The organism is Sphingobacteriales bacterium, assembly GCA_016706405.1.
Lineage (GTDB): Bacteria > Bacteroidota > Bacteroidia > Chitinophagales > UBA2359 > BJ6.
Genome location: JADJJT010000003.1, coordinates 288,358 through 346,028, shown reverse-complemented (window position 1 = coordinate 346,028; position 57,671 = coordinate 288,358). Strand labels below are relative to the sequence as shown.

Sequence of the window (57,671 nt, the reverse complement as noted above, 5' to 3'; positions counted from 1 at the left end):
TGCCCACGCCCAATGTTTACCGCAATGCAGCAGGCGCACCAGGCCACCAATATTGGCAAATGCGTGCCGATTACACTATGGATATTGTTTTAGACGACGAAAAAAGACGACTTTCGGGCGAGGAAACCATTACCTATTACAACAATTCTCCGGATGTATTAGATTATTTATGGCTTCAGTTAGACCAAAACCTGTTCGATAAAAATAGCGAAACTCCCCTTGTTCAAAATTCTACTTTCGATGACCACCCTTCGCTTACAGATATAGCCAAAATTAGTGCTGATTTTGATGGCGGCTTCAAAATAGAATTAGTACGCGACAAAAAAACTGAAAATAATTTGCCCTACACCGTTGTTAAAACCATGATGCGTGTTGAGCTACCTAAACCTCTCCAGCCAAACGAAAAATATAGTTTTAGCATAAAATGGTGGTATAATATTAACGACCGCTTGCGTTTGGGAGGCCGCTCGGGTTACGAGTATTTTGCAAAAGACGATAACTGTTTATATACCATAGCCCAGTTTTTTCCGCGAATGGCTGTTTATAGCGATGTCGAAGGCTGGCAACACAAACAATTTTTAGGGCGGGGCGAGTTTGCCCTTACATTTGGCGACTACGATGTGCGCATTACCACCCCCGCCGACCACGTATTAGGGGCAACGGGAAGTTTGCAAAACCCAAACGAAGTATTAACCGCCGAACAGCGCCAACGTTTTGAAAAATCAAAAACATCGGCCATCCCCGTGGCCATTGTTACCGAAAACGAGGCCGTGGCAGCCGAAACTAAAAGAAGCACGGCTAAAAAAACCTGGCATTTTAAGGCCGAAAATGTACGCGACTTTGCTTTTGCCACCTCACGCAAATTTATTTGGGATGCCATGGGCGTACAATTACCCACTAATTTTGTAATGGCAATGTCGTACTACCCCAAAGAAGGCAACCCGCTTTGGGGCGAATATTCTACAAAAATAGTAGCACATACCTTAAAATCTTACTCGAAATTTACTTTCGATTATCCTTACCCAGTTGCCAGCTCGGTACATTCAGACCAAATTGGAATGGAATACCCTATGATTTGTTTTAACTTTGGCCGCCCAAACAGCGACGGCACTTACAGCGACCGCACAAAATATAGTATGCAGGGCGTTATAATACACGAAGTGGGGCATAACTGGTTTCCGATGATGATAAACAGTGATGAAAGGCAATGGGCATGGCTTGACGAGGGGCTGAATAGTTTTATCGAATATTTAACTGAACAAGCCTGGGACCCTAACTTCCCGTCTCGCCGAGGTCCGGCAGTTAAAATTGCCGATTATATGAAAAGTGATCCCCAATCCCTTGAACCTATTATGACAAACCCCGAAGCAATTAAACAATTAGGCAATAATGCCTACGGCAAAACGGCTGCCGGCCTCAATATATTGCGCGAGATAATAATGGGACACGAATTATTTGACTACGCTTTTAAAACATATAGCAACAGATGGAAATTTAAACATCCTGAGCCTGCCGATTTTTTCCGGACAATGGAAGATGCATCCGGAATTGACCTTGATTGGTTTTGGCGCGGGTGGTTTTACTCAACCAATTATGTTGATATTGCCATTGATAATGTAAAATGGTATCAAATTGACCCCACTGACCCCGAAGTTAAAGAAGCGATTCTAGCCTTAGAAAAAGAGATGACAAACCCCGATGAAAAAAAATCAGATAGCAGCGAACGACCTATTACCCAGAATGAGACTGATACTTCGACATCCGGAAAAATGAAGGATAGCAAATACTGGCAAAACATCTTGGCGCAAAAACGCTATCAAAAACAATATATTACCTTAGATCCGGGCGACAAAACCCTGCTCAGCCCCGAAAATCATTACTACGAAGTTAAATTTTCGAACAAAGGTGGCCTTGTTATGCCCTTGTTACTTGAGTTTGAATATGTAGATGGCTCCACCTCAAAAACATATATTCCAGCAGAGGTTTGGCAACAAAACGAGCAAACGGTAAATAAAATTTTTGTTACAAAAAAGGAGCTGCGCCGCATAACCCTCGACCCCAATTTGCTAACCGCCGATACCGATACGGGAAATAATGTTTTTCCGCGCACTGCCGAACGCACAAAATTAGAAGAGTTTAAGCAACGTCAGAAAAACAAGTGATTAATTTATAAGTTGAATACGATATAATAATAATAATTTTTTACATGGTAAATATTACACATAAAACAAGCACTTTGCGTGTTGCCATCGCGCAAGCCTTGGTAAAATTAAGCAGCGCAGCTACACTTACAGCTATTTTAGACAAAAAAGTACCTAAGGGAGATGTGTTTGAAGTTGCCCGCGTAGCCGGATTGTTTGCTGCCAAACGCACCAGCGACTTAATACCCGACTGCCATCCGTTGCCGATTGAATTTACACAAATAAATTACCAAATTAACCCCGCCGACCTAATTGTTCAAATTATTGTTGAAATACACACCATTTACAAAACAGGCGTTGAGGTCGAGGCAATGCACACGGCATCGGTGGTGGCCTTAACCATGTACGATATGTTGAAGCCCATTGACAAGGGTATTGAAATCCAGCAAATAAAATTATTAGAAAAACATGGTGGAAAGTCAGATTTTAACGACGAAGAGATTGGCAAATTAAAGGCGGCTGTCATGGTTTGCTCTGACTCAATATCATCCGGAAAAAAAACAGATAAGGCAGGCTTAACCATCATTGAAAAATTGGCAAAATACGGTATCGAAAATCCAGATTACATCATAATTCCCGATGAACCTGAGCAAATTAAAACGCAGGTTTTGGAGTTTTGCCAGCAAGAGTTTCATTTGGTTGTTATTACCGGAGGTACGGGCCTGTCAAAACGCGACCAAACCCCCGAGGCTCTGCATCCGTTAATTGACCGCGAAATACCCGGCATAGCCGAAGCCATACGCGCTTATGGCCAACAGCGTACTCCTTACGCTATGTTGTCGCGGAGTGTAGTGGGCTTTGTAGGTAAGACGTTAGTAATGGCTTTGCCCGGCTCAACAAGGGGGGCAGCCGAGTCGGTCGATGCTGTTTTTCCGGCAATATTGCATGTTTTTAGTGTCGGAAAAGGAAATCAACACAAACAAAAGAAAACGTAACTCAACCTAATAGTTTATTTACGGGCGCCAAGCATTAGTTGAAGGTAAAGGCTGGTAAATAAGTATTTATTTTTGATGCTTAAATCATCATTGGTAGCCATTATAGGCGGAGCACCAATTTTAAGTTTGCTGTTTTCCTGACCTTTGTCGCGCGTGAGTGCGGCATGTACCTGTACAGATACTCCCGCTTCGAGGGCTTTTATGGTTTTATGTGTTTTGCCCCAATCAAACAAAACTGCCATTTTACCCGTAGCACCCGGATGAAAACGAAGTTCGGTTAGGCCATAAAATAATCCGGAGGCGCAAAAAATACGGTCTTTGCTGCTGGTATAATATTGTGCTGTTTCGGGGGTATATTTTACATTGCGGGTAATAATTCGGTCTTCAACAAAATTTTCAATAATTTCTAAATAATAAGGTTTGGTTATACCCAACGAAGGGCCACCAGCATATAAAAGCGAAACTTCGATGCCGTGGCGGCGTGCTTTTGAGGCTAAAACTTTCGCCCTTCCAAAGCTAACGCTAAGGCCTACAAAATTATTAATTTTGCCAAAAATATAACCACCAGTACCGCCATTTGCCGAAGTAAATGGGCTTTGCTGCCTAACTTCGCGGGGGTGTTTTAAAACGGTAAAGCTATATTCTTTGAACGTTTTTTTGAAAATACTGTTAATTTTGCTTTGTCTAAAGGCCAAACCCCAACCATTTGTATGAATAAGTCCGCCGCCGCTTATTTCCTTTCGGTACAACAAATCATCGCCTGTTAGCACGTCTTGACTTATAGTTTGCTGCCCAAATAGGGGTAAAGAGGCAAAAAACAAAAAAATTAAGGTTAGGCAAAAACGTATCGAATAATGTATTTTAATCATTATATTATAGCTTAAAGTTTATTTCTACAATTTATTAAATTTATATTTATTATATGACGAGTCGTATTTTTTATACCGATAATTTGCGCACACAAGCAACCCATTTACAGTCGGGTGCGGTAATTATTACCGATGCACCTGTAGATAACCAAGGCAAAGGCGAGGCTTTTTCGCCAACCGATTTGGTTGCAACGGCCTTAGGTAGTTGCATGCTTACCATTATGGGCATTGCGGCAAACAAGCACGAGCTAAATATTGCCCAAACCCAGGTATATATTACTAAAATAATGCAAGCACAACCAAGACGAATTGCAGCCATTGAAGTATCAATTATTTATCCGGATGAAATTGCAATAAATCTTACCGACAAAGCGCGTACCATATTACAGAACGCAGCTAAAACGTGTCCGGTGGCTTTAAGTTTACATCCTGATATTGAAATAAGGTTAAATTTTGTTTACGGCACTTCAAAGGTATAACATTAAGCGGTAAAACAGATTGGCAAATACCACTTTTTTGTAAATATTTGCTTAATTTTTCCGAAATTTGCAGCTAAATTTAATTAGTTACCGTCTTTAAACGTAAACTCTCACCTTAACTTTTTTAATTATGCCTACACATAAAGTTATAACCTTGCACGAGTTTATTTTATTGGCTCAAAAACAGTATGCTACCGCAACGGGCGAGTTGTCGGGCTTATTGACCGACATTGAACTGGCTGCCAAAATTGTAAACCGCGAAGTAAATAAAGCCGGATTAGTGGACATACTCGGCTCAACAGGCAAAAGTAATATTCAGGGCGAAGAAGTTAAAAAATTAGACGTATTTGCCAACGAAACTTTTATTTCGGCTTTGCGCAATAGCGGCGAATGCTGCGGAGTGGCCTCCGAGGAAGACGACGATTTTATTGCTTTTGATGTAGAAAACTCAAAAAATGCTAAGTACGTTGTTTGTATTGACCCCTTAGACGGCTCATCAAATATTGATGTAAACGTGTCAATTGGTACTATTTTTTCAATTTTACAGCGAGTTTCGGAGGAGGACGTTTGCACACTATCCGATTTTTTACAGCCCGGATATAAACAAATAGCAGCCGGATATGTCATTTATGGCTCCTCAACTATGTTGGTTTATACCACAAAAAATGGAACTGTAAACGGCTTTACGCTTGACCCTTCTATTGGTGAGTTTTGCCTTTCGCACCCTAATATCCGGATACCCGAAAACGGCAGTATCTATTCTATAAACGAGTCGTACCAAAAGCAGTTTTCAACGGGTGTAAATGCGTTTATTAAATACTGCAAAGAAGAAGACAAGTCAACCAAGCGGCCATTTAGTTCGCGTTATATTGGCTCGATGGTAGCCGATTTTCATAGAAATTTAATTAAGGGAGGAATCTTTATTTACCCGGCTACTGCTAAATCGCCCCAAGGGAAATTGCGCCTTTTGTACGAGTGCAACCCTATGTCGTTAATTGTTGAACAAGCAGGTGGCATGGCCACAAACGGCCATCAGCGCATATTAGAACTAACTCCGGATAAATTACACCAACGAACACCTATTTTTATCGGCTCTCGAAATTTAGTCCAAAAAGCTATTGATATTATGAATCAATACGATGCAAACGCCTTGAGCCAATAATTTCTAATCGGTTAAAACTGCTGTAAAACTAAATGTTTGCCCATTAAACAAGCCTTTATCGCTTAGTTTTAAAGAGGGTATTACCAGCAAAGCCATAAACGACAAGGTCATAAAGGGCGCCGAAAGTTTGGTGCCAAGTTGTTTGGCTAATTTATCAATTTTAGTGTATTGTTTGGCTACAGTAAAACCATTGGCAGTGGTCATAATGCCTGCAAGCGGCAATGGCAATATAGCTCGAATATTTTTTTCGGCACAGGTTACTGCCAATCCTCCTTTTTTGACAATTATTAAATTTACGGCTTCACAAATATCTTCATCGGATACACCGACAACAACAATATTGTGCGAGTCGTGGGCCACCGAAGCGGCAATAGCTCCTTGGGTAAGCCCAAAATTCCGGATAAAACCAACCGCTATAGGTGCATTAGCGGAATATCTGTTTACAACGGCAATTTTTAAAATATCGGCTTTGGGGTCAGCCAAAATACAGCCATCGCTGCTTTTATTTGTAATTGGCAAAATTAGCTCGTTGGTAATTAGCTGGCCTTCAATTGCCTCAATAACTCTTATTTTTTTATGTTTACCCGCCTGCAGTTTAAAATCTCCGGGTTGTTTTGGTTTTGCTTTAAAAAAGTTTGGTTTTTTGGTTTCTTTTACAAAAGGCAACAAAGATTTGCCATTTTCGGCAACCAACTCGCCGTTAATATAGGTTTTCAGTACCGTAAGGTCGGTTAAGTTGTCAACCAAAATAAAATCGGCTGCGTCTCCGGGCTGCAACAAACCTATATTTACCTTGTAATGTTTGACCGGATGAACACAAGCGGCTTTAAGTACTAATTGCCACGGATAACCAATGTTTAAAGCTCGTTTTACCAACAGATTAATATGCCCGCGCACTAAATCATCCGGATGCTTGTCATCGCTGCAAAACATTAGTTTATCGGGGTTTGTTTTGAACAAGGGATGCAGGGCATTAAAATTTTTAGCAGCCGAGCCTTCGCGAATTATGATTTTCATGCCTTTTTCAATTTTTTCAATTGCTTCGGGCAGGGTAAAACATTCGTGGTCGGTGCTAATGCCCGCCGATATATATTTTGTGAGGTCATTGCCTCGTAAGGCGGGCGCGTGGCCATCTATGGGTTTGTTGTATTGTTTGGCTAGGGCAATTTTAGCCATAACTTGGGGGTCGTTGAAAATTACACCTGGGTAATTCATCATTTCGCTTAAAAAAAATACTGCATTTACTTTGAATAGGTCGGTATAATTTTGCAGGGTTATTTCATTGCCTGCTGTTTCGTAGTTAGTGGCTGGCACACACGATGGAGCGCCAAAAAAGCATTTGCAGGCTGTTTTTTTAGCATTTTGCAACATATAAAATACCCCTTCGACCCCTAAAACGTTGGCAATTTCGTGTGGGTCGCAAATACAGCCAACGGTGCCATGTGCTACAGCCAAACGCCCAAACTCGGCAGGTGTAAGCATCGAGCTTTCGGTATGTAAATGCGCATCAACAAATCCGGGCATTATATAAGGCGCATTTTCGGGCAAGTTTTTAATTTTTTTAATTTTTTGTATTTTGCCCTTGCTAACAAATACTTCGCCCGCAAATAAATTGCTGTTAAGCGCATCAACAATATGTCCTTTGATGCTAAAATTCATAAAAACGATTTTTGAGTTTAGATGCAATTTTGTGCTTAAAAATGTTGAGCGACAGGGTAGGGTGGGGCACGTAATAAATCCGGAAACGAGATAAAATAACAGTTCATAATTCCAGAACAAATAGTTGGCACTTAGTCATGGTTTCAAAAGTAATCAACATATTTGCTTAAACAGGCACTCAATACTTGTGTTAATTTGTTTATTTAGGTTATTGTTTAATTTAACATAGGATGTTCAGGAAAATTGGCAATACTTGCATAAATACCACCCATGCTGCGCAAAACTTCGTGCCAAAGTTTGCTTGGTTTTTCGGCAAAAATGTCTTCGTTGGTGCTGTCGGCTACTATCCACGAGTTTTCGCTAATTTCATTTTTTAACTGATTTTCATCCCAGCCTGAATAGCCCACAAAAAACCTAATATCATTGGGAAGTATTTCGTAACGGTGAAGTTTTTGGCATAAATCGTCAAAATCGCCTCCCCAACGCACTTGGTCATACAACAAAATACTTTCTTTAATTGCGTTATTATCTTCTGCGCGGTGTAAATAATGCAGGGTGTCGGGCTGAACAGGGCCTCCGTAATGCAGGGGTGCCACAAAAAAACTTAAATCGGGTATTACATCGCCAAGTGTAAGTTTTAATTTTCGGTTAAGCACCAAACCAAACGAGCCTTTTTCGTTGTGGTCGCAGAGCAAGATTACAGTTCGCCAAAAATCCGGATTTAATAAATACGGTTCTGCCAACAATAAACGTCCGGGTTCGGGTAATAATCCGGAGGCGATTTTTTCAAGGTCAAATTTTTGCACGGTTACGGGTTAAGTTGGTTGGTTGGTCGTTAAATTGAAATAAGGTTAAGCGGCGGGACAAAATTTGGGGCTAAGATAGGCTATTTTTGGTTATAGTTACACGGTCTTATAAATTTAATACAAAGTGTTTAATCTTTTAAAACCAATTAATTGGTCGTACTGGCTGCCAAATGGTGTCCAGTAAACTAAAAAATAATAATCGTTTTCGGTGTTGTATCTGTTTTCTTCAAAGGCGGCCAGGTCTATGGTAGTATTTTCGCTGTTTAAAACGTATAAATAGTTATAATAGCCTTGTTTTAGGTAAATATTTTTAGTATATTGCCTTTTTTGAGCATCGTAATCGAGCGAAAATTGAGGTAAAAGTTGCCAGTTGGTAAATGCTCCTAACAAATACAACTGCGCGTTAGGCCATGGATTGATTGCGGGTAAAAAGAACTGCACCCAAACATAGTCGGGGTCGTTGCGAACTAATAGCCCGTCGGCGTTGCCAATTACAAATGCGCCGTTAAGGTCGCCAATGTTTGCACGCACTCGCCCTCGCATCGAAGTTTTTGACTCGTCGGGTTGCAAAATTACTTGCGTAGCCTGTTCGGGGTCGTCATAATACAGTATATTGGCAATTTCATCGTTCCAGTGCAATAAACTTTGCGTATCGAAATACCTAAAATCGCTACCTCCCGAAAAATAAAAAGGCTGCCCTTGCCCATAAACCCAACGATGGTCGTACATAAATGCAGGTTGCGGGTTTACCAACGCATTATCCCAACGGCCATTTTGAAGCACATAAACGGTAATTTCCTGTTGTGGCAAAAAAAACTTATTATTTGTACCAAAATCTAGGGCAAAATCTAATTGTTGATGCGTTCCTTGCAAGGTAAGCCTTCCGGGGGTTAAGGCTTGGGCTTCAATACCAACCTGCAAGTCGGCAACCACTAAACGATGCGACAATAAAATATTGTCGTCTTTTTTGTTGGGCAAATATACTGCCAACAAATAATTGCCCGATTTTAAAAAACGGCGCATGTCGCGGTTGGGCAAGGGTAACAGGTAGTGCGTGTAGGGTTGTTTTGTGCCGCGCGAGGGGCGGTAATCTTCAATGTCGCCGGTACTAAAACCGTCCATAAAATCGAATGGCATTAAATCGTCGGGTTGCCAGCGCGCATTACAATGCAGTAGCTTGTAGCTTAACGTAGGTTGCTCATCGCCCAACCAGTCAAATTCAAGCGTAAAAATGCCCTGCTGTTGCAAGTCTATGACGGGTAAATTGGCAATTTTTCCGTTTACCAAAAGTTCAACGCTGGCAATTTGCGGGTGGTAAACAGCGTTTTCGTATCGAAGTTCTGTTTGCGCGTTTACTGTTTGCTGATTAAAAAGAGTAGTAAATAAAAGATAAAATAGCAGTAAACTCTTTTTTATCCGGATAGAAAACACCCAAAGACAGTTTTTTTGCATCTTTACAAGAGAATAATTTAAAGGTTGAAATGGATTTTTCATACGTATTTTTAATCCGGAAATATAACTGCGTTTGTTGTATTCGCCAAAATTACAGCATTTATTTTAGACTTCCTATTTGCGACTATTCAAACGAATATTTATTTTAAAACGATGTTACAAACAGTTATATTTATATTTAGCACCCTAATTTTTTTTGGATGCACTACCGACAGTTTAAAGCCTATTAAATCTCCGGAACTGATTGCTGCTGCCGTTGCTGCCCCGAGCAAAACGCTTATTGATACCCAAGGCACAACAATTCAAACTCGGTTTTTGCCGCCTCCGGGGTTTGAACGTATGCAATTGCCGGCTAATTCTTTTGGGTCTTATTTGCAAAACCTGCCTTTAAAGCCGCATGGCACTGCTGTACATTACTATAATGGGGACGTAAAACTCAACCATGAAGATAAAATATATGCAGCGGTAGTTAAAATGGAAATTGGCAATGAAAACTTACAACAATGTGCCGATGCCGTTATGCGTCTGCGCGCCGAGTATTTATATGCCCAGCAACGCTACGATGATATTCATTTTAATTTTACCAATGGTTTTGATGCCCAGTTTTCGAAATGGCAACAGGGTTACAGAGTGGCAGTTAGCGGAAACAAAACTACCTGGGTAAAAAAGGCACCAGCCGATGCTTCGTACCCGGTTTTCAGGAAGTATTTAAATCAGGTTTTTACCTATGCAGGTACTGCCTCGTTAAGTAAAGAGCTGCATAGCATTTTGCTAAACGACCTTAAAATTGGCGATGTATTAATTCAAGGCGGGCATCCGGGACATGCTGTAATAGTGGTTGATATGGCTGTAAATCCCAGCACGGGAGAGAAAATTTGTTTGTTGGCTCAAAGTTATATGCCGGCGCAAGAAATACAAATTTTGCAAAATCCTAACAATAATAACACACAATTTGGTGCGTGGTATGCGGTAAATGATACCTCGTCATGCCAAATTTTCGAATGGAATTTTACGCCGAAAGATGCAAAAAGATTTTAGTTTTTTTTAGATTTAGTTTTTTGATGCCGTAATAATGCGTTGTTTTCCGGACATGTCGAGGTGAATTTTTATGTTCTCAAGCTTGTAATTTTGCCAAATCTGTGCGGTTTCTGTGGCATAAACAGGGTTTAACTCTGCGGCTATTAATCCTTGGGAAGTTAAAAACTGCGCTGCCATTTTTGCTAATTGTTCGTAAAAAAACAACGGATTTTGGTCGGGCGCAAATAAAGCCAAATGCGGCTCGTGTTGGCTAACGCGCGGGTGTAAACTCTTGGCTTCGTGTTGGGCTATGTAGGGCGGATTGCTAAGCAATAGGTCAATTTTTGCAGGTAGGTTACTACTTTTCCATGTTTGAGGTTTGGCGAGGTCTATTTGTAGTGTTTCGATGGGTAATTGTAGGGCATAGGCGTTCGATTGGGCTATATCGAGGGCGTGTAGGCTTATATCGAAAGCTATAATTTTTAACTCATCATGATTTAAATTGTTGTAATATTGCCTGAGGGCGAGCGCAATGCAGCCACTGCCTGTACCGGCATCTACAATTATATCCGGATGTTTGTTGCCATTTTGCTGGGCATCCCAAACTTCAATGGCAATTCTAACTAATTCTTCTGTTTCGGGTCGTGGTATTAAAACCTGCGGCGACACTTGTATTGGCAAACCATAAAACCATGTTTTTTGCAGTAGATACTGAACGGGCATACCCGTTTGTTTTAAGGTTTGCAACCATTCATTTATTTGTGTGTATTGATTTGGGTTTATAGTTGAGCTACCATTTAATTGCCAATATTGAATAGGTTGTTTTGTGGCCGCTTCGAGCAGAATAAGGGCAATATTATTGGCTTCGCGCAGCTCGAAACCAATTTGCGAGGTTAAATAGGCTATTGTTTGGGCTATTACTTGCTTTGCACTTAAATGGTTATTGTTGTTATCCATTTTGCGTTAATGGCCAAAGGCTGGGGTGGGGTAGTGAGGGGTTTGACTAGGTTTTTTAAGGTGGAAATAAAAAAAAACCCGATAGTTAAATTAACCACCGGGCATCATTTTATAACTAACCATGAAAACGCGGAGAGAGAGGGATTCGAACCCCCGGAGGTTTAACCCTCAACGGTTTTCAAGACCGCCGCAATCGACCACTCTGCCATCTCTCCGAGGGCAAAGGTACAACTTTTTTTAAAATACCAACGCATTGGTTAAACTATTTTTTGGGGCGGCTAAAAGTTGCTTTGAAGTTTGGCTTATTTAGGCCGTGTTTTATTTTTATTAGGGGTGGCTGGATCGGCCTTTTTTTCCATTTGTTCTTTTATGCGTTTTTGCTCTTCGATACGGTTTTTTAATGTTAGCTCGTAACTGCGGGCATTATTTAAGCCTAAATTGTGTGCTTTTTGGGCGTATTCAACTGCTTTGTTAAGGTTGCCATTAATTTCTTCGGTTAAGGCTAAATTGTAATAGCCTTTAGCTTGGGTTTTAGTTTTTACACCATTACCCTGTGCTACTTCGTTCCAAAGGTCGGCGGCCCCTTTCCAGTTTTTGTGTTTTGCCATTTTTTTTGCCGCTTTCATTTCGGGGCTACCCTTTTTGTAGTAGCTGCGACTTACGTTTAGCCACGAGGGGGCAATTCTGTAGCCGTATTTGTTGCCGGCAATAGCGCTGGTGTTTTTAGTAGCAGCATAGGGGCTTACCATATTGGCAATGGCTGCCTCTTCGCTTCGGCCTTCGCCGTTGGTTTCTAAAAACTCTTCGACCATAAATTCGTCTAAAATTTTGCGATTTTTGGGGTCATAAAAGCGCCATCCTAAGGTTACGCGGGTATTTTGCTTGGCGTAATAAGTGGTAGTAGTAATTTTTTTGCCATCTTTTTGAGTGGTTGTAGCTGTTTTTTTATCAACATGTTTGGCGTTGTCGGTGTCGTAGCTTTCTAAGGCAACAACAGCATCGGCCTGGTAATTTTTGCATATTTCGTCAATTTCGCTCCACGATAGTGGTTTTGCCATACTAAAATCGCCTCCTTCTGTTTCGTAGGTCGTATGTACTACCTTAAAACGGGGCGTTTGGCTGGCAAGCGTTTGGGCTAATCCGGCAATAGCTGCCCGCGACCCCTCGCGGTCTTGTTTAATAGCTTCGCCTGTAAGCACTCCCTCCAAAACGTTCAGCGCTTTTTGACTGGGTATTGTTCTGTTTATGGTTGCTAACACTTTAATGTCTTCTTGTACGGCAAAGGCAGCAGGTTTTAGCACCTCAAGTTGGGTAGATGCCATGCAGCCGTTTAGTACGATGGCAACTAAAGCCAAATAAAAATAAATAGTGATTTTTTTCATAAGATATACGGTTTTGCGTTTGTTCTTGTATGGTAATTTGGTAATTTTGCGCTTTTGATTTAAACTTTACTGCTAAGGTTTAATATATTTATGTCAAAGCCCTTGAATATTTTGCAGTTTTGCAAAAAAATACCCTATCCGGCAAAGGATGGCGAAACATTGGCTATCAATGCTATTACTAACGGACTTTATAAACTGGGACATAAAGTTACGGTATTGGCCATTGAAACTCCTAAACATAAATTGCAAACCAACGCATTTCCGGAATATTTTAACTCAAAAATTAAGTTTCACAGCGAGTTTGTAAACACCGATGTAAAATTTTGGCCTGCATTATGGCATTTGTTTGAAGGAGGATCTTATAATATTAGTCGGTTTTATCATCCGGATATTAACGCAAAACTGCAAAAAATTTTTCAAAATCAAAAATTTGATGTCGTTCAACTCGAGGGTATTTATTTGCTGCCTTATTTGCCTTTAATTAGGAAATTTTGCTCTTCTAATGTAAAAGTAGTTTTGCGCTCGCATAATGTTGAATTTGAAATTTGGGAGCGTTTGGCTGAAGAAACGCAAAATCCGTTAAAGGCTTGGTATTTTGGTCATTTAGCCCGCCGGATGAAAGCCTATGAGTTAAAGCATATTAACGATGCTGATGCATTGGTTTGTATTACCGATAGGGATGCTGATTTTTTTAAAGATTTTGGGTGTAAACGCCCCACTATTACCTTGCCTATGTGTGTTGATTTAGCACAATATCCGTTGGTTGATTTTGAGAAAACTGACTTTGCAAGTGTATTTTTTCTTGGCTCATTGGATTGGATACCGAACCAACAGGGATTGATTTGGTTTTTAGAACAAGTTTGGCCAATAGTAACTGCCCAAATGCCACAGGTTAAGTGTTATATAGCTGGCCGCAACGCACCAAAATGGCTAACAGACATGGCCTATTGGAATGTTGAAATGCTGGGCGAAGTACCTAATGCAGTTAACTTTATGGGCCAAAAAGGTGTGCAGGTTGTACCATTGTTTTCGGGAAGTGGCATGCGGGTAAAATTAATTGAAGCAATGGCACTGGGTAAACCCATTGTTGCCACCACAACAGCTGCCGAAGGCATAAACTGCCAACACCAACAACATATATTATTGGCAGACGAGCCCCTGCCATTTGCCAACGCACTTATTCGGGTACTTAAAAACAAAACCTACGCAAAAAAAATGGGCTTAGCTGCGCGGCAACTAATTGAAAACCAATATAATTTAACCGATAATATAGCACAACTCGCCCGATTTTATTATTGGCTGCTAAACTAATGCAATGTAAAATGCAAATACATTCTAAACTAAAAAAGTGGTATTTTTGTTTGCTGCAAATAGGTCAAAATCAATTTTTAGAATTATAACTTTAAGCCCTGATATGAAAACTGTATCCTTTTGTACCCACTTTTTTGAAATCATTAAACTAAGCGTCATATCGCCATGTCATTAAATTGTAAAAATATTTTTAATACACTTTTTATATTTGCGTATAAAATAAAAAAATGTTTGTTTATTCTTGTTAAATAGTAGTTTATAAATATTATCATAACATAATATAATTTGCTGCAATTAACACTACTTATATAATCAAATTTGAATTTAATTTGGTCTATATTTTGCAGTCAAATAATTACATAATACCCTTTATGCAATACTAATTATGAAAAAAGCCCCACAAAAAATTACAACCACTATTTTTTTGCTTTTAATTGGCCTAATGGCAAATGCCCAATCAATACAATTAAAAAAAGCAAATGATTTGTTTGACCACTTGGCCTACATTGAGGCTATTGAAGCCTACAAGGATGTGCTTGACAAAGATAAAGACAATGGTGTTGCTTTAGCAAATTTAGCCCATTGTTACAGGTTAACAAGCAACACAAAATTAGCCGAATTTTATTATAAGCGCGCCTTAAAATACAATCATAAAGACAATTCGTTAGTTTTGTATTATGGCCAGGCCTTAATGAGCAATGCTAAGTATGACGAGGCGTTGACGCAGTTTAAGCAATATGCCAAAATTGTTCCATACGACTCGCGAGGCGAGCATTTTGTAAAGGCCTGTGAAAATGTTAATACGTTGCGGAAAGATTCGAGTATGTATAAAATTTCGAATTTTTCCGGAAATTCAAAAGAATCGGAATTTGGCCCTGCATTTTACAAGGGGGGTATTGTTTTTGCATCTTCGCGAATTAAAAATCGATTAGAAGCAAAAAACGACTGGAATGGGGAAGCTTATACCGATCTTTATTTTTCAGAGAAAATAGGCTACAAATGGTCAACTCCGGTTGAATTATCCGGAAAAACAGCAACCAAATTTCACGAAGGCCCGGCTGTGTTTAATAGCGATTTTTCTAAAATGTATTTTACGCGCAATGTAAATTCTTCAACTACCAAGCGCGTAGGTACTGCTAATCTTAAAATATTTGAGGCCGTTTTACAAGACGACACTTGGGTTGTAAAAAAGCGAACTGCCTTTTTGTAGTGACGAGTATTCAAATGGCCATCCGGCAATTACAGCCGACGGCAAAAAAATGTATTTTACCTCAAACCGATTGGGTGGGCAAGGCGGAAAAGATATTTATGTAAGTTATTATAAAGAGGGGCGTTGGTTGGAACCCCATAATTTAGGCCCTGAGGTAAATACCGAAGGCGACGAAATGTTTCCGACTGTTCATAACGATGGCACCTTGTATTTTGCTTCAGATGGGCTCGGTGGTTTTGGTGGTTTAGACGTTTTTCAGGCCATACACAAGGGCGGCGATGCGAATTGGACAGTAAGTAATATAGGTTATCCTATTAACACTTCTAAAGATGATATGGGTTTAATATTAAGCCCCGACCGACAAAAAGGCTTTTTCGCCTCTAATCGCAATGGCTCAGACGATATTTTTGAGTTAAGTGTGAGCGAAATTAAAGCAAAAGAGTGGGAGAAAAATTTACCTTCTGTTACTGATAAGGAAGCATTGGTGGTAAATAACGCGCCAAAGAGTCAAGGGGATGATGATGATACGATAAAGATCCGACCGATTTCGGATACCAAAATCGAAAATAAAACTCCGGAACCTGGAAAAGTTAAACCGTATCGTAAACCACCGGGTACTGGTGGCGAACCTGACGAGAAAAGACTTCCAAAAATACCGGATGAATTGCTTGTTGTTGCTGATAAACAACCCAACACTTTTGTGTTAAAAGGTATTGTTCTATCTAAAAAATATAATAAAGAATTAGCAAATGCTGAAATTGCCTTAATTGATTTGACAGACAATTCAGTTAAGAAATTTACAACCAAAGACGATGGCAATTTTTATTTTTACTTGCCTGCCCAAAAATTGTATAAAGCAGTTGTTTATGATGAGGACGGAGCCATAGTTAGCCAAAAGTATTTAAACACATATAACACAAAAGAGCCTATTATGCATGCAACCCTGTTTGGTAAGGAAAAAACAAGCAAAGAACCCCCAATAATAATATCGCCACCTCCGCCTGATAATTATCCAACATGGAATCCAAAGGACCGTCCTGGAACAATTCCAAAAAAAATACCAGATTCTGATACTGAACCCCCTACAATTATTATGTCGGCTCCAGTATTTTCTGATCCAGCTACAGCAAAAAAGGTAACCGCTGCCTTGGTTGATGTTAATAAGGCAAGTTTACAAGATCTTCTTAAACAACCCTTCTTACGATGTGGTTTTTAAAGTTCAATTAGGCGCTTACAATTCAGCCTTAAACGAAAATAATAATATGTATAAAAGAAAAAACATTAGTTACGAAATAGAAAGAAACACCAATTCTATGTTGCGTTATATGTCTGCCGACAGTTTTAAAGATGCTACACAAGCTAAAAACCTCGCTCACGAAGCGCAACGAAAAGGTATCCGTAATGCTTTTGTGGCTGTGTATGTAAACGGGCAAAGGCTTGAAAAAAGTTTAGAAGATTTTGAGAAGAATCGTTAGTTTGGTGAATTTGTAAAATAAAGTCAAAGAAAAACGAAGACAATTGTTAATCAAACATTGCCTTCGTTTTTTTGTTTTGTATAAACCTTAAATATTATTCAATATCCATAAGAAATCGTTCGCTTCGCCATCCCGAATTTCCGGAAAAAGAAAATATATTTCGCAATAAACCGCCTTCGGTGTCGCTACTAAACGACCCTAGTACCCACAAGGCTTTTCCTACTAAATGATTTTCGGGCAAAAACCCCCAAAACCGCGAGTCATCGCTATTATGCCTATTGTCGCCCATTACAAAAAAATAGTCCGTTGTAAAAGTGTATTGGGTTGCTTTTTGGTTATTTATCCAAACTTCGTAGCCTTTAATAACCACGTTTTGTTTTTCGTGTTGCTCAATAGTTTTTTTATATAAATAAATATTAATGCTATCAATTTTAATGGTTAGCCCCTTTTTAGGAATTAAAACAGGGCCAAAATTGTCAATATTCCAAGGGTAAAGGCCATTATGTTGCGGGTAAGTTGCCTCGTGCGATAACGACAATCCCTTGTCTCGGTTTATTGGGTTAATAGCTGTTACTGATTTAAGGTTTTTTAATTGCGTAACTTGCTGGTCTGAGAGGCAAAATTCATACAAACTTGCATCGGCAAGTCGCATTCCTCCTTCGGTGATACCCATTTGCAACAACGTATCTTCCGGAAGTTTTCCGGAGGTGTTAACCAAATATTGAAATTGCACGTATTTAGGGAAAGGCTGAATTTGACCGTTAATTAAAATCTGACGGTTTACAATTTCTAAAGTATCGCCCGGAAGTGCTACGCACCGTTTAACAAAATAGTCGCGCTTGTCAATGGGTCGGGCTGTATCAACCGGATAATTAAACACCATTACATCATTTCGTTTGACGGAAGCAAAGCCAGGCAAACGATAATAACCTACGCCGGGTGTAGCAATATACGATGGAGTTTGATTGCTAAAAGGGAGGTTACGCCAGGTAAAAGGCAGGGTTAAAGGTGTAAAAGGCAGCCTTGCCCCATAATGAAACTTACTTACAAAAATAAAATCGCCGGGCAGCAAACTACCCGCCATTGATGAGGTTGGAATATTATAAACACCAAAAATAGCTGTTCGAACAATAAAGGCAATAAAAATTGCTAAAGCTATGGCAATTGCCCATTCTTTTGCTGCCTTCCGTTTTTTATGGGTAGTTGACAAAATAAAATTTACTAATTTGAACTTAATTTAATAAGAGGATGCTTTAGTTTGCAGTAATTGTGGGTGGTTAATTTGACGTGTTTTATTTGCTGCGATACGATTTGAAAAAGCCCAACCAACGCATTTTGAGCACACCTAAAAAGGCTTCGCTAAAAATTTTAGTACTCATTTTTGATTCGCCATATACGCGGTCGGCAAAAATAATTGGCACTTCGGTTAGTTTAAAACCAAGTTGCCAAGCGGCAAACTTCATCTCAATTTGGAAAGCATAGCCAATAAACCTTATTTTATCTAAATCAATAGCTTTCAATACATGGGCACGGTAGCATACAAATCCGGCGGTAGTGTCATGTACGGGCATCCATGTAACTGCACGCACGTAATACGAGGCATATTTTGACATTAGAACTCGGTTTGTGGGCCAATTTTTAACACCTCCTCCTTTAATATACCGCGAGCCGATAGCTACGTCGGCAGTTTTTTTGTTCTTATCATTGGGCACCATACAGGCATCGTAAAGGTGGGGCAAATCGGCTGGATTATGTGAAAAATCGGCATCCATCTCGATGATACAGTCGTAGATATTGCGTTGTAAAGCCCATTTAAATCCGGTAATATACGCTGTACCCAAGCCTAATTTGCCGCTTCGTTCAAGCAGGTGCAAACGTTGCCCGTAGGTTTGGTTACTGATAAGCGTTTTTACAATACCAGCAGTACCATCGGGCGAGCCATCGTCTATTATTAACAACTCGAAGGGGCGCGGCTGCTCCATTACCGCTTGTATAATGGCAGAAATATTGTCTTTTTCGTTATAGGTGGGTATAATAACAAGGCTGGTTGACAAAACAAAAAGGGACTGGGTAAACAGGGTTAGAAACAATTATTTGACAAAAAACGGATAAACTCTTGCAGGTTCTATTGTGTTAAAAACTTACTTATAACCTGGCAATGCTTTGGCGTGGTAGTTGTTTGAGTTTACAAAACCAAACTCCCAAAGAGCGTAAAATGTTTTTTGCATCTTAAAAAAAGTATTTTTTTTTTGAGGTTCACTTATTTATTTGGTATTATATTTAATGCGCAGCATAATTTCGCGGAGTTTATTTTTGGTGTCGAGCAAAAAATCGCCTTTAAGTATCCAATCGTAATATTGTGGGTTTTCTTTAAGTACTTTTTCGACAGATTGCCCTTTATATTTGCCAAAATTAAACAATATATCTTTACCCTCGTACACCATTCTTCGCCCTAAATCAACAAAGCGGTTATCTTCGGCGGTAAATGTATGCAAATCGTTCATATCGCGACTAATTTGGGTATATTTTTCTAACTGGCTTTGCAATACTTCCCAAGTTGCGGCCACATCGGCACGGGCACTGTGCGCATTTTCCAATTGTTTGCCGCAGTAAAACTGGTAGGCAGCTTTTAAATCGCGGGGTTCCATTTTTTGAAATATCCGGAAAACATCAACAAATTTTCGACTGTCTAATTGTAAATTTAATTCTAAGCGCAAAAATTCTTCGTTTAACATCGGAATATCAAAAAAATTTGAGTTATAACCTCCAAAATCGCAATTTGTCAAAAAATCAAATATAGTTTGCCCAAGCTGTGCAAAGGTGGGTTTGTCGGCTACGTCGTGGTCGTAAATTCCATGTATAGCCGATACTTTTGGCGGAATTGGAATGGTGGGGTTAATGCGCTGCTCGAACCAAACCTGTTCGCCCGATGGTATTATTTTTAAGATGCAAATCTCTACTATACGATCGCTACTTAGGCTTAAGCCTGTTGTTTCAAGGTCTAAAATGGCTAAGGGGCGTTGCAGCGGTATAATAAAATTGTTGGCTTGTTGCGTTTGAATTTGAACTTCAGAAAATAGGTCCATTTTATTGGATTATAACGGCAAATATAATTTGAGGCTCATCCGGATAGTTACTTTTTTATATCCGGATAAATAAGGGCAAAGATACAGTAATTTATTTAAGTGCGTTTGGCCAAATTTCTTGCCAGTTTAGCCCTCCAAAATTTCCAGAACTCATTAATAGCAGATTTGCATCCTGTAATTTAATTGTTTGCAGTGCTTTAGCTAAGTCGGCACTGTTTGTAATAACCTGCAAATTGGGGTGGTCAAAAGCGGCGGCTACTGCGTTGGGGCTAAGTGGGGGGATTTTTTTTATTTCGAAGGTGTGGGCATTAAAATACACGATTGCCTGCTGGGCATTGTTTAAAGTATGGCGATAATGGGGTAAAAATTCCGGATTTAAACTGCTGAAAGTATGCAATTCAAAACAAGCAATGGTGGTGCGCTGTTTAAATTGATTGGCAACGGCATTGGTTGTAGCCTTTACCTTGCTGGGGGCGTGGGCAAAATCTTTGAAAATGGCAAAATTTGACTTCAAGGCGAGGGTTTCTAAGCGGTTGCCGGCTCCGGTAAAATTAGAGATTGCCTGGTAAAACTGCTGATTTGTAATGCCTAATTCCTGACAAATAGTTAAAGCACCTGCTAAGTTTATAAGATTATGAGAGCCAAATATAGCAACGGGTTGCTCGCCGTTTGGGGTTAAAAGCACTGTTTTTCCGTTGGGTAATATTTTGTGCTTATGAATACCATAAGGTTTTAGCTGCAAATGTTGCCCGTACAAGTTTACCAAGCGGCATACTTCGGGGTCGGTGGCGTTGTAGGCTAAAAAATGGCCGGGCTGCATGTCTTGTAAAAACTGGCTAAAGGCGGCGAGGTATGCCTCGTAAGTAGGGAAAACATTGATATGATCCCAAGCAATACCATTTAGCAAAGCAATTTGGGGGTGGTAAAAAGCAATTTTGGGCTGCGGGTGCAGGGGCGAGGCCAAGTATTCGTCTCCTTCAATTACAATAACAGGTGCTTTTGGGGAAAATTGAACGGCAAAAGGTAAGCCCTCAATTTTAGCACCAACGGCATAGTCAAAACTTTGCCGGCAAGCGTTTAGCACGTGTATTACCATGGCGGTAGTGGTTGTTTTGCCGTGGCTGCCGGCAATTACAACCCGCGTTTGATGCTGCGACTGCTGATACAAAAACTCTGGGTAAGATAAAACCGGAATTTTAAGGGAGATGGCTCTCTGCAACTCCGGATTGTCTTTACGGGCGTGCATTCCAACTATTAAAACATCAATTTTATCCGGATGAATTTTTTCGGCAAACCAACCCTCTTGTTTGGGCAACAAACCAAATTGTTTTAAATTGCTTTTTGCTGGTTCAAAAATTTCATCATCCGAGCCTGTTACAATATAACCTTTATGGTGTAATGCTATTGCCAACTGGTGCATAATGCTGCCGCCAATAGCGGTAAAATGTATTCGCATAGTTTAAAAATAAAAATATTTATTAGTTTGCACAATTTTATGTACCTTTGTGCAAAATTTTTACGTTATAATGTAACTTTTACTTTTATACATCGTCTTAACAAGTAATGTATAATTAATCGTATCACAAAAAACAAACAAAAAAAACTATATTTTGCTATTTGATTGAACCTTTACTTTTATATTGTTCAACATTAATTTGCTTTAAGCAATGAAAATCACATCATTAAATATTAAATCCTTTGTAGCAATGTTTGCTTTTTTGGCTGTAATGGCCGTTTTGTTAAGTTCGTGCCAGCGCGGCTATTATGGCGGCGGTTACGGTGGCCGTGGTTATGGCTGCCCCGGGCGTATAACCCAACAAACCGAGCAGCAACCTGCCGTTGTTCCGCAGCCAGTTATTACCGACATAGATTGCTAAACAAACAAGGCGCAAAAATACACATATCGAAACTAAGTTGTGTGTAGTTTATGTAGCTTTATTTCGGCATCAATAAAAATAAATATCCGGAGAAATTTAGTTTCCTCCGGATGTTTTTTTTATGGGGCTGCAATTTATAGTCTGCCAATATAAGCTATATCAATTGGCACTCGCTATATTTAATGTCTATTTTACTAATGTTACTGACGACTGGTGGATGGCTCTTTGGTTGTTGGCTGCGTCGGTAATTTTAATGAAATAACGTCCGGATGGCAAATTGTTGGCAATTGTAACCTGTCCTTGAGCGGGTAGTTTGGGCTGTAATTCAACTAATTGGCCACTAATATTGTAAACATATACGCTAATAAATGGCAAATTGGCAAAAGTATAAACCATATTAGCGCAATAAGCTCCGGGTACACAGCCTATTTTTACCTCGCCATCGCGCAAGGGGTTGTCAATATTGTTAAAACCTTGAGTTTCAAAAAATACGGGATTGTTAATTATATTTTTCATAAAGGCAGCAATATAAGGGCCGCCGCCATGTATAATGCTGTTGGCAACAAAATCGGCATCTTTTACCCATTGCGCTACATCAACGCTAACCGATACAGTTACGCCATTTATACCTTTTACGGCATTTTTGCTTGTAATATTTACGGCTGAATAAAACTCGTCTCCTACAACATGATATTCAAAATTTGTATTAAACGATTTGTCGCCCGTATCGCTTTTGCCATCTAAGGCTGTAAAAATATAACCCGCAGCCCAACCCCAGTGCATCGAAGGCGATTTTAATGACAACGGATGTTTGTTTGGGTATTGTGCGGGGTCGCCGTGATTAGCATACTTATCTACACCAACGTAAAAACTAATTCCTTCGATATTTGTAAATTCAACTTCGCCCAAACTTTGCAAGCCACCTTTTTCTGTTACCAACAAATAAGTGTCTTTAAGGGTGGTAGTTTGGCCGCCATCGTGGGTAATTGTAAAACCCGAAAGGTAGTAGTTTAAACGGGTAAATTTTAAATTGTGGCCGTTGTTGTTAATGTACTCGGTATTAAGTTCAAACTTTGCATCGTTAAACAAATGCTTGAAGTCTAAATTAAGGTATTGACCGGCCTGCGCTGCCACCGAAAAGCAAGCAAAACAAATAAGCAATAAGGCAATATTTTTATACATAATTTAATTGATATGATTTGAATAAAAACTAATTAAACCCAAAATTAAGGTAAATTTTCAATAGTCAATTACAAATCCGGAATAAAAGCCACTAAATAAGCCGAAAAGTAAATAATAAGGCTATTTCTTGCTTGATATTTAACCGTTTCTTATTAATTTTGTATTCAATTTGCTTACTGCCTATTTGAATATTTCACCTGATTTAGTCGTAAAATTCAATATGAGTTCTGTTGTCAATCGCTATGCCATGTCTGATATTCATGGTTGCGCAAAAACATTTCGTTTGGCTGTTGAGCAGTATATTAAACTTAAACCTAACGACGAATTGTATTTATTGGGCGACTATATTGACCGCGGCCCCGATAGCAAAGGTGTTTTTGACTATATATGGCAATTGCAAGCGAGTGGGTATAAAGTTTTTTGCCTAAAAGGAAACCACGAAGATTTAATGCTTAAAACCATAGCCAACGAAGATAACTGGCATTATAAATGGGAACATAACGGACAACGAGAGACTTTGATGAGTTTTGGTGTCTTAAATCCGGATTTGATTCCGGAAAAATATATTAATTTTTGTAAAAGTTTAAATTATTATATCGAACTTCCGGATTATTATTTAGTTCATGCCGGATTCGACTTTAGTCAAAAAAATAATTTTAACGAAGTATTGCAAGACAAAGAGTCAATGCTTTGGATTAGAAGATGGTACCATAATTTAAAACCCGAATGGATAGCACCTAAAAAAATTGTACATGGGCATACGCCAATTACTAAAGGCGAAATTAAAAACCAATTAAATACAAATATTATTAATATTGACAACGGATGTGTTTACCAACTGAAAGTGGAAGCTCCAATTTTGAATGATGATTCTCCAACATATGGGGCATTGTTTGGGCTAAATCTCAATAATCCGGATGATTCATTTTTTGTTGAATGTATCGATCGAACTACGAATGATGATGCTATTTAAATTTTAAGCGACACCATGATTTTATAAATTTAATCGGATATGAAAAAAGGTCTTCGAATTAAAAACGTCCATACCATTGTAATTAGTATAGCCGTAACCTTGTTTGTAATGGGTTGCTTTGGCCTAGCTTTTATTTATACCGATACACTAAGTGGCCTATTAAAAGAAGACTTTGAACTAACTGCCATATTAACCGAAGAAACAACACCAGCACAAGCCGACTCGCTACTGCCACAACTTAAAAAAAGTCCATTTATAAAAAAAATAACCTACCTCAGCAAAGAAGATGCCGTTGCCGATTACATTGCCAAAACCGGAGAGGATTTTAGACCAGTATTAGATGGTTTTAACCCTTTGTTTGCCTCGTACCTAATTAAGTTAAATGCCGGATGGGTACAACCCGATAGCTTAATACAAATAGAAAAAAAATTGCTAACCCACCCACCAATTCAAGAAGTACATTATTATATGCCGCTTTTAGATGCTATGTGGGGAAAATTACACCAATACAATATAATTGGCGCAATTATGCTTTTTTTATTTGTTCTAGCAACTTTTTTTATGATTGATAATACAATAAAATTGTCAATGTATGCTAACCGGTTTTTAGTGCGCAGTATGGATTTGGTAGGTGCCACACGCAGTTTCATTGCCCAGCCATTTACCCGGCAGGCAGCATTTTACGGACTTATAAGTGCAATTATTGCTATAATTTTGGTTTGGGGAGTTAGGGCATTTCTCCATTATCAAATTCCCGAATTATCTAAACTAATGTCAAATTCGCCCTTCATAGGGCTTTGTGCTATTATGTTGTTTGCCGGAGTCGTTATTTCTTGGGTAAGCACCCGTATTGCCGTATATAAATATTTATCGCTTGGTTTAGACGATTTGTATTAATTAAACCAGACCAGGTAAAATAAATAGCGCTGCTATGCAACACATTGCGCAACCCATTGTGCATACTCGGGGTTTGCGTCTGCCTGCCAGCTAATAAAACAAGGAGTTTCGTAAGGGTGTAATTCCTTTAAGGCCAGCAAAACAGCTGATTTTTTTGTGGGTATGGTTTTTAAGATACTTACAAATTCATGGTCGTTTTGCAGCGCACCGCCCCAAAAATACATGCTGTTAATCGGAAAAATATTGCCGCACGCGATAAGTTTTTTGTTTATCAGTGTTTCTACAACCTCAACAGCTGCCTGGTTGTTAGCATGTGTAACATAAAATAATAAAATTGCCATACCCAAATTATAATGATATAGTTTACCCTTCTTTTTTTGCGATTTGCCTTTCTAAGTTTGCTATTTTCTCTATTAAATCCGGAAGTTTGCGCATTGCAGCTAACAAGCGCATATTTTGTCTAAATTCGGCAGCAGGCGACCCATTCCAAACTTGGTTGGGGGTGTCAATATTTTTAGAAACCCCACTTTGCGCGCCTATTTTAGTGTAATCGGCAATTTTTATGTGGCCAACAAAACCTGCCTGGCCACCTATGGTGCAGTATTTGCCCAATTCGGTACTGCCCGATACGCCCGTTTGCGAAGCAATAACGGTATGCTGCCCTATGGTAACATTGTGCGCAATCTGAATTAAATTGTCTAATTTTACCCCTTCGGCAATAGTAGTTTCCCCCATGGTTGCCCGGTCAATAACAGTGTTTGCGCCAATTTCTACCTCATTGCCAACTACAACAATACCGTTTTGGGCTATTTTTTGGTAACTACCGTCTGGGCGGGGTGCAAAGCCAAACCCATCGCTTCCTATTACACATCCGGCATGTAAAATGCAGTTGCTGCCAATTTTGCACCCATAATAAATTTTTACGCCAGCATATACAATTGTATTTTCGTTTATTGTAACGTGAGGGCCAATATAACTGCCCGGATAAATTTTTACCCCATTGCCAATAACAGCACCTTCGCCTATATAGGCAAACGCACCTATGTATAAATTTTCTCCAATTTTTGCCGTTGGGTGTATAAAACACGGCGATTCGTGCAAGGACTGCGGATGAAGCTGTTGGCTAAATTTTTCGAGCAGTACAGCCATTGCCGCATAAGGGTCGGGCACCCTAAGCAGGGTAGCAGTTAGCGGTTGTGTAGCTGTAAATTGCAGCCCAACTAATAAAGCTGAGGCTTTTGTGGTATAGGCAAAAGACTCGTATTTAGGGTTGGCAATAAAACTAAGCTCGTTTGGCTGTGCAGTTTCAATTTTGCCCAAACCATTAACTGATATGCTTGCATCGCCCTCAATAGCTGCATTTATCCAACTGGCAATTTCCGAAATTTTGTACATTTTTAGGTTGTTGTGTTCACAAATGTATTGAAAATAAAAAATGAGTTTAAACTTTTTGGAAGTAAAATATGACAATTCTATGAAAATGTGTTAATTTCACGGCACAATATGGCTGTTTTCTTATTTCAATCCAAATTTTCCGCCTTTTTCCGCCTATATAGCTAATAACAAGCCAAAATCGCCTTCTTAAGTAATAAATTTCTAAACAATTTATTTAGTAATATAATAAGTTTAACACATCGTTAACTGTAAACAAGTTCGATTAAACATGGAAAGAACCTTTTTTGTTGCGTTGCAGCCCTCTGATTTTCGATATTTAAAACGCATACGCAGTTGGATGCATAAAGATAATCCATTTAAAACTGATGAAACAGAATTAAATCCGGATTTGGCCGAGCAACCGGAATCAGAGTCCTACCAACAAAGTGAGCACATCATTCGGGTATCTTCAACAATTGATAAAGTTGTTTTATTGCCCAACGGTAGGTTTAACCGCCCTAAAATTGAGCGTCGGTTGCGAAAATCGCAGTTTGTTTTAATTTTGTTGGGCGAAAATACCGAGCGGCATCCTTGGGTTTATTTTGAAAGCTTTGCCGCACAACGCCGCTTGCCTCGCTTTTTTATCCGGATACCTTATACAAACAGCCCTATACCCGAAAATTTAAAGCATATAAAACAAATAGCATTTAATCCTAACGCTATTGAAAAGCTATTCCGCATTTACGATGAAAATGGTATTAGAGCATTACATAGTTATGGCTTTGAACTGCACGAAAAAACGAATCTTGACGATACCTCACCTAACGAAACCACAGCCAACAATCACCAAAACGAAGTAATAAATTAAATAATTATTATTTCGTATTTTCAAATCCTAAATGCAACCAGTTTTTCTTTTGTTTCGTCTTAAAAGAAAGCTAAATTTTAATTTTAAATCAAAATCAAAAACAGTCATGAAAAAAAATATATTAGTTTTAATATTTTTGGCCGTAGCATCGCTTTTAACGGGTTGTATTAAAGACCGTTGTTACGAAGAGCGTTATGTTACCCGCCAAACTCCGGTTTATAAAACTTACGACGAAATTCGCACCCCCGTTGCAATGGAAGCAGCCCACGACCTCATAAATCCGGGAAAAATTTACACCTATGGTGTTTACTTATTGGTTTGCGAGTGGAACGAAGGTATCCATTTAATTGATAACACTAATCCATCGGCACCGCTAAGTTTAGCTTTCATAAAAATACCCGGATGTACCGATATGGCCATGAAAAATGGCATTTTGTACGTAAATAATTACACCGACCTTTTAGCGCTTGAAATTATCAGTGCTACCGCCATAAAAGAAGTCTTCAGGGGCCAAAACTTTTTTAAACCCATTGCTCAGGATGCCGGAAATGGCGTTTTAGTGGGCTATAACTACAAAGAAGAATTGGAAAAAATTGATTGCGAAAATTTAACTAATAGTTTCTTTTTTGAAGGCGATGTAATTGCCGTAAATGATGTGGCAATGGGGGCAGGCGCCGGCAGCGCAGACGGACGGAATAACAGCACCGGCGGCCAAGCGGGCTCTATGGCCAGTATGGTTTTAGACGGCTCGTTTATTTATGCCATCAACCACGATAATACCATCGTTACCATTAACCTCGAGGCTGGGGCACAACCCATTGTTGTAGGCGAAACAACAGTAAGCGCCGATATTGAAACCCTTTTTCCGTACAAAGATAAATTGTTTATTGGCTCAACAACAGGCATGTTTATTTACGAAAAAATGGGCAACGGACAATTTAAATACCTAAGCCAGTTTATGCACCTCACCGCCTGCGACCCCGTAGTTGCCAACGACAAATACGCCTACGTTACCATCCATAATGGCACAGTTTGTGGCTCGGCACTTAATTTGCTATATGTTATTGATATTGAAGATATATTTAACCCCAAAGAACTCGCACAGCTTAACCTAACGCACCCAATGGGTATGGCTTTAACCGAAAACCAGTTGTATGTTTGCGACAGCCAAGACGGCGTGCGCATTATAGATATTGCCAACCCCAGCACGCCAGTCATTTCCGGAACCGCTTCTGGCTTAGCCGCTTACGATGCAATTGCCGTAAATAATTCAAAATTACTTATCGTTTCGGGCACGGATGGCATTTATCAATACGACCGCAGTAATCCTACATTTTTGACTCAACTGAGCAAGATTGCAAAAAAATAATAAGTTTAACGAATAATATTTCTGCTGTTACATCCGGATAAGATTTTGTACGGCCATACCGGCAATACTTATCCGGATGTTTTTTTTGTCACACATCTAAAAATACAAGTACAGTTTTTTCTAATTATTCCATGAAAAAAACGCTAACAATAATTAGTCTGTTGCTAATTATAATCAATGGCAATTTTACAGTCTTTGCTCAAACAACAACACCCGCCAGCGAAAATAAATCAAGAACTGAAAACGTCCAAAACAAGGATGAAACTAAGTTAGAAGATGTGGTTTATTTAAAAAACGGAAGCATTATACGTGGCCGGATGCTTGAACTAATACCCGACTCGTTGGTGCGCATAGCCATCGTAGGCGGGAGCGAATTTGTATTTAAAGCCAGTGAAATAAGTAAAATTGTGGCCGAAAAAATCTCAACTCCGCACAATGAAAATCAAAATAATTCCTCAAACATTGAACCTCCTAAACCAACAAAAGTTGAAAAGCCTAAATATTACCGCGATAAAGGCATTTATACATATATTTCAGGTGGTTTTTTAATGGGTATAACAAGCGATGAAGTACCCGATGTGGGCATACATGGCGATTTAATAATTGGCCACCAGTTAAACCGATGGGCAGCAATTGGCGGGGGTATTGGCTTTAACAGATACCCACTTAATGAATGGATGATAGTGCCAATTTATGCCGATTACCGAGGCTATACAAACAAATCTTCCGAGTCGGCGTATTACAGTTTAGGGCTTGGCTACGGCTTTGTGGCAACCAACAGCAGTAACGCCGAGGCAAAAGGAGGCATTTTTATTCGGCCAGCAATAGGCTACCGGTTTAGTAGCGTACAAAAAACACAATTTTTAGCAGAACTCGGTATCAATATTCAAAAAGCAAAAGAAGAGGAAACAATTTGGGATGGCTCAACAGTTTTCCGCAATTATACCTTTAGCCGGACAGCTTTGCGGTTGGGTATTTTGTTTTAAATTGCTAAATTTGTGCCTTCGTAAGTTAAATTATATAATTTTATTTCATTTTGTTTTGCGGATAATATCACAAACAGCAATTTTATTACTGATATTAAATTACAGTACTTTACTTGCCCAACCTACAATCACCTGGCAAAAAGTGTGGGGCACGGCAATTGCCGATGATGAAATTGAAGCCCTTGCAGCCTTGCCAAACCAAACTTTTGCTGCGGCAGGCATTACTACCGATGCAATAACCGGCCAAACCGATATTTTAATATTTTGGCTGAACGAAAAATTACAAATTACCGACACCTTTATAATTGCTGCCCCCGGAGACGAGCGCGCCTATGCCATAGCACCTCATCCGGAGGGTGGGGTAGTGGTGGCAGGCTATTTGCGCCCTGCCGAACAGCCTGAAACTGTATCAGCCACTTTGTACCGCAATGGTCAAGACACCCAAAATATAGACTTACAAAGCAAAGGCGAACATGATGCCTGGGCATTTTATTTGAACCAAGATGGCGAAATTGAATGGTCGCTTACAATGGGCGGCAGCAACGAAGATTTGTTTAGAGCTATAGCAACCAACAACGAGGGGCAATTTTTATTAGCCGGATACGCTATATCGAAAGATGGCGACATTAAAAATCATATTGGCCTAAAAGACGCCTGGGCTATGCAAATTGACGGAGAGGGAAACCTGATTTGGCAGGGTATTTACGGCGGAGACTACAATGAACAATTATACGGCGCGGTTTGGCATCCGGATAAATTAAAATGGATAGCTGCTGGAAGTACAGCATCACCAAGCGGAAACGGGCAGATAAGTTTTAACCACGGCGCTACCGACTGCTGGGTAATTGCCCTTGATGCCGAAACAGGCGAACTACAAAGCGAAAAAACATTTGGCGGCTCTCAAGCCGAAATTGCCACCGATATTGTGCTTACAACAGATGGCAATCTGATATTTTGCGCTCCATCTTTGTCAAACGATGGCGACCTGACGGCAAACTACGGCGATAATGATATGTGGGTTGCCAAGCTAAACAGCAACGATTGGACAATTGACTGGCAAACCTCGTGGGGCGAAAAGGGCGAAGACCAAGCACGTGCTTTAATGCTGAACCCAGAAAACGGAGATGTGATTATTGTAGGAACCACTTTTGACTTTAGCATTAGTCCACCTAATTATTTTTTCGATTTGCAACTGCTGCGCCTTAATAAGGATACCGGTGAAATAGTTTGGCATAAAAAGTATGGAGGCTCGAATTACGATTTTGGCAATTGTATAGTTCCCGGATTGGGTTCAGACGAGTATTTAGTTGGTGGTTATACCGATAGCACCGATGGCGATATTGTACAAGGTGGTATTGCACCAAGACACGGGGCCGACAACGCATGGTTGATTAGGTTTGCCGAGTGGGCAAATGGTGTTTATGAAATTGGCGCTGTTGCTGAACCATTATTTATTGAGCAGCAGCAACAACCTGACAAGGCTGTAATAATACATTTGCCTCAAATTGCCGAACAGGGCATCCTTCAGATAGTTGGAACATCGGGGATTAAGTTTTATGAGGCAAATATCGCTCCCGGAACTGAACAATACCTAATAAAGAACAACCCTTTATGTAAACACAAAGGGTTGTTTTTAGTGAAGTATCAAACTAAATTGAATAAAACTTGGTTTGGCAAATTTGTTTGGTAAAATAATTAGCGCAACTCGGTTAAGCAGTGCTAATTTTAATTTTACCAGCGTTTGTTTGGCCGGTTGTTATCGTTACGGTTGTACCCGCCACCACCACCGCGGTTATTATTGTACCCACCTCCGGTATTAAATGGACGGTCGGTTTTAGGGCGTGCTTCGGTTACATTAATTACTTTTCCGCTGTATTCAGCTTTGTCTAATTCTGAGATGGCTTTTTTTGCCTCATCGTCAGAAGGCATTTCTACGAAGCCAAAGCCTCGTGATTTACCGGTTTCACGGTCTTTGATTACCTTGGCCGAGGATACGGTTCCGTACTCCTCAAAAAGTTCATTTAGGTCTTGGTCGGTTATGTCAAAACTTAAATTTGAAACGTAAATGTTCATTTGTAAAAGAAAAATTAAAAAAAAAAGAAAAACTGATTTAGTTGAGGGGTTAGTACGTCATCAAATTAAGTTAAATTAGTTGCAAAGATAAAATAAGATAATGAGATATAAACTTAGCGCAAGCAAATCTACTACAAAGGTAAGGTATATTTTACAAAATTATTAAAAAATATAGCAAAGCGTAAAAAATTATTTTAGCATCCTGTTTTTTAAAATAAAATAATTACCGTATTTGCTCGCTTGTTTGCTAATATTAGTGGTGGTGGCCGCCGTGTTCGTCAGTGCCGTCAAAGCCGTGCACGTGGCCATGAGAAAGTTCTGTGGCAGTAGCAGCGCGTACGGCAACAACCGAGCCAGTAAAAAATAGGTCGCGGCCTGCCATAGGATGATTAAAGTCGAGGGTTACAATTTGCTCCGTAATATCAATAATGCGGGCATTAAGTTTGTGGTTATTTTCATCAACCATAGGTATGATATTACCAATTTTTAGCAAATCTGTGGCCAAAGCACCATCAATAATAAAACTCTCAATTGGCACACCTACAACGGCTTGCTCATCAACAGGGCCGTAGGCATTGTTACTGTCAATTATAAATTCAAAACTGTCACCAACACGGAGGCCGGTTAGGTTGTCTTCAAACACATCGAGAACGTTGCCAGCTCCGCATAAAAAAACAAAAGGTTGGTCGGGCGAGGTGGCTTCAATAAAGGTTCCCTCAGGGCCGCCTTCAAATAAGTTATAGCTAATGGCTACAACAGTGTTAGGAGATATTTCCATTAATTAATATTGTAAGTATAAAAATGTAAAAACTTGTTTGGTGGTTAAATTTAATTAATCCAATATTTGTGTTATTAGGGGCTGCAAAGGTACGCAATTATTAGCAGGAAAAAGTATAAAAACACCAAGGCCTAGTGTTTTTTCCGGAAAAATAAATTGAAATATTCTTGCCTCACGATGATATTTCTAATACTTAGTAAAAACTTAGTCAAATTCGTCCCCTAAACATCTCATCTGGAAGAAAAATTTAATGTTTTACCCGGAACTGCTTGCCTATTTTGGTAATTTTAAAACAGTTTTAAACGTTTGCCTGCATTTATATTCCTACAAGTAAGAAAACTAAAAAAAATATCCTAATTTTACCCCGCCCATGATAGTTTTAAGCAAAATAGCCTTAGCTTTTAATAACAGCCTTTTACCAATATACTTGGTGGCTAAGGATGTTAAAAACTATTTTATGCGCTCACTGCTCGTTTATCTCACCCTGCCAAAACTCAACTATAAAACTAATTATGTATGCTTAAAAAGCGCCAATGGGATAGTTTATTAAACGACTTACAACAAGGACGCTGTGTGCTGATTATTGGCCCTTCGTTGGCTACAGCCACCTATAATGAGGCTAAATGCACCCTGCGCGAAATTTTTGCCCAACAACTCTGTGTTGATTTGGATGCCGAAAGTATTACTTACGACCAACAACAAAAAACCAATTTACTTTATACAGCCTCTAAATTTTTACACCTCGAAGGTGTTCGCCGCATTGATTTGGTTGCTACTATTTTACAGACCTACAAAAAGTATGCTACTCAAATTCCGCCCATTTACCACGAGTTAGCTAAACTACCCGTACCGCTAATCATCAACACCAACCCCGATGATTTTATGCTGCGTGCCCTGCGGCAGGCAGGTAAAACCTGCACGCAGGCATGGTATAATTTTTGCGGCGATGCTCCACACCAAACCGATATTAATGCTTTTAGTATTCAAAACCCATTGGTTTACAATTTATTAGGGACATTTGATGAGCCCAGATCGTTGGTTTTAACCGAAAATGACCAAGTTGAGTTTGTTGAAAAAATTATTAGAGGCGAGCCACCTATACCGCCCCGGATTGTCAGCCATTTTAAAGACCCTCGCACCTATATTTTTTACGATTTAGATATAGACAACTGGCAATTTAGACTGCTTTTACACACCCTCGATTTGCAAGTGGTTAAAGATAATCTTACTTTTTCGCCAAAACACTCAATTTTAGAGTTTTCAAAGGCCATGCGCGAGTTTTACGAAGAACATTTTGGATTTCAGTTTATTGATAAAAATGCTTCTGAGTTTACCACCGAATTGCAAAGTCAATACCAAAATTATATCACTACAAGCCAAACAAATTTAAACCAAAATCCTCCGGATAAAAAACAGCCTTTGCGCATCTTCATTGTAACACATCATACCGAAAATGATATTCATGTATCTAACAAAATATTACTTCATTTAACCCTCTTAATTCAAAACAACGAAATAGAGGTTGTACAAGGCCATTTACCGCCTGCTGGCCAAAATGCCCAAACTTGGATTGACCAACAATTACAAACCGCCGATGTGTTTATTGTACTTTTTAGTGCCGAATTTTTAGCCTCCGAAACCTATAATCAAGCAACCGATGCCCTAAATTTAATGCAAACGCAGCCTTCAACTAAAACTTACCGTTTACTGCCCGTGTTAGTATCGTATTGCGGTTGGAGCGACACACCTTTTGCCTCCTTTAACCCAGCGCCAAGTCCACAAAAGCCATTGTTGTCGGAACACTGGGAAAATACCGACTTGCCTTACCAAAATATTGTTGAACAATTAAAACAACTAATTCGTGATTGGCCAAACCGCACCTAAACAAAACAGGCGTTATTTAGGTGTTTACCCCTACAAAGCGGAAGATAAACGGCTGTTTTTTGGCCGCAACCGCGAAATTGATGAGATGGTGAACCTGCTAAAAGCGAAAGAATTGGTTGTTCTTTTTGCTAAATCGGGTATCGGTAAATCGTCTTTATTAAATGCAGGCGTAATACCCTCGCTCGAAAATCAAGGCTGGCAGTCGCTACCGGTGCGCTTTAATAATTTTGAAATAAATCCGGTTCAGGCGGTTTCAAATGCACTTGTAAATTTTTTAGATATAGCAAAGCTAAAAAGATTCGCCAAACAAAATCCAGAAAACGGGCAATACACCCTTTGGGAAAATTTGCGCGCCTGTACTTTTTCCGGAAACCAAGGACAATCGCTTAAACCTATTCTGATTTTTGACCAATTCGAAGAGTTTTTTAACCATCCCAAGCCACATCGCGACCATTTTGCACAACAAATAGCCGAAATAATAAGCTTACAAATTCCGCCAGCTACCGAGTTGCAATTACTCGAAATTCCGCGCCGCGAACGCACTGCCGAAATATTAGCTTGGTATTCACCTATTGATATACATGTTTTATTTGTTATAAGAAGCGACAGATTACATTTATTAGATGACCTGACGACACAAGTAACCGCTATTTTAAAAACGCGCTATAATTTGCGGGCCTTAAGCCCCCCTGATGCCGAACAGGCATTGCAAAACCCAGCTTGTTTGCAAGGCGATAACTTTTATACCGAACCTTTTACCTTTGCACCTAATGCCTTGCAGCTTATTTTAAAAACTTTGGCCAATAACGAACAAGAGGTGGAGGCTTTTCAATTGCAAATTTTAGGACAGGTAATTGAAGACAGGGTGAAAAATTTACAATTAGCAGGCAAACAAAATGTGGTTGTAGATGTAGATTTATTGGGCGGCGAGGAGGGCATAAACAATATATTATCGAATTACTACGAAGACCAAATTGCCCAAATAACAAATCCGGATGAAAAAAATATGGCTCAAAATTTAATGGAGGAAAATCTGATTATGCAGGGCAAGCGGGTAAGTCAGCCCGAAGCAATGGTTAAAGATTTATTAAAAAACAACGACCCTTTGTTAGGGTTATTACTTAATAGCCGACTTATAAGAGCCGAAAACTCGCGCTTGGGTAAAACCTACGAAATTAGCCACGACACCTTAGTGGGGCCTATTTTAAACTCCTTCCAACGCCGTGAATTGATAACCGAACGAGAAAAATTTGCGGTTGAAACTGCTAAAAAAAACGAACAGTTAGCGCGGGTAAACCGAATTCAGCGTTTGAATTTTTTTGTGTCTCTGTTTTGGTTTTTACTGTTTTTGGCTGCTACCGTAACCCTGTTTTGGGCATGGCAACAAAAAAAACGTGCCGACTTGGCCGAACAAAAATTGCAGTTGCGCTACGACCATACTGCCGAAAAAGTTGGCGAGCAATCAATATTATACAAAAAAAATGACTCGCTAAATAAAATTAACGATTCGTTAGCCCAAATTATTGCCAAAATTGATAGCCAAGCCGCGATAAATAATTATCCCCCTCCCTACAGGAACCCAAGGGATCATATAGTAAATACCACGCCCTACGTTACCGAATTGCCCCAAAAAGAACCCGGCATTTGGGGCATTGTTATAAGTGTTGATAAAACGCCCCAATTAAGCATTTATGAGGCCGGTTTGATGCGAATAAACATGGAGCAACTAAACACTTTGGTTATTAAAGAAAAAGATAAATATTATACAATATTACCTTTTATGGATGAAACTTCGGCAAAAAATACGTTGCCACAGTTCTCACGAAGCCTTAAAAGTGCGAGTGGTAAAGACGAATTACCAAGCTATTATGCTAAATTTAGTGGCTGGATAAAATATTTTGCCAATCCGGATACCGTAAAATTGCCCGAATTACAAATAGACAGTGATATTTTGCAGCAGTTTCCTAAAATCGAGAAGAAAAAGTAAATAGTTTTATTTAACGACTGCTTATGAATATTAACGAAATTCGCGACTTAATTGGCAACGGCAACCTAAAAGATGCTTTGGCAGCTTTGTTTAACGCCGAGGAACACTTAATACTTAAAATTAAAAACGAACTCACTTTGTTAAAAGCCCGACTCAGTTCGTTGCAAGAAAATGAAATGTTGGGTCTTATAGATAGTGAGAGTACAAAAATTGAACGCAATAAAATAGTATTTTCGTTGTTAAACTTATTAGATTTTTTAGAACAAGAGCTGAAAATACAACAACAAATTCCGGATATAAAAACGCTGTCTGATGATAATCCGGAAAAAAACAACTCAAATATTGCCAATTCTAATCTCAATAGTAAACAACCTGTAAATGCTTTATTAGTTTACCATCCTAATGATGGTGTCTATGCCGACAAACTGATAGCACAGTTGTTTCCGTTAAAACGGGCTAAACGAATTGATTTGTTCGATGTGCACAAGCATGTTAAGGCAACCGAGAATAAACGACTATTGTGGAGCAATAAATTGGCTGATGCCCGCTTGGTTTTGGTTTTATTCAGTGCTAATTTGTACCAGGCTGAAACCCTTGATTTTGCCCTTGAAGTAGAAAATTATGTCGGTAAAAAAGCTGTTGTACCAATTAAAATTAACAATTTTGACCTTGAGGAAACGCCCTTCCAACCGCTGCAGGGCTTGCCCCGAAATGGAAAACCTATAACCGAACACAATAATATTGACAGCGTTATGGCCGAAATTGCCGAAGAAATAAAGCAAATATTAAATAGTTTGGAAGCATAGCTTTGTAACGTATGGAATAAAAAAAATCCCTTGTACTTGCAATGCACGACAAGGGATTTTTTGTTTTGCCTTTCTTTAAGTTCTTATTGCTTGGTAAGGGTTAATTTACCCAAAACTTGCTGGTTTTGACCTACAAAAATTATTTGGTAATTGCCGTTTGCAACAGCGTGCAAATTCAATTGGTGGTAATTGTTTGATGTTAAAACTATTTGACCGGCTTGGTTTATTAATTGCACATTTTGAATTTTTTTGGCGTATTGCATATCAACTGTTATGTTTACCCACTCGTTTGTTGGATTTGGAAATGCTTTTGCCCAAGTTATATTAACTCCGGAAATACCAACTTGGTCGGCATCTAAATAATCCGGAATACCATCGCCGTCATCGTCATCGTTATTAAAATTGCCATCTTTGTTAGTATCTTCATCTATGGTTAAAAGTGGGTCGTTATCATCGTTATTGTCTAAATAATTGGCAATTTTGTCGTCATCGGTATCGTCATTTATTGGGTTTTTGTCGTTGTTGGGGTCTTCGTTGGCGGTAGGAATAGTGTCGTTGTCGTCGTCATCGTCAAGGGCATCAATTTTTCCGTCTCCGTCGGTATCAATATTTTGCGCGTTTGGCGCTTCAATGCCGTCTGCTACGGTGTCGCCATCTGTATCGGGGCTTAATGGGTTGGTAGCGGTGCCATTTACCTCATCGCCATCGGTTAGTTGGTCGGCATCGGTATCGGGGTTAAGCGGGTCGGTTTTAATGGTATTTACCTCTTGACCATCGGTAAGTTGGTCGGCATCGGTGTCGGGTTTAAGGGGGTCGGTTTTGGTATCAACTACTTCAATATAATCTACCAATCCATCGCTGTCGGTATCGGGTTTAAGCGGGTCGGTTTTTAGGTCTAAAACTTCGGGACCGTCTTTAAGGCCATCAAAGTCTGTATCGGCAAGTTTAGGGTCGGTTAGATATTGAAATACCTCTTCACCGTCGGTCAAAAAGTCGGCATCTGTATCAATATTTATAGGGTCGGTTCCATATACTTGCACCTCTTCGCCGTCGTTAATGCCGTCGTCATCGGTGTCGGCTTTTAATGGATTCGATTTGTAATCGTTTATTTCTTGGCCATCTAATAGCTCGTCGCCGTCACTATCGTCGGTTAAAGGGTTTGTATTATGGGTTTTTACTTCGGCGCCATCGGTTAATCCATCGTCATCGGTATCGCTATTTAGTGGTTTTGTTTGGTAAGTGTTTACCTCTTCCCCATCAAGCAGGCCGTCGTCATCGCTGTCGGGGTCTGAAACGTCGGTGCCGTAAGTTATTTCGTCGTTGTCGTTTAGCCCATCGTTGTCGGTGTCTTTGGGTGCACCTACCGGAATAGTATCTAAATTGGCTAAATTATTTTTTTTAAGTACTGACAGGTCATCTCCGGCGTTTATATCGGTAAGATCTTTATTCCAGTAAAATTTTGTAGGCTGGCTGTCGCTAATCATTTCAAAACATATTGTTCCGGCAGTTAGCCATTCTGGCGTAACGTCTGGGCAGCCAAAATTTGGTATCATCATAATGGTTGTTATATTCAACTCGCCCGATGATTGGTCGTAGCCCATATTTGGTGCATAATAAGGGGCTGTGGTTCCGCCAAAGGCACAAAGGTTTTTGTCGTCAAAGTTTTTTGAGTTATAAGTTGGACTTGAGAGGTTGTCTTTATTGTAGCTTAGGTAAAACGTATGCGAGCCAATAGTAAATGATTTATCTGTGGCCGATTTTATTTGAATATCAACGCAAAGGGTGTTGCTGCCTAACAGTAAATTGTTAAACCTTAGGTCGTAGCTTGCGGTGTCTTGTGCGTTTAATTTTATTAGGCCGCCTTGTAAAACCAAAAATAATCCTAAGACTGCCAACAAGGCAAGTTTTGTAGAAAAATATTTCATTGCAATAGGTATAAAAATTAAAAATTATTACAAAGTAAATTTATTTATAGATAGATAGATAGATAGATAGATGGAAGGTTGTGTTTGTGTTATGCGTGTGCAAAATTAGCAAAAAAAGGTAAGAAGTCAACTCTTTCTCAAAATAATAAATATAAGACATGCCGGTCGGTAATTTCAATATCAAGTTATTATATTTTCCGCGTTTCCTTTTTATGCGCTATTGTTTGGTAATTGTTAATTTGCCCAAAATTTGTTGGTCGTAACCAATAAAACTAATTTGGTAGTTGCCCGCTGCAATATTGTGCAAACTTAGTTGGTGGTAATTTTTTGAGGTTAAAACTATTTGCCCCGCTTGGTTTATTAATTGCACTTTTTGAATTTGTTGGGCATATTGGCTATCAATTTCTATGTTTAGAAACTCATTTGCCGGATTTGGGAATGCTTTTGCCCCTATTACATTAATTCCGGAAATACCTACTTGGTCGGGGTCTAAATAATCCGGAATACCATCGCCGTCATCGTCATCATTACTAAAATTGCCATCTTTATTGGTATCTTCATTTTTTGTTAAAATTGGATCGTTATCATCGTTATTGTCTAAGTAATTGGGTATTTTGTCGTCATCGGTATCGTCATTTGTTGGATTTTTGTCGTTGTTAGGGTCTTCGTTGGCGGTAGGTATATTGTCGTTGTCATCGTCCTTGTCAAGGGCATCAATTATACTGTCGCCGTCTGTATCAATTTTTTGTCCGCTTGGTGCTTCAAGGCCGTCTGCTACGGTATCGCCATCGGTATCGGGGTTAAGTGGGTCGGTTTTAACGATAATTAGTTCCTGCCCATCAAGCAGGCCGTCGTTGTCGCTGTCGGGGTCTGAGGCATCAGTGCCGTATTTGCTTTCATCGTTGTCGCTTAATCCGTCTTTGTCGGTATCTTTAGAAGTGCTTGTTGGAATAGTATCTAAATCACTCATACTATTATTTTTAAGATTAGTAGAGCCATCCGGAGTAATTAGCGTAAGGTCTTTATTCCAATAAAATGCTGTTGGTTGGATGTCGCTAATCATTTCAAAACATATCGTTCCAGCAGTTAACCAATCTTGGGTTACCTTGGGGCAACCATATTTTGGTATTATTATATTTGTAGCTATATTAAAAGTGCCTGCTTCTTGGTCGTAATTAACTAAGGGGGCAAAATACGGTGCAATAGTGTTGCCCATGGCACAAAGGTTTTTGTTGTCAAAGTTTTTTGAGGTATAAATTGGGTTCGACAAATTGTCCTTATTGTAACTTAATGATAATGTATGCGATCCAATAGTAAATTGTATGTCTGTGGCTGCTCTTATTTGAATATCAACGCAAAGGGTGTTGCCACTTACAAGCAAGTTACCAAATTTCAGGTCGTAGCTTGCGGTGTCCTGTGCACTTAATTTTATTAGGCCACCTTGTAAAAGCATAAATATTACTAAGGCTGCCATTAGGGCGAGTTTGGTAAAAAAATACTTCATGGTGGTATAAATTGAAATTAAAAATAGGAAGTAGGTGTAAAAAATTACTCCTTTAAGGCTATAGGAACAAAATTAGCATTTACTTTCAAAATAAACTGTAAAATTTCAGACTGTCCTATATTTTTTACTGCCGAGCACAAGAAACTTTCCGGAAGTTCGTTCCATGATTCAGCGAGGGCTGTTTTAAAACTGTTTACATGTAACCCCTTTTGGTATTTGCGGTCATCTATTTTAGTAAAAACAGTTACAAAGGGCAGCCCGTTTTCGCCCATCCAGTTGCAAAAATCCAAATCCGATGTTTGAGGAGGTATTCGGCTGTCAATTAAATGAAAAACGCATTGTAAATTTTGGCGTTGCTTTAGGTAATTGGTCATCATGGCACTAAATTGCCTGCGCGCTACCTTCGAGACTTTGGCGTAGCCATATCCGGGCAAATCTGCCAAATACCAGGCATCATCAATGCCAAATAAATTAATAGCCTGGGTTTTTCCGGGCGTGTGCGAAACCCAAGCCAAATCTCGGCGTTTAGTTAGCATATTAATTAACGATGATTTTCCCACATTCGATCGGCCAATAAATGCGTATTCGGGCAAAATTGGCGGAGGCATTTGTTGCACGTGGCCGTAGGTGCCAATTAGTTTTGCGCTAACTACTTGGATTTTTTTTTCGTTGTTTTGGTTGTTTTCAGTATTTGGGGGTAACATAAAGCAAACATACGTTTTTTTATTTCAAAATTACAATTATTAGAGAGGTTTTAACACCCAAATTTGCCTTTCGGAGGTTTGAGAGTCATAGTCAGAAAGATTGTAGTTGCCAAATAAATTATCTGTTTTGAAAGATGATTTGGCAAAAAGTTCTTTAAAATCATCCGGATAAATGGCTTGAACCCGTTCGTAAAAATTTAAAATCTTTCCGGAATTTGGTTCGCTTACCGCAATTTTTTTTACAATATATCCGGATTCTAAATAACGCCAAATTTCAAAGTAAATTCCATCAATCATTTTTGTTTCGTGGGGCACTAAATTGGCTACAATTTTATGGGTATTCATAAAATCTATTAGCAAGTGTCCATTTGGTAACAGGGCTTTGTGTGCGTTGTGTAAAACCGTCAAATTATCTGTCTGCTGCTCAAAATAACCAAACGAAGTAAACAAGTTAAATATTACCTGGTACTGCTGTTGGCCAAAGGGCTGCCGCATGTCGCCTACTACAAAATTTAAACTATTGCTTGAAAGGCGATTTAGCTTTGCTTGTTCCCTTGCTTTTTGAATGCTGTTGGAGGCAATGTCTATGCCTGTAACACAATAGTTTTGTTGGGCTAAAAACAAGGCATGTCGTCCCTCGCCGCAGGCAAGGTCTAACATATTGCAAGTTTTTGGCCATTTATATTTGGCAATTAACCGATTTAAAAAAAGGGCGGCCTCTTGTTCTGTTCTATGTTTATATAAAATTTTGTAATACGGCGAGTTAAACCATTCTTCAAACCACGATAGCATGATAATTTATTTTAATTGCTGTTTTTCACCATGGCCACAGCAGTTATTTTACTAAAATCTTTGCAGCCCACGCTTAATACGCTGAACTATTGTTGAGAAAAAATTTAAAGACTAAAAATTGTCTTTTACATTTATATAGTCTGGATTCGTATTTTTGCCACTTGCATTATATGGCGCGGGCAAGGGCAGCGCGTTGGTAATTGCACCGGTTCGGCCATCAAATTTAATAGGCGTTTGTTTGTTGTAAGGGCTGGGTGCCGGACTTGTATTTGAAGGCAAAGATGATGGCGTTGATGTTGTTTGTGATGGCAATGGCGCTGTGTTTGTAGGCTGCACATGCGAATCGCTGGCGTTGGAGTTAGTGGATGTTAAAACAAAATAAGGGTCGGTATATATTGCGCAGTCTTGCGTTATTAATTCCATACCCGGAAAAACAGAGGCTTGCGCTTGTAAATTATTGATGCTTCGAAAATGATTTTCGGTAAACCCATAATAGGTTGCAAGGCTTAAAATGTTTTCACCAGGTTTTACAATATGGGTGTTGGTGTTTTGAGGCATTTTATTGTTGTTGGCTGTTGCTTGTTTTTCTTTAAGTATTATGGTTTTACAAACAGGTAAAATATCGTTAGGGTTTAGGTTGTTTAAGGCGCAAAGCTGGGCAACAGTGGTGTGGTATTTTTTGGCTATTCGATATAAATTCTCTTTTGGTTGTACCACGTGGGTATTAGCCATTTTTGAAGGTGGGCATTGAGCATTTAAGGAGTTGTGCGCAAAAAGGAGACCGATAATTAGTACTAAGGGGTAGAAAATACTAAGGTTGAAAGAAGTGCTTAATTTCATAATATTGTTATTTTTATGTATTAGTGTAATTGTAATTAAGGCAATTACTATTTATGCAAAGTTAGTCTATAATTTTTTATTTGCCCTATTAAAAAATAAGAAAACGCCAAAAGGCTATAATTATTAGGTCGTTACACATCTACAAATAGTTTAACTTTTTGCTCGGTTGGATTAAAATTTTCAAGTAGATAGTCAAAAAACGAGCGGCCATATTGTAAATACAAAGGCATGAAATTGTCTATTCTTTCTTGCAAATTGTTTTCCGGATATAATTTTTGGTGCAAGTTGGCCAATTGTTGAAGTTCAATTTCGTGCTTTCGTTTTTCGGCTTTAAACAATTTTTCTTGCAATTTTTCAAGCCCCGATATTATTTTGGCGCTTTCGGCGGCAACTGTGGTAGCTAAGCTGCCGTCTATAGTATTTGCTTTTGTGCTAATATTTGTCAGTATCTGCTTGATATTAGATATTTCACTTTCAAGCAAATTGGGTTCGGTATTTGCCCATTTTCGCAGGAATTTTTGCGCTAATTCCGGATAACTAAGCCATAAATCATCCGGATTTAATTGCAATTTTTGTGCTTTTCCCCCTATCTGTTTATCAGCCCAAATAGCCATATCGCGCAGCAAAACTACGGGATAAAACACATCGAAGGCTTTAAAATTTTCAGCCAATTGCAACCAATAGCTAACCTCGCCGGGACCGCCAATATAGGCAATACAAGGCAAAATTGTTTGTTGATATAAAGGGCGCATTATAACATTAGGGCTAAACTGCTGAGGGTTTTGCTCAATTAACGCACTAAGTTGTGTTGGGCTGTAACTAATATGGGGTGCAGATGGCAAAGTATATTGTTTAGTGCCTGCGTTGTATAAGATACGACTCCGGAAATGCTTGCCCATTTCAAAAAGGTTTACCTCGCGTACAAATGCCTGTGGTGTATAACCTAATTGTTGTATTATTTGGTTGGTTTTACCGACTTGTTTGTAACTGGTTTGGTGTAACACTTCGCTGGCCATTGTATTGGCAAACATTGCCTTAAAATTTGCTTCGTTGGGGTTAAGCACAATTAAACCGTATTGCCCAAATAAAAAATGCAAAAAAAGTTGTGTCGCTTGGCCTAAATTATGGGGTGGGGCGTAGGCTTTTTGTAGCCAGTTTGCCAACTCGGCTGCATGTAGGCTTTGATTGCCTAAAACGGCAATTATTTCGGCTACTAAGGGTGTTAGCGTTTCAAGGGGCATTTGGCCGGTTGCGCCTTGTGTTGGCGCATGTTCCCATTGGTATTTTTTGCCAAACAACCGGATGTGGCTTATTTCTTCAAAATCGTGGTCTTCGCCACCAATCCAAAAAACAGGTAGAAACTGCAAACCCTCACTTTGATACTGCGTATTTAACTCGTTTGCCAATACTATTGCCGATATCGCCTTGTAAATAAAATACAATGGCCCCCCAAACAAAACAGGCTGGTGGGCGGTAACAATAGCAAACGTGTTGGGCTGTTGAAGCAGGTTTATTTGCTTGTAAACTACATCGTTTTGTGCTACATTTATTTGCAAATATTGTTTGACAAGGGTTTGGCTTAGTGTTTGCCTATGTGGCCAATAGTTTTGTTGATGTTGGGTGGCAGCAATAATTGCGTTATTTAGACCATGAGAGTTGGCAGGGTAGGGGGTTAAACTTGCCAGCGTTGGGTTTAAATTTTGCAGCCAATTTTTAACAAATGAGTTAAGGTGAGGCCATAGAGTAATATTTTGCTTCTTTACAAGCATAGACAGTCAGGCAATTATCAGGACAATAACATAAAAAAGAAAAACCCCGAGCTTATTTTTAAAGCTTGGGGTTTTAGTGCAAACAACTGAGCGGAAAACGAGACTCGAACCCGCGACCTCAACCTTGGCAAGGTTGCGCTCTACCAACTGAGCTATTTCCGCAAATAACAAAAAAAAAGAAAAGTGCCCGAGGCGGGACTTGAACCCGCACCGCTGTTGATGGCGACAGGATTTTAAGTCCTGCGTGTCTACCAATTCCACCACCCGGGCAGTAATTTCTTTTTATTTCTCTTATAATTTTAAGAGAGCGGAAAACGAGACTCGAACCCGCGACCTCAACCTTGGCAAGGTTGCGCTCTACCAACTGAGCTATTTCCGCAAATGCGGTGCAAATGTAGGGTAGTTTTTTGTTTTTACCAAACATCGGCTAAAAAAAATCATTTCTTATTTAAAATTTAAGGAAATTTACCTGTTTTTAGATGTAAACAAGGTAATTTTGCCGTTTATTTGATTTAATTTGCTAAAACCCCCTTAGGCAAACCAAAAACATGAATTCGCCCCCACCCGATATGCCCCAGCCTTTATCGCTGCGACAAACTCTTTTAACAATTTCCGAATATTTTAAATACTTGCTTAAAAATTGGTTTTGGTTGGCAATTGCTGCGGGCTTGGCTTTGACTTATAGTGTTTACAAACAAAATACTAAACCTCAGTTGTATGTGGCAAAAGCCTCATTTATGACTAATTCCGAGCCTGCCGGCCGTAGTAATTTTAATTCTATTTTGCCCATAGCTGGCATGTTGGGCTTTTCGGGGGGCGAAACCACTGCCGAACGCATTGTCGAGTTGCTTTCAACGCAACAAATGGTATTTACAACCTTACAACGTGAAGTAACAATATCCGGAAAAAAAGACCTGTTGTTTAATCATTATTTATCTTTGTTTGGAGTTAAAGAAAAGACGGACTCTTTGGCTAATTTCAATTTTGTTGCCAAACCCATCGAACAGTTTAATTTGACCGAAAACACAGTTGCTGCTGCAATTTATAAAAATATTACAACCGAGTTATTGTCGGCAACTGCCTCCGAAAGCGGCATAATTTATATAACATGTACTGCTACAAACGAAGTTTTTGCCAAAGAGTTCACACAAAATTTGGTGCTAACTGTTAGCGATATTTACATTAAACGCGCTACCGAGCGGCAAAAACGCACTTTCGATATTTTAAACAACCGGGTTGATTCAATTTATAACGCTTTAATTAATGCCGAGTACTCGTTGGCTAACTGGGTTGATGATAACCGTACTTCTATGCGCGCCGGGTCTATTGCCGCCACCAAAGCCATAAGGCAAGACCGTCTAAAAAGTAATGCCGAAATTTTGAATGTTATGTATGCCGAGGCCGTAAAAAATCGCGAGGTAGCCAGTATGAACCTGCTTAACAATACGCCCGTAGTTCAAATTATTGATATACCATCTCTGCCACTTTCAGTCCTTGAACAAGATAAGTTTAAAACAATCGTACAATGGGTAACTTTTGGCTTGTTTGTTGCTGCTTTTTTGTTGGTATTGCGCAAAATAATACGCGACGCCCTGCGTACCGAAAAATTAACCCCTACTAATGCGTAAGCCAATGAATATTAATAGTGTAGCCGAATTTTTGAAAAAACTTAAAATTGAACAGGCAATATCCGGAAAAATTAAGCTATTGGTGGCTGTTAGCGGAGGTGTTGACTCGGTTGTGTTATTACATATTTTATCCGGATTAAATGATATTTGTACCTTAGGTGTTGCACATTGTAATTTTGGTTTGCGGGGGCAAAACAGCGACTTCGATGAGCTTTTTGTGCTTGAATTAGCCCAAGCGCTAAACTTGCCTTTTTATACAACCCATTTTGAAACGCTTGATTATGCTAAGGCTAATACCTTGTCCATACAAATGGCGGCACGGCAATTGCGCTATGATTGGTTTGCTCAGCTTCAACAAACACATAATTACCATTTTATTGCAACGGCGCACCACCAAAACGATGTAGCCGAAACAGTTTTGCTCAACTTAACAAAAGGTGCCGGAATTGCCGGCTTGCATGGGATTTTGCCCCAACAAGGTATTATAATTAGGCCAATTTTAGGTTTCAACAAGCAACAAATTACACAATATGCCCAACAAAACAACCTAAATTGGCAACACGATGCCAGCAATGACCAAGCTCATAAATACGAACGCAATTTTATTCGCCACCAGGTTTTGCCTACTTTAGTACAACTTAACCCACAAGCAATAAAACATATATACCAAACCTCGTTATACCTGCGCGATACGGAATTAGTTTACAGGCAGGCACTGACAACTATTAAGCGAAAACTGTTGCAAACGAATTTTCATGGCGATATTGAAATAGGAATCCGGAAACTGACAGCTATACCCGGCGCTCCTACCATATTGTTTGAAGTTTTATCAGATTTTGGGTTCAATACCACACAATCAAACGAAGTTTGGGCTGCCTTAAACGGCGAGTCGGGCAAAACATGGCTTAGCCCAACGTATAAAATTATTAAAAACCGGACGCAGTTGTTGATAACCAAGGCAGAAAACCAAAAAACATCACAACACAATATTGATGCCCTGCCTTCTAAACTTATTACTTCCGGATTTACGCTGCAACTTAATACAGAGCTTGCCAGCGATATTACCATAGCACCAACGCCAAACCGCGCTTGGTTCGATGCTAATTTGGTAGCCCTCCCGTTAGTACTGCGCCGCTGGCAACCCGGAGACTATTTTTATCCGTTTGGGCTAAACCGAAAGAAGAAAAAACTAAGCCGCTTTTTTATAGACCTTAAATTGTCGTTGGCCGATAAAGACAGGCAATGGGTTTTGTGCGATGCGCGCAACCGCATCATTTGGGCAGTGGGCTTGCGTGCCGACGAACGTTTCAGAATTACACCCAAAACCCAACAGGTAATAGTTGCCGTTGTTAATAACCAATCATAAAAAGCTTTTTACGACCATGCTAAGAGCGGTAAATTTGGAAGTCAAACAAATGTATTGTAAATTTGCGCCGCTGTTTTATTTTTAACACAGCTATATAATTAGCCCGGGTGGTGAAACTGGTAGACACACCATCTTGAGGGGGTGGCGCCTGTAAGGGTGTACGAGTTCGAATCTCGTCCCGGGCACTAAAAATTTCCGGAAAGCAACAAATAAATTAGCTTATCCTTAGCCAAGAAAATTTCAGGCATCACTTGTCTGTAAGAATTAAATAAAAAAGCACAAAAGCATTTAACTGCCTTTGCGCTTTTGTTTTTCTATTTTCTTTTGTTTGGTCTGTTTAGTTTATGGCGGCAACTGTTTCTTTAATTGCTTCAAAATTAGGCAAATCACCCGCCGATTCTAATACTTCGGCATAGCGGATGGCACCGGTTTTGTCAATTACAAAGGCTGCCCTACGAGCTACACCGCGCATTTCAAAAACCCAGTTTTCATAAAAAGCACCGTAGGCGGGGGCCACTTCTTTGTTAAAATCGCTTAATAAGTCGAAATTAAGGCTGTTTATTTCTTTAAATTTTGCCTGTGTAAATATAGAATCGACAGAAATAGCTACCACATTACAATTTAAATCGTTATAGTCGGCTAAAGAATCTCTAAAACTACACATCTCATTGGTGCAAACACCCGAAAATGCTTGAGGAAAAAACAACAAAACCAAATTTTTATTTAAATAATCGGTTAGGCTTTGCTTTTGCTTATTGGTGTCAAAAAGTTCAAAATGGGGGGCGATATCGCCAATTGTTAAAGACATAATTAAGGCTGAATATTTTGTTTTGGTTTTTGAATAATTGAATATAAACAATTTAAATGCCTGTTTGTTTAAGCTTGGGGCAAATTGAAGATACTGTTTTTTTATTTTTTATCACTGATTTGGTGAGAATCTAAATTTGAATCAGGGCTAAAGTGGCATTAAAAAACATCGTTTGTGGGCAGGATTAGTATTTTATGATTTAGAGCCTATCTAAATTTTATTTTCTAATTCTATTAAGCATCAATTTTATCATGGCAAGTTGGATCATTGTCTGGCTCGTTTCGGTTTGGAACTCAAAGTCTTTACTCAATCTTCGATAGCTTTCGAGCCATGCAAAAGTTCTTTCAACAATCCATCTTTTTGGCAATACTTCGAATTTCGAGGCTGTATTCGATCTACTTACAACCTCAACCACCCACCCAAACGTTTTGCGGGTATTTTCAATTAACTCGCCTCTATACCCGCCATCAGCTACTATCTTTACCAATCTGCAAAACCTGCCTCTGAGGTCAGCTATAACCATTGGGGCTGATTTACTGTCATGCTCATTTGCCGCATGAACCACAACCGCTAAAAAGTAGTCCCATTGTATCTACAATAATATGCCGCTTTCTGCCTTTAACTTTTTTACCCCCGTCAATCCCTCTGCACAAGCCTCCGACGCTTGTTGTCTTTACGCTCTGGCTATCAATTATACCAACACTTGGCGATGAAGCCCTGCCTGCTTGCTTTCGAGTCTTATCCCTGAGTATTTCATGGATGAGTTCTATCGTCCCATCCTTCTTCCACTTGGTAAAATAGTAGTAAACAAGCTTCCATGACGGAAAATGGAACGGCAGCATGCGCCATTGACAGCCAGTTTTAAGCAAATAGAACAGCGCATTAAAAATTTCTCTTAAACTGTGTTTTCGTTTCCGTTTGTCGTCTAAAATGCCTAATATTGCACTCCATTGACTATCGGTGAGACTGCTTGGGTAGGTTTTCATTTTACTTTATGTGTTTGATTTTCATAAAGCTATGAATTATTATTTAAACGTCAAACTGATAGTCTTTTATTCACATCTCTTTTAATAACTTTTTTCCTATCAATTTTTAGGACTGGCATGCCAATTTTTAATTTTTAGACAGTCTCTGAATTTAAAAAAAATTTTCAACTTTTTTTAATTTTTGCTTGGAAGTACTTAATTTTTGCCTAAAATTGCGCCTTGTTACAATTTGCTTAACATGCAGCTACGATGAGTAGATTGTAAAAATTTAATAAATATAAAATAAAAACATGTATGGCTAGGGAAAAATTTTCGGTTGATTTTATTGTTAAATCGTCGCCCGTTATATTATACGAGTTTTTGGCTACCGTTACGGGCTTATCAGAATGGTTTGCCGAATGGATTGAAGAGCGAGACGATATGTTGATTTTTGGCTGGGGCAAAAGTTCAGAGCGGGCAATTGTACTTGATTATGAAGACCATCATTTTATTAAGTTTAAGTTTTTAGATAATCCGGAAAATGAGTTTTTAGAATTTAGAATTGAAAAATCTCCTATAACAGAAGATACAATTTTAATTATTACCGATTTTGCTGAAAAACGCGAAACTGATGACCAAATTGCACTTTGGGAAAGCCAAGTCGAGGCACTGATTATGCGTATTGGTGCCGGAAATTGATTTGCGTAAATCTATTATTATTTTTAGCTTGCTATTTATATTTGCTTAGTCAAAACTTGAAAACTGGGCTGGTAAAATTTGAAGTATAATGTTTCCGGCAATAAACAAGTTAACGCAAACTTTTTCATCGTCAATTTCAATGCGTTTTATTAGAATCGGGTCTATAGCTGCTTGAATTTGTAGTGCCGAGCTTGGTTTATACTTACAAATTGTTTCTTCTATTGAGCGGCGAATGGTTTCTAAAAATTTACCTAACGAAAATTGCAACTTGCTTTCAAGAATGCCCGACAATACGCCCGGAAGCAGTAAACCTCCGGCAATTTGCCACACTTTGCTTTGTGTATCCAAACTAACTGCCACTTGTTTAAAGGCTAAATGATTGTGGTCGGCACTTAAACTGGGTTTTGCTGTTATATGTAGTAATCCTTTAATGGTTCCCGAAATCTCTGCAATCGCTTTAATATGATGATTTTTTTCGGGAACAAACGTCAAGTTTTCTATCATTACCGGAAAGCTATTGCCACCAATTGGCTTTTGATACCATTTTTTAGCCCATTTCTTTTGAGTTAGTTTGTTGGCGTCCTGGTAAGTTAAGGTAAAGGGAAGCAATACTTCGCTATGCTCTTTTTTAATCATCGAGAAATCAGCTTCGGGCAAATTTACTTGCGGCATAAAATCGGTTTTTTGCCCTACCCAAGCGTATAAATTGCCAACAATAGATGCCGTGCAGTATAAATCAGTATCGTTGGCTAAAATTGGCGATATTGTTATTTGCTCTGGCTGGGCGCAAAGCCAAATACTTGGTTTTTCATAAACTTCAATTGGTTGTTGGCAAAGCAACCACGCTTCTGCAATAAATTCGCTAAGGTCAATTGCTCGAATTGGGGCATCTATTTTTGGTAACAAGGTGGGCAATAGTTTTACCAATCGCTGGTTAACTAAAAAGCCTAAATCAAGCGGAATGCCTAACACTTGTAAAATTAAATGCTGCCCCCATTCAAAATCTACTATTTTCGAGTTGGTTTTAAGGAACCAGTTTGTTGTAATTTCAGGTTTAATTTGAATTGTTAGGGTTAGTTTTGCCTGCGTTTCAAGGGTTTTTAAATTGCCAAACGGGTTGTCGTTGCCATGCAGGGCTTGTAAAATTACCAAAATTGGTACACGGGCAAAAACCTGATTACGTTTGCTCAACAAACTTATTTTTCCGGTTTTGATTAGTTGTATTTTTGCCCGCAAATAAAATAGTTTTAGTATTTCTTTCGGCAGGGGCGAAAAGTTGGCATCTTCGTATATAATTTCATTGTCAGGTAAATTCTTGTTTAGCAGTTCGGCTAAGTCAGCTAATTGTATATGTATTGGTAAACGTAAATTTGTATTATAATTCGACATAATTTAGAGATGGTTTCGCCCCAAATTTACGGCTTTGTTGGCCTTTTAGCAGTAAATTAGAAAAAAATTCTTGTTTACTTGGTACTTTTGTCCTTCATTGATGTATTAGTAACAGTAATTTTGATTTATACATGATAAAAATAGCAAGTGTTGTTCAGCTAATTGTTTGTTTTTTGATGGTAAACATTGTTTTTTCCGGATGCTCTTTTACCGAGAGTGATAAATCCGGAACTGACGCCGAAAAAAAAGCATCGGTAAAGTATTTTAATTTCAAGCAATATATAACTAATGAGATTGCCAGGCTTAATACGGCAAAAACCGGACTACAAAAAACGGTAAGCTGGGAAGCTAAATCGGAAACTAACACCTTACAAAATCCGGATTGGGGAATGGAGTTAGCCGCATTTTCTGAGATAGATTTAAATAAAGCTAATTTGCGCGATGCCTATATTGTTGATTCTTCTGTTAAGCCAAATAAATCGTTATTTGTGAGTTACAAGGCAAAAAAGGCAACCGAAGAAATTCAAAATATACAATTTAATTATTTGCCGAACGACACCTTGCCTATTGCAATTCAAATTGTGTCAAAAGGAAACAATTTGTTGTACAACCAATACAACGAGATGGGTTATATGCCTCAACAAGGGTTTTTCATAAAAACCGAACAAAAATTACTATGGAAAGCACCCACAATAATAAGTATTGGCGGTAATTTTATTGCCCCCTGATTTTGAAGTAAAAAACAACCTCGTTACTTACGCGCATCGTCAAAAAATGCCCATTGCCGTATGGTAATAAAATATTACGCCTATAGCAATGGGCTATATTTTATTGCTTGGCTAAAAGACGGAAAGCCAAATCAAACCACTAAAGCGATGAATTATTATGGCAATAAGGTCGCCAATTAATAATCGTCGTCGTCTTCGTTGTTACGCGATTTTTTAGAGTTATAATAGCTGTCTTTATCTATTTCAAACTCTTCAAAATCTTCATCGTAATCTTCATCGTCATCGTCATCCTCGTCCTCATCGTCTTCCATCTCATCAAAGTCTTCAAAATCTTCATCGTCATAATCATCTTCGTAGTCGTCGTCGGCGGGTTCATCGTCGTCGTCGTCTTCGTAAGCAGTTACGATGAAATCTTCGTTAAAGAAATCACCTTCCGGGCGAGTAGTAATTTCCAATACTGAACTATCGGTATTGGTATCCAGCAAAAAATCAGTGGTAACTAACATAGTAGGAGATAATTAGTTTTGCTTATTAAATTAATGGGTTTGTTGGTTTGGGTTTAAAAAAAGTAAATAATAAATGCAGACATGTATTTCGTAGATGGCACAAAATTAGGTTATTTCAAATCTTAATTAGATTATTAAATGTATTTGGCATTTTTTTCGTGATTTGATATGTTTTGTAAAAAAAACCGCTCAAACCGAAGCAAAATTACAGGTAAGAGCGGTTTTTTACAAATTTTAACACCAATTTTATAAAAATATTTTTTTGGAGCTAAAAATATTATTCAATTGTAAATTTGGTCGAAACAAGGCTAGTTCCATTGGTAAGTTGTGCTACATACATGCCTTTAGCCCAGTTTTGGGTGTTAATTACCTCCGTGTTTTGACCAGTAGTTGGGTTGGTTATGGCTTGGTTGTAAACTAAACGGCCATTTACATCGTAAACAACAAGGGTTAAGTTGTTGGGGTAATTTACGGTGTAGGTTATATTGGTTTGGTTGTTATAAGTACTAACCATATTGAAACCAAAGCCATTTGTTTGCATATTATTGTTAATACCAACAATACTTACTTTTTTGGCATCGGGGCCGGTATGTATTTCGGCACAAATAATTTCGCTGCTAATACTGGTGGTAATTTGTGCTATAGTGGTATAACCAAAGGCGTCATAGTCGTTTTTTGAACCTTTAAATGATAGACCATGCACGTAATAGGTGCCGCCGGGTAAACCTCCGGTATTAAACAAGCCATTTTCCGAAACAAGTTTAATATTGGTGCCATCTGACAGTAAGTAGAGGTAAATAAACTGTCCGGGGGCTTCTAACTCGTCAACGGCAACACACACCAATTGATCTCCGGCGGGTATGGGGTTATTTAGTTTACCAGCTTCGGCGGGGCAAGCGCAAGAGTTAACAAAAACATTATCAACAAAAAAGTTACTATGTGTTGGTGGATTTCCTGGTTGAGCTATTGGCTCGGTTTCGGTTACTTTAAATTCAACTTTGTGTTTGCCACCATCTGCATATTTACTAATATCAACTTTATATTCTTGGTAAGCATTATTATCGCACTCTGGGTCGTCGCCATCTATTTTGTAAACTTCGGTACCATCTAACAAAACTTGGAATTTATCGTTTTTATTGCCACATAAACCAACTAACATCCACCAGCTAAGCTCGGCAACGCCTCCGTTCGGAAACTCAATTACTTGCCCAATTTTGTGTATTTGATCAATAGTTTGCGATTTTGCTCCCCAGCCGCCAAGCCAAGCCGACAAGCCACCTGTGTGTACCGTTCCTTGTTGACTTTGAATAAAGGTGTAATATAAGGTGTCGGTTGCAGTAACCATAAAAAAGAAGGCGGTATCGCCAACTGATGTTACTTGTGGATCCATTTCTGATACATTGCCTTGGTCGTCTGCAAAATAAGGCAATGGCTCCATCACCTGATTCCATGGGGCGAATGGATTTTCGTCGCCATCTACAAATTCTAATCCCGGGTTAGCCGTTAAATTGCATTTGGGAGCGCAAAGCGCAAACAAGTCCCAAGTGCGGTTACATGCAGCATTATCGGCACAGTTTAATTCTATAGTTACATTAGCGCCGCCTGTACCATCGTATGGGCCAAAAGTAATAATTTTTGGGGTATTTACAGTTTGTTTGTTTACGCCGTCTGTAAGTTCAATAGCGCCAAATCCACCAATACTTTCAACGTTTACTTCAACATAAAATTCACCTTGTTCGTTGCAGTCAAGCAATTTTGCATCAGCCAATGCACAGTCGCCAGCACAAAGCGGGTCAAATTCTTTTAACAACTGCACTTTTACCGATTTGCCTAATTGGTAGCAGTCGGGGTCAAGTTTTAAGTCAAATAAAAAAATATATGAGCCAGGCGTTCCATCCATAGTGGCATTGCCCAAAACCATGGGGGTAAAATACCAAGTGCCAACAGGAATGCCCTGCGTGTCGTTGGGGTCAAAAATATATCCGGGACTGTAAGCTTTGTCTTGAAGATTAAAGCTAAAATATTGGCCAGTAATATCTTCAATTTTTTTATTTGAGATGTCGGCTGTTGAAACTAAGTATAAAAATCCATAATAATCACCTTGAACCGGTATAACTGGGTCGGTTGTGAACGATGTATTGATGGTGTCGCCTTTACAATAAAATTCTTGGCTGGCGGTAATCACTCCCGGATCTGCCTCGGAGCAGGTTTGGGCAAATGCGCTGCCCACGCTTGCACTCATTAAAAAAAGCGCAAATAAAAGGTAAATTTTTTTCATTGTATTAAGTTGTTATTAAATGTTTATACGTTAAGAAGTTACTAAAAAACAATAAATTTATAAGTGCCGTAGGCCGATTTTTTGCTGTTAATTTGCAATAAATAAATACCTTCGGCCAAATTTGTAGGCAAAGGTAAGAGTTGTTGGTTAAATCCGGATAGGGCATGGACTTGCCATTGCATAATATTTTTGCCATTGACATTTATTAACGATAGTTGCAAGTCTTCCGGATGTTGGTTATATAAATCAAAGTTAAGCCATAATTGCTCAGATTTAACTTTTATCTGCAAGTTATCTATGCTTTTTGTCTTTTGTAATACCAGTTCTTGAGCAGTATTTGTAATTACTATACTCGTTAAGTCGGCACAAACACTTTGGTTGTCGGCCAAACTTTGCGCCTGTGTAAATGTTTTAATATTATAATTTTCAAACATACCAAATTCACCCTGATATTGCATGCCTGCTAAAATATAAGTTTTGGGTATCAGGTCGGCAAAATAGCCAACATAACTAAAGGCAACCAACGAATCGGTTTGTGTGTCAATTAGCATATAAACATAGGTGTAACCTGCGCCTTCATAAAACCCGGTTGCAAACCCTGCTATTTCTGTACCATCTGTTGAAATTTCTGCCTCTACAGATCCGGCATTTGCAAAGCATTGGCAAGCATCTATAAAAATATTGTCTAAAAAAAAGTTACTTTGCCCTAAATAACTACCCGGATTATTGGGGTCGGGGTAAAGCAGTGCATTTTCGGTTGCCGTAAAAGTGAGCGTATGCGGTTGACCGTCTGCGTAATCGTTTAAAACAACTTTGTAGGGCATATAATCATCGGCACCACAATTTGGGTCGGCTCCCGTAAAACTCCATATCTCCTTGTCATCAATGGTTAAAACTAAGGCGTCTTGCTCCGAGCCACAGGTCGGTGTCCATAGTGCAAACTGTAAATTGGCATTTGTATTTAATGGAATGGTAATCGTTTGCGATAGACTTGAAATTTGAGGAATAATACTCGAAGAATCTCCGGCCGCGCCAAACCCGCCTAACCATGCCGAATTATTACCTGTTTGTGGGTAATTTGCGCCAATTAGTGTAATATCGGGGCTTTTGGGTGGCGTAATTTCGGTTGCCCATCCGCCCGAGCCTTCTTCAAAACCTGAATTTGCAACGATATTACATAGCGGAGGGCAAACATGGTAAACTGTAGTCGAGCCCGAGCATTCAGGGTCGCCGGTTTCTAAACTCAACGTAATATTAATTCCCGCAACACCCAAATAGGGCCCAAAAATTAAATTACTGGGGGTTTTGATGGTTTGCGGTATTATGCCGTCGCTAATGGTAATGCTATCAAATTTCCCCAAGCTGGTTACATCAATTGTAATTGAAAAAGCACCATCTTGACAGTCGGTGAAAGCGGCATTTAAAATGGGGCAGTCGCTACATGTGGGGTCGTTTGGTGGTAAAAAATTTACTAAAATAGATTTCCCAACATGAATACAATCCAAATCAAGTGTATAGGATGAAATTTTTAGCGGGTTTGGGTTGTTTTGCTCGGCGTTTCCAAATACCATTGGCGTAAAATATAATGATCCTACGAATGGCTCGTTATTTGATAAAATTAAATATTTAAAAATATAATCGGGTGTGGGTGTCGTATTAATTACGGGCAATTCGCCAATGGTTAAACTAAGGGGGTCAAGTGCATTTGTAATATCGCTGTTTGAGATTAGCCATAAAAAACCGCTTTTTCCTTCCGGATTATCTGGGGTGGGCATTACCACATCGGCAACTTGCAAAGCAGTGCTATCGCCATAACAAATTGTAGTTTCGCCACTTGGATTTCCGGAAAAAGCTTGGTCGCAGGGTATAAAATTACAAGCCGGTTGGCCAGCATTTTGGCCACAACCAAAGGTTAAGAAGCCATTTTCTTCTTCAAGGGTGGCACCGCCGCAGTTATTGGCATCGGCAACTACAATAATAATGTCTATAGGGTTGGTATAGGTGGTTGGTATGGTAAAAATTACCTGGCAATCTTTAATTGTTGCCATAACGGTTCCATTTACAATTTGACTGTTTGGCGTGTCCCATTCGGCAACGGTAAGTTCGGCAGCCCAAATGCCGGCATCGTAACCATCGCAAATTCCAAAAAAATACTCGGCCCCCGGATAGCAGTTTTTAACAACATAAGCTTCGTTACTGTAAGCGGCAAATCCGGGTTGGGTGGGAGTACTGCATTGCTCGGCGCAAGGTGCTACACCTAAATTATTGTAAGGACCTGTGGCATATTGCAAACACTCGGCTAATAAAATAGTTGTTTGCTGGCTACAAAAAGCCCAAAACAATACTGAAATTAAGAAATAACGCGAAAGTAAAAATAATTTCATATAATGTGATTTTGCGAATTATAAAATCAAAAAATGCAAGATTTATTTGTGCGGGCTTAATGGTAGAAGGACAAGAATTTTATTATTCCGGATATGTTTTTAGAAATCAAACTCAAATTTGCCTGTCTTTAAACGACAAAATTAAACATTCTACCCGATAATTCAACTTAAATTTTCGCTATTTTAAAAAGTTAAGTTTAAATTTAATTTTTGCTTCTAATTTTGTAGTATGTTTAGTTCTTTACCGCCTGTCTTCGAAAACCAAATGGAGCAACAAATTGGTTCTGCTTCTTTCGAGGCATTTAAAACCGCTTTGCTGCTTGATGCTGCT

At 39.2% G+C, this 57,671-nt stretch carries 50 protein-coding genes, 5 tRNA genes and 1 pseudogene (2 of these 56 only partly in view); 25 read left to right on the top strand and 31 right to left on the bottom strand.

Going from position 1 to position 57,671, the window contains the following annotated elements:
• Window positions 1-2,162, top strand: the 3' portion of a protein-coding gene (locus tag IPI59_13350; protein ID MBK7528503.1) for a M1 family metallopeptidase. It extends 112 nt beyond the left edge of the window; 2,162 of the gene's 2,274 nt are visible here — the last part of the coding sequence; the start codon falls outside the window, past its left edge; its stop codon occupies window positions 2,160-2,162.
• Between the two features lie 44 nt (window positions 2,163-2,206).
• The gene (locus tag IPI59_13345; protein MBK7528502.1) at window positions 2,207-3,136 is read left to right on the top strand and encodes a bifunctional molybdenum cofactor biosynthesis protein MoaC/MoaB; all 930 of its coding nucleotides are present in this window, start codon (window positions 2,207-2,209) and stop codon (window positions 3,134-3,136) included.
• A 14-nt stretch (window positions 3,137-3,150) separates the two neighbouring features.
• Here IPI59_13345 and IPI59_13340 read toward each other — a convergent pair whose 3' ends face one another.
• Complete coding sequence (locus IPI59_13340) at window positions 3,151-4,005, bottom strand: hypothetical protein (GenBank protein ID MBK7528501.1); 855 nt, start codon at window positions 4,003-4,005, stop codon at window positions 3,151-3,153.
• A 53-nt stretch (window positions 4,006-4,058) separates the two neighbouring features.
• On the opposite strand from IPI59_13340, the gene IPI59_13335 reads away from it, so the two are divergent.
• Window positions 4,059-4,484 (top strand): OsmC family protein, encoded by a 426-nt coding sequence (locus IPI59_13335; GenBank protein ID MBK7528500.1) that lies wholly within the window; start codon window positions 4,059-4,061, stop codon window positions 4,482-4,484.
• Between the two features lie 130 nt (window positions 4,485-4,614).
• Window positions 4,615-5,646 (top strand): class 1 fructose-bisphosphatase, encoded by a 1,032-nt coding sequence (fbp, locus tag IPI59_13330; GenBank protein MBK7528499.1) that lies wholly within the window; start codon window positions 4,615-4,617, stop codon window positions 5,644-5,646.
• Window positions 5,647-5,649: 3 nt separating this feature from the next.
• On the opposite strand, the gene ade is transcribed toward fbp, so the two are convergent.
• From ade to IPI59_13315, 3 genes are all read right to left on the bottom strand, one after another.
• Window positions 5,650-7,305 (bottom strand): adenine deaminase, encoded by a 1,656-nt coding sequence (gene ade, locus IPI59_13325; GenBank protein MBK7528498.1) that lies wholly within the window; start codon window positions 7,303-7,305, stop codon window positions 5,650-5,652.
• Between the two features lie 215 nt (window positions 7,306-7,520).
• On the bottom strand, window positions 7,521-8,087 hold the full coding sequence (locus tag IPI59_13320; GenBank protein ID MBK7528497.1) for a YqgE/AlgH family protein: 567 nt from the start codon (window positions 8,085-8,087) through the stop codon (window positions 7,521-7,523).
• Between the two features lie 138 nt (window positions 8,088-8,225).
• A complete protein-coding gene (locus tag IPI59_13315; GenBank protein ID MBK7528496.1) occupies window positions 8,226-9,563 on the bottom strand; it encodes a DUF5103 domain-containing protein in 1,338 nt (445 codons plus the stop codon).
• A gap of 153 nt (window positions 9,564-9,716) precedes the next feature.
• Here IPI59_13315 and IPI59_13310 point away from each other — a divergent pair, with 153 nt between their 5' ends.
• A complete protein-coding gene (locus IPI59_13310) occupies window positions 9,717-10,601 on the top strand; it encodes a DUF4846 domain-containing protein (GenBank protein MBK7528495.1) in 885 nt (294 codons plus the stop codon).
• A gap of 12 nt (window positions 10,602-10,613) precedes the next feature.
• Here IPI59_13310 and prmC read toward each other — a convergent pair whose 3' ends face one another.
• The 3 genes from prmC to IPI59_13295 form a co-directional block, all read right to left on the bottom strand.
• Window positions 10,614-11,537, bottom strand: a complete 924-nt coding sequence (gene prmC, locus IPI59_13305; protein ID MBK7528494.1) for a peptide chain release factor N(5)-glutamine methyltransferase — start codon at window positions 11,535-11,537, stop codon at window positions 10,614-10,616.
• Window positions 11,538-11,667: 130 nt separating this feature from the next.
• Window positions 11,668-11,752 (bottom strand) — tRNA-Ser (locus IPI59_13300).
• An 87-nt stretch (window positions 11,753-11,839) separates the two neighbouring features.
• Complete coding sequence (locus IPI59_13295) at window positions 11,840-12,919, bottom strand: hypothetical protein (GenBank protein ID MBK7528493.1); 1,080 nt, start codon at window positions 12,917-12,919, stop codon at window positions 11,840-11,842.
• 90 nt (window positions 12,920-13,009) lie between these two features.
• On the opposite strand from IPI59_13295, the gene IPI59_13290 reads away from it, so the two are divergent.
• The 4 genes from IPI59_13290 to IPI59_13275 all read left to right on the top strand — a co-directional run bounded on the left by IPI59_13290 (window position 13,010) and on the right by IPI59_13275 (window position 16,915).
• A complete protein-coding gene (locus IPI59_13290) occupies window positions 13,010-14,230 on the top strand; it encodes a glycosyltransferase (protein ID MBK7528492.1) in 1,221 nt (406 codons plus the stop codon).
• A gap of 385 nt (window positions 14,231-14,615) precedes the next feature.
• Window positions 14,616-15,440, top strand: a complete 825-nt coding sequence (locus IPI59_13285; protein ID MBK7528491.1) for a hypothetical protein — start codon at window positions 14,616-14,618, stop codon at window positions 15,438-15,440.
• Between the two features lie 49 nt (window positions 15,441-15,489).
• Entirely contained in the window at window positions 15,490-16,656 is a 1,167-nt protein-coding gene (locus IPI59_13280) for a PD40 domain-containing protein (protein ID MBK7528490.1), read from the top strand.
• Window positions 16,646-16,915, top strand: coding sequence for a hypothetical protein (locus IPI59_13275; GenBank protein MBK7528489.1), 270 nt, complete (start codon window positions 16,646-16,648; stop codon window positions 16,913-16,915). Before IPI59_13280 ends, IPI59_13275 begins: the two co-directional genes overlap by 11 nt.
• Window positions 16,916-17,009: 94 nt before the next feature.
• On the opposite strand, the gene lepB is transcribed toward IPI59_13275, so the two are convergent.
• The 4 genes from lepB to IPI59_13255 all read right to left on the bottom strand — a co-directional run bounded on the left by lepB (window position 17,010) and on the right by IPI59_13255 (window position 21,457).
• A complete protein-coding gene (gene lepB, locus IPI59_13270; GenBank protein ID MBK7528488.1) occupies window positions 17,010-18,125 on the bottom strand; it encodes a signal peptidase I in 1,116 nt (371 codons plus the stop codon).
• An 82-nt stretch (window positions 18,126-18,207) separates the two neighbouring features.
• Complete coding sequence (locus IPI59_13265; GenBank protein ID MBK7528487.1) at window positions 18,208-18,969, bottom strand: polyprenol monophosphomannose synthase; 762 nt, start codon at window positions 18,967-18,969, stop codon at window positions 18,208-18,210.
• 210 nt (window positions 18,970-19,179) lie between these two features.
• Entirely contained in the window at window positions 19,180-20,001 is an 822-nt protein-coding gene (locus IPI59_13260; GenBank protein MBK7528486.1) for a 3'-5' exonuclease, read from the bottom strand.
• A 91-nt stretch (window positions 20,002-20,092) separates the two neighbouring features.
• Window positions 20,093-21,457, bottom strand: coding sequence for a peptidoglycan synthetase (locus IPI59_13255; GenBank protein ID MBK7528485.1), 1,365 nt, complete (start codon window positions 21,455-21,457; stop codon window positions 20,093-20,095).
• A 211-nt stretch (window positions 21,458-21,668) separates the two neighbouring features.
• On the opposite strand from IPI59_13255, the gene IPI59_13250 reads away from it, so the two are divergent.
• A complete protein-coding gene (locus IPI59_13250; GenBank protein ID MBK7528484.1) occupies window positions 21,669-21,878 on the top strand; it encodes a hypothetical protein in 210 nt (69 codons plus the stop codon).
• Between the two features lie 186 nt (window positions 21,879-22,064).
• Here the strand turns inward: IPI59_13250 and IPI59_13245 are convergent, their stop codons facing one another.
• Complete coding sequence (locus tag IPI59_13245; GenBank protein MBK7528483.1) at window positions 22,065-23,060, bottom strand: T9SS type A sorting domain-containing protein; 996 nt, start codon at window positions 23,058-23,060, stop codon at window positions 22,065-22,067.
• Between the two features lie 220 nt (window positions 23,061-23,280).
• Here IPI59_13245 and IPI59_13240 point away from each other — a divergent pair, with 220 nt between their 5' ends.
• A complete protein-coding gene (locus IPI59_13240) occupies window positions 23,281-24,033 on the top strand; it encodes a serine/threonine protein phosphatase (protein ID MBK7528482.1) in 753 nt (250 codons plus the stop codon).
• A 39-nt stretch (window positions 24,034-24,072) separates the two neighbouring features.
• On the top strand, window positions 24,073-24,930 hold the full coding sequence (locus tag IPI59_13235; GenBank protein MBK7528481.1) for a hypothetical protein: 858 nt from the start codon (window positions 24,073-24,075) through the stop codon (window positions 24,928-24,930).
• A gap of 32 nt (window positions 24,931-24,962) precedes the next feature.
• Here IPI59_13235 and IPI59_13230 read toward each other — a convergent pair whose 3' ends face one another.
• Window positions 24,963-25,271, bottom strand: coding sequence for a divalent-cation tolerance protein CutA (locus IPI59_13230; protein MBK7528480.1), 309 nt, complete (start codon window positions 25,269-25,271; stop codon window positions 24,963-24,965).
• Window positions 25,272-25,293: 22 nt separating this feature from the next.
• The gene (gene lpxD / locus IPI59_13225) at window positions 25,294-26,325 is read right to left on the bottom strand and encodes a UDP-3-O-(3-hydroxymyristoyl)glucosamine N-acyltransferase (GenBank protein MBK7528479.1); all 1,032 of its coding nucleotides are present in this window, start codon (window positions 26,323-26,325) and stop codon (window positions 25,294-25,296) included.
• Window positions 26,326-26,593: 268 nt separating this feature from the next.
• Between lpxD and IPI59_13220 the strand changes: the two genes are divergently transcribed.
• From IPI59_13220 to IPI59_13205, 4 genes are all read left to right on the top strand, one after another.
• Entirely contained in the window at window positions 26,594-27,172 is a 579-nt protein-coding gene (locus IPI59_13220; protein MBK7528478.1) for a hypothetical protein, read from the top strand.
• Between the two features lie 106 nt (window positions 27,173-27,278).
• A complete protein-coding gene (locus IPI59_13215; GenBank protein MBK7528477.1) occupies window positions 27,279-28,541 on the top strand; it encodes a hypothetical protein in 1,263 nt (420 codons plus the stop codon).
• 131 nt (window positions 28,542-28,672) lie between these two features.
• A complete protein-coding gene (locus IPI59_13210) occupies window positions 28,673-29,527 on the top strand; it encodes a hypothetical protein (protein ID MBK7528476.1) in 855 nt (284 codons plus the stop codon).
• Between the two features lie 55 nt (window positions 29,528-29,582).
• Window positions 29,583-31,217 carry a hypothetical protein gene (locus IPI59_13205; protein MBK7528475.1) on the top strand — a complete coding sequence of 545 codons (1,635 nt, stop codon included), beginning with the start codon at window positions 29,583-29,585 and terminating at the stop codon, window positions 31,215-31,217.
• A 41-nt stretch (window positions 31,218-31,258) separates the two neighbouring features.
• Here IPI59_13205 and IPI59_13200 read toward each other — a convergent pair whose 3' ends face one another.
• Window positions 31,259-31,600 carry an RNA-binding protein gene (locus IPI59_13200; GenBank protein ID MBK7528474.1) on the bottom strand — a complete coding sequence of 114 codons (342 nt, stop codon included), beginning with the start codon at window positions 31,598-31,600 and terminating at the stop codon, window positions 31,259-31,261.
• Window positions 31,601-31,853: 253 nt separating this feature from the next.
• Window positions 31,854-32,378, bottom strand: coding sequence for an FKBP-type peptidyl-prolyl cis-trans isomerase (locus IPI59_13195; GenBank protein MBK7528473.1), 525 nt, complete (start codon window positions 32,376-32,378; stop codon window positions 31,854-31,856).
• A 516-nt stretch (window positions 32,379-32,894) separates the two neighbouring features.
• Here IPI59_13195 and IPI59_13190 point away from each other — a divergent pair.
• Genes IPI59_13190 through IPI59_13180 form a run of 3 tightly spaced genes read left to right on the top strand, consistent with a single transcriptional unit; the run spans window position 32,895 to window position 37,055 of the window.
• On the top strand, window positions 32,895-34,262 hold the full coding sequence (locus IPI59_13190) for a toll/interleukin-1 receptor domain-containing protein (protein MBK7528472.1): 1,368 nt from the start codon (window positions 32,895-32,897) through the stop codon (window positions 34,260-34,262).
• Window positions 34,240-36,249 carry an ATP-binding protein gene (locus tag IPI59_13185; GenBank protein MBK7528471.1) on the top strand — a complete coding sequence of 670 codons (2,010 nt, stop codon included), beginning with the start codon at window positions 34,240-34,242 and terminating at the stop codon, window positions 36,247-36,249. The genes IPI59_13190 and IPI59_13185 overlap by 23 nt, the downstream gene beginning before the upstream one ends.
• A gap of 23 nt (window positions 36,250-36,272) precedes the next feature.
• Window positions 36,273-37,055 (top strand): hypothetical protein, encoded by a 783-nt coding sequence (locus tag IPI59_13180; GenBank protein ID MBK7528470.1) that lies wholly within the window; start codon window positions 36,273-36,275, stop codon window positions 37,053-37,055.
• 83 nt (window positions 37,056-37,138) lie between these two features.
• On the opposite strand, the gene IPI59_13175 is transcribed toward IPI59_13180, so the two are convergent.
• The 9 genes from IPI59_13175 to IPI59_13135 all read right to left on the bottom strand — a co-directional run bounded on the left by IPI59_13175 (window position 37,139) and on the right by IPI59_13135 (window position 44,968).
• Window positions 37,139-38,980, bottom strand: coding sequence for a T9SS type A sorting domain-containing protein (locus IPI59_13175; protein ID MBK7528469.1), 1,842 nt, complete (start codon window positions 38,978-38,980; stop codon window positions 37,139-37,141).
• A gap of 217 nt (window positions 38,981-39,197) precedes the next feature.
• A complete protein-coding gene (locus IPI59_13170; protein ID MBK7528468.1) occupies window positions 39,198-40,484 on the bottom strand; it encodes a T9SS type A sorting domain-containing protein in 1,287 nt (428 codons plus the stop codon).
• A 44-nt stretch (window positions 40,485-40,528) separates the two neighbouring features.
• The gene (locus IPI59_13165; protein MBK7528467.1) at window positions 40,529-41,188 is read right to left on the bottom strand and encodes a YihA family ribosome biogenesis GTP-binding protein; all 660 of its coding nucleotides are present in this window, start codon (window positions 41,186-41,188) and stop codon (window positions 40,529-40,531) included.
• A gap of 39 nt (window positions 41,189-41,227) precedes the next feature.
• A complete protein-coding gene (locus IPI59_13160; protein ID MBK7528466.1) occupies window positions 41,228-41,980 on the bottom strand; it encodes a class I SAM-dependent methyltransferase in 753 nt (250 codons plus the stop codon).
• A gap of 111 nt (window positions 41,981-42,091) precedes the next feature.
• Window positions 42,092-42,820, bottom strand: coding sequence for a LysM peptidoglycan-binding domain-containing protein (locus IPI59_13155; protein ID MBK7528465.1), 729 nt, complete (start codon window positions 42,818-42,820; stop codon window positions 42,092-42,094).
• Window positions 42,821-42,951: 131 nt separating this feature from the next.
• Entirely contained in the window at window positions 42,952-44,589 is a 1,638-nt protein-coding gene (bshC, locus tag IPI59_13150; protein MBK7528464.1) for a bacillithiol biosynthesis cysteine-adding enzyme BshC, read from the bottom strand.
• Window positions 44,590-44,678: 89 nt separating this feature from the next.
• A tRNA-Gly gene (locus IPI59_13145) sits at window positions 44,679-44,751 on the bottom strand.
• 22 nt (window positions 44,752-44,773) lie between these two features.
• A tRNA-Leu gene (locus tag IPI59_13140) sits at window positions 44,774-44,859 on the bottom strand.
• Window positions 44,860-44,895: 36 nt separating this feature from the next.
• Window positions 44,896-44,968, bottom strand: a tRNA-Gly gene (locus IPI59_13135).
• Window positions 44,969-45,137: 169 nt separating this feature from the next.
• Between IPI59_13135 and IPI59_13130 the strand changes: the two genes are divergently transcribed.
• The 3 genes from IPI59_13130 to IPI59_13120 all read left to right on the top strand — a co-directional run bounded on the left by IPI59_13130 (window position 45,138) and on the right by IPI59_13120 (window position 47,768).
• Window positions 45,138-46,217 (top strand): hypothetical protein, encoded by a 1,080-nt coding sequence (locus IPI59_13130; GenBank protein MBK7528463.1) that lies wholly within the window; start codon window positions 45,138-45,140, stop codon window positions 46,215-46,217.
• Entirely contained in the window at window positions 46,210-47,583 is a 1,374-nt protein-coding gene (gene tilS, locus IPI59_13125; protein ID MBK7528462.1) for a tRNA lysidine(34) synthetase TilS, read from the top strand. The genes IPI59_13130 and tilS overlap by 8 nt, the downstream gene beginning before the upstream one ends.
• Window positions 47,584-47,684: 101 nt before the next feature.
• A tRNA-Leu gene (locus IPI59_13120) sits at window positions 47,685-47,768 on the top strand.
• Window positions 47,769-47,920: 152 nt separating this feature from the next.
• On the opposite strand, the gene IPI59_13115 is transcribed toward IPI59_13120, so the two are convergent.
• The gene (locus IPI59_13115; GenBank protein MBK7528461.1) at window positions 47,921-48,391 is read right to left on the bottom strand and encodes a redoxin domain-containing protein; all 471 of its coding nucleotides are present in this window, start codon (window positions 48,389-48,391) and stop codon (window positions 47,921-47,923) included.
• A 217-nt stretch (window positions 48,392-48,608) separates the two neighbouring features.
• Window positions 48,609-49,377, bottom strand: a pseudogene (locus IPI59_13110) (IS5 family transposase).
• Window positions 49,378-49,671: 294 nt separating this feature from the next.
• Here IPI59_13110 and IPI59_13105 point away from each other — a divergent pair.
• Window positions 49,672-50,055 (top strand): ATPase, encoded by a 384-nt coding sequence (locus IPI59_13105; GenBank protein ID MBK7528460.1) that lies wholly within the window; start codon window positions 49,672-49,674, stop codon window positions 50,053-50,055.
• Window positions 50,056-50,100: 45 nt separating this feature from the next.
• On the opposite strand, the gene IPI59_13100 is transcribed toward IPI59_13105, so the two are convergent.
• Window positions 50,101-51,444 (bottom strand): DUF4403 family protein, encoded by a 1,344-nt coding sequence (locus IPI59_13100; GenBank protein MBK7528459.1) that lies wholly within the window; start codon window positions 51,442-51,444, stop codon window positions 50,101-50,103.
• 131 nt (window positions 51,445-51,575) lie between these two features.
• Between IPI59_13100 and IPI59_13095 the strand changes: the two genes are divergently transcribed.
• Window positions 51,576-52,172, top strand: coding sequence for a hypothetical protein (locus tag IPI59_13095; protein MBK7528458.1), 597 nt, complete (start codon window positions 51,576-51,578; stop codon window positions 52,170-52,172).
• 176 nt (window positions 52,173-52,348) lie between these two features.
• On the opposite strand, the gene IPI59_13090 is transcribed toward IPI59_13095, so the two are convergent.
• The 3 genes from IPI59_13090 to IPI59_13080 form a co-directional block, all read right to left on the bottom strand.
• Window positions 52,349-52,678: a hypothetical protein gene (locus IPI59_13090; GenBank protein MBK7528457.1), complete on the bottom strand. Its 330-nt coding sequence runs from the start codon at window positions 52,676-52,678 to the stop codon at window positions 52,349-52,351.
• 277 nt (window positions 52,679-52,955) lie between these two features.
• Window positions 52,956-54,956 carry a T9SS type A sorting domain-containing protein gene (locus tag IPI59_13085; GenBank protein ID MBK7528456.1) on the bottom strand — a complete coding sequence of 667 codons (2,001 nt, stop codon included), beginning with the start codon at window positions 54,954-54,956 and terminating at the stop codon, window positions 52,956-52,958.
• A 41-nt stretch (window positions 54,957-54,997) separates the two neighbouring features.
• Window positions 54,998-57,340 carry a T9SS type A sorting domain-containing protein gene (locus IPI59_13080; protein MBK7528455.1) on the bottom strand — a complete coding sequence of 781 codons (2,343 nt, stop codon included), beginning with the start codon at window positions 57,338-57,340 and terminating at the stop codon, window positions 54,998-55,000.
• A gap of 229 nt (window positions 57,341-57,569) precedes the next feature.
• On the opposite strand from IPI59_13080, the gene IPI59_13075 reads away from it, so the two are divergent.
• Window positions 57,570-57,671 carry the 5' end (the start) of a tRNA/rRNA cytosine-C5-methylase gene (locus IPI59_13075; protein ID MBK7528454.1) on the top strand. 1,380 nt of this gene lie beyond the right edge of the window, so only the first 102 of its 1,482 coding nucleotides appear in the window; the start codon lies at window positions 57,570-57,572; the stop codon falls past the right edge of the window.

What these genes read in the sequence shown, in the direction of transcription:
- fbp (MBK7528499.1), top strand. Translation starts at nt 4,615, where the DNA reads ATGCCTACACATAAAGTTATAACCTTGCACGAGTTTATTTTATTGGCT.
- IPI59_13295 (MBK7528493.1), bottom strand. Translation starts at nt 12,919, where the DNA reads ATGAAAAAAATCACTATTTATTTTTATTTGGCTTTAGTTGCCATCGTA.
- IPI59_13255 (MBK7528485.1), bottom strand. Translation starts at nt 21,457, where the DNA reads ATGCGAATACATTTTACCGCTATTGGCGGCAGCATTATGCACCAGTTG.
- IPI59_13175 (MBK7528469.1), bottom strand. Translation starts at nt 38,980, where the DNA reads ATGAAATATTTTTCTACAAAACTTGCCTTGTTGGCAGTCTTAGGATTA.
- IPI59_13105 (MBK7528460.1), top strand. Translation starts at nt 49,672, where the DNA reads ATGGCTAGGGAAAAATTTTCGGTTGATTTTATTGTTAAATCGTCGCCC.
- IPI59_13180 (MBK7528470.1), top strand. Translation starts at nt 36,273, where the DNA reads ATGAATATTAACGAAATTCGCGACTTAATTGGCAACGGCAACCTAAAA.
- IPI59_13240 (MBK7528482.1), top strand. Translation starts at nt 23,281, where the DNA reads ATGAGTTCTGTTGTCAATCGCTATGCCATGTCTGATATTCATGGTTGC.
- prmC (MBK7528494.1), bottom strand. Translation starts at nt 11,537, where the DNA reads ATGGATAACAACAATAACCATTTAAGTGCAAAGCAAGTAATAGCCCAA.
- IPI59_13210 (MBK7528476.1), top strand. Translation starts at nt 28,673, where the DNA reads ATGAAAAAAACGCTAACAATAATTAGTCTGTTGCTAATTATAATCAAT.
- IPI59_13280 (MBK7528490.1), top strand. Translation starts at nt 15,490, where the DNA reads ATGTATTTTACCTCAAACCGATTGGGTGGGCAAGGCGGAAAAGATATT.
- IPI59_13115 (MBK7528461.1), bottom strand. Translation starts at nt 48,391, where the DNA reads ATGTCTTTAACAATTGGCGATATCGCCCCCCATTTTGAACTTTTTGAC.
- IPI59_13170 (MBK7528468.1), bottom strand. Translation starts at nt 40,484, where the DNA reads ATGAAGTATTTTTTTACCAAACTCGCCCTAATGGCAGCCTTAGTAATA.
- IPI59_13085 (MBK7528456.1), bottom strand. Translation starts at nt 54,956, where the DNA reads ATGAAAAAAATTTACCTTTTATTTGCGCTTTTTTTAATGAGTGCAAGC.
- lpxD (MBK7528479.1), bottom strand. Translation starts at nt 26,325, where the DNA reads ATGTACAAAATTTCGGAAATTGCCAGTTGGATAAATGCAGCTATTGAG.
- IPI59_13290 (MBK7528492.1), top strand. Translation starts at nt 13,010, where the DNA reads ATGTCAAAGCCCTTGAATATTTTGCAGTTTTGCAAAAAAATACCCTAT.
- IPI59_13090 (MBK7528457.1), bottom strand. Translation starts at nt 52,678, where the DNA reads ATGTTAGTTACCACTGATTTTTTGCTGGATACCAATACCGATAGTTCA.
- IPI59_13310 (MBK7528495.1), top strand. Translation starts at nt 9,717, where the DNA reads ATGTTACAAACAGTTATATTTATATTTAGCACCCTAATTTTTTTTGGA.
- IPI59_13285 (MBK7528491.1), top strand. Translation starts at nt 14,616, where the DNA reads ATGAAAAAAGCCCCACAAAAAATTACAACCACTATTTTTTTGCTTTTA.
- IPI59_13130 (MBK7528463.1), top strand. Translation starts at nt 45,138, where the DNA reads ATGAATTCGCCCCCACCCGATATGCCCCAGCCTTTATCGCTGCGACAA.
- bshC (MBK7528464.1), bottom strand. Translation starts at nt 44,589, where the DNA reads ATGCTTGTAAAGAAGCAAAATATTACTCTATGGCCTCACCTTAACTCA.
- ade (MBK7528498.1), bottom strand. Translation starts at nt 7,305, where the DNA reads ATGAATTTTAGCATCAAAGGACATATTGTTGATGCGCTTAACAGCAAT.
- IPI59_13250 (MBK7528484.1), top strand. Translation starts at nt 21,669, where the DNA reads ATGAAAATCACATCATTAAATATTAAATCCTTTGTAGCAATGTTTGCT.
- IPI59_13245 (MBK7528483.1), bottom strand. Translation starts at nt 23,060, where the DNA reads ATGTATAAAAATATTGCCTTATTGCTTATTTGTTTTGCTTGCTTTTCG.
- IPI59_13200 (MBK7528474.1), bottom strand. Translation starts at nt 31,600, where the DNA reads ATGAACATTTACGTTTCAAATTTAAGTTTTGACATAACCGACCAAGAC.
- IPI59_13345 (MBK7528502.1), top strand. Translation starts at nt 2,207, where the DNA reads ATGGTAAATATTACACATAAAACAAGCACTTTGCGTGTTGCCATCGCG.
- IPI59_13230 (MBK7528480.1), bottom strand. Translation starts at nt 25,271, where the DNA reads ATGGCAATTTTATTATTTTATGTTACACATGCTAACAACCAGGCAGCT.
- IPI59_13095 (MBK7528458.1), top strand. Translation starts at nt 51,576, where the DNA reads ATGATAAAAATAGCAAGTGTTGTTCAGCTAATTGTTTGTTTTTTGATG.
- tilS (MBK7528462.1), top strand. Translation starts at nt 46,210, where the DNA reads ATGCGTAAGCCAATGAATATTAATAGTGTAGCCGAATTTTTGAAAAAA.
- IPI59_13160 (MBK7528466.1), bottom strand. Translation starts at nt 41,980, where the DNA reads ATGCTATCGTGGTTTGAAGAATGGTTTAACTCGCCGTATTACAAAATT.
- IPI59_13335 (MBK7528500.1), top strand. Translation starts at nt 4,059, where the DNA reads ATGACGAGTCGTATTTTTTATACCGATAATTTGCGCACACAAGCAACC.
- IPI59_13195 (MBK7528473.1), bottom strand. Translation starts at nt 32,378, where the DNA reads ATGGAAATATCTCCTAACACTGTTGTAGCCATTAGCTATAACTTATTT.
- IPI59_13260 (MBK7528486.1), bottom strand. Translation starts at nt 20,001, where the DNA reads ATGGACCTATTTTCTGAAGTTCAAATTCAAACGCAACAAGCCAACAAT.
- IPI59_13215 (MBK7528477.1), top strand. Translation starts at nt 27,279, where the DNA reads ATGAAAAAAAATATATTAGTTTTAATATTTTTGGCCGTAGCATCGCTT.
- IPI59_13220 (MBK7528478.1), top strand. Translation starts at nt 26,594, where the DNA reads ATGGAAAGAACCTTTTTTGTTGCGTTGCAGCCCTCTGATTTTCGATAT.
- IPI59_13080 (MBK7528455.1), bottom strand. Translation starts at nt 57,340, where the DNA reads ATGAAATTATTTTTACTTTCGCGTTATTTCTTAATTTCAGTATTGTTT.
- IPI59_13340 (MBK7528501.1), bottom strand. Translation starts at nt 4,005, where the DNA reads ATGATTAAAATACATTATTCGATACGTTTTTGCCTAACCTTAATTTTT.
- IPI59_13100 (MBK7528459.1), bottom strand. Translation starts at nt 51,444, where the DNA reads ATGTCGAATTATAATACAAATTTACGTTTACCAATACATATACAATTA.
- IPI59_13190 (MBK7528472.1), top strand. Translation starts at nt 32,895, where the DNA reads ATGCTTAAAAAGCGCCAATGGGATAGTTTATTAAACGACTTACAACAA.
- IPI59_13165 (MBK7528467.1), bottom strand. Translation starts at nt 41,188, where the DNA reads ATGTTACCCCCAAATACTGAAAACAACCAAAACAACGAAAAAAAAATC.
- IPI59_13315 (MBK7528496.1), bottom strand. Translation starts at nt 9,563, where the DNA reads ATGCAAAAAAACTGTCTTTGGGTGTTTTCTATCCGGATAAAAAAGAGT.
- IPI59_13235 (MBK7528481.1), top strand. Translation starts at nt 24,073, where the DNA reads ATGAAAAAAGGTCTTCGAATTAAAAACGTCCATACCATTGTAATTAGT.
- IPI59_13155 (MBK7528465.1), bottom strand. Translation starts at nt 42,820, where the DNA reads ATGAAATTAAGCACTTCTTTCAACCTTAGTATTTTCTACCCCTTAGTA.